52 protein-coding genes (1 of these 52 running past the window's edge) are annotated in these 56,282 nt (G+C 74.2%); 27 read left to right on the forward strand and 25 right to left on the reverse strand.

Annotated features, from left to right (window positions below; translation table 11 throughout):
- From ACZ5OX_RS36185 to ptsP, 3 genes are all read left to right on the forward strand, one after another.
- Positions 1-201, forward strand: a 201-nt coding sequence (locus ACZ5OX_RS36185; RefSeq protein WP_465636105.1) for a hypothetical protein, incomplete at its 5' end; no start/stop codon positions are given.
- A gap of 354 nt (positions 202-555) precedes the next feature.
- A complete protein-coding gene (locus ACZ5OX_RS36190; protein ID WP_392883871.1) occupies positions 556-1,005 on the forward strand; it encodes a PTS sugar transporter subunit IIA in 450 nt (149 codons plus the stop codon).
- 93 nt (positions 1,006-1,098) lie between these two features.
- Positions 1,099-2,769 (forward strand): phosphoenolpyruvate--protein phosphotransferase, encoded by a 1,671-nt coding sequence (gene ptsP / locus ACZ5OX_RS36195; RefSeq protein WP_465636107.1) that lies wholly within the window; start codon positions 1,099-1,101, stop codon positions 2,767-2,769.
- A gap of 72 nt (positions 2,770-2,841) precedes the next feature.
- Here ptsP and ACZ5OX_RS36200 read toward each other — a convergent pair whose 3' ends face one another.
- The 3 genes from ACZ5OX_RS36200 to ACZ5OX_RS36210 form a co-directional block, all read right to left on the reverse strand.
- A complete protein-coding gene (locus tag ACZ5OX_RS36200) occupies positions 2,842-4,860 on the reverse strand; it encodes an acetoacetate--CoA ligase (protein ID WP_465636109.1) in 2,019 nt (672 codons plus the stop codon).
- Between the two features lie 140 nt (positions 4,861-5,000).
- Positions 5,001-5,549, reverse strand: coding sequence for an NUDIX domain-containing protein (locus ACZ5OX_RS36205; RefSeq protein WP_449792053.1), 549 nt, complete (start codon positions 5,547-5,549; stop codon positions 5,001-5,003).
- A 50-nt stretch (positions 5,550-5,599) separates the two neighbouring features.
- Positions 5,600-6,496 carry an NUDIX hydrolase gene (locus ACZ5OX_RS36210; protein ID WP_465636209.1) on the reverse strand — a complete coding sequence of 299 codons (897 nt, stop codon included), beginning with the start codon at positions 6,494-6,496 and terminating at the stop codon, positions 5,600-5,602.
- A 189-nt stretch (positions 6,497-6,685) separates the two neighbouring features.
- Between ACZ5OX_RS36210 and mmuM the strand changes: the two genes are divergently transcribed.
- From mmuM to ACZ5OX_RS36235, 5 genes are all read left to right on the forward strand, one after another.
- Positions 6,686-7,630: a homocysteine S-methyltransferase gene (mmuM, locus tag ACZ5OX_RS36215; protein ID WP_465636111.1), complete on the forward strand. Its 945-nt coding sequence runs from the start codon at positions 6,686-6,688 to the stop codon at positions 7,628-7,630.
- 208 nt (positions 7,631-7,838) lie between these two features.
- Positions 7,839-8,603, forward strand: coding sequence for an IclR family transcriptional regulator (locus ACZ5OX_RS36220; protein WP_449792055.1), 765 nt, complete (start codon positions 7,839-7,841; stop codon positions 8,601-8,603).
- A 440-nt stretch (positions 8,604-9,043) separates the two neighbouring features.
- Entirely contained in the window at positions 9,044-9,763 is a 720-nt protein-coding gene (locus tag ACZ5OX_RS36225; RefSeq protein ID WP_465636113.1) for an MIP/aquaporin family protein, read from the forward strand.
- A 113-nt stretch (positions 9,764-9,876) separates the two neighbouring features.
- On the forward strand, positions 9,877-11,397 hold the full coding sequence (gene glpK, locus ACZ5OX_RS36230; protein ID WP_449792057.1) for a glycerol kinase GlpK: 1,521 nt from the start codon (positions 9,877-9,879) through the stop codon (positions 11,395-11,397).
- Between the two features lie 171 nt (positions 11,398-11,568).
- A complete protein-coding gene (locus ACZ5OX_RS36235; RefSeq protein ID WP_449792058.1) occupies positions 11,569-13,164 on the forward strand; it encodes a glycerol-3-phosphate dehydrogenase/oxidase in 1,596 nt (531 codons plus the stop codon).
- Between the two features lie 76 nt (positions 13,165-13,240).
- Here the strand turns inward: ACZ5OX_RS36235 and ACZ5OX_RS36240 are convergent, their stop codons facing one another.
- From ACZ5OX_RS36240 to ACZ5OX_RS36250, 3 genes are read right to left on the reverse strand one after another with little or no spacing between them, the layout of a single operon-like run.
- Positions 13,241-13,411 (reverse strand): hypothetical protein, encoded by a 171-nt coding sequence (locus tag ACZ5OX_RS36240; protein ID WP_465636115.1) that lies wholly within the window; start codon positions 13,409-13,411, stop codon positions 13,241-13,243.
- 46 nt (positions 13,412-13,457) lie between these two features.
- On the reverse strand, positions 13,458-14,846 hold the full coding sequence (locus ACZ5OX_RS36245) for a GntT/GntP/DsdX family permease (RefSeq protein ID WP_449792102.1): 1,389 nt from the start codon (positions 14,844-14,846) through the stop codon (positions 13,458-13,460).
- A 2-nt stretch (positions 14,847-14,848) separates the two neighbouring features.
- On the reverse strand, positions 14,849-15,403 hold the full coding sequence (locus ACZ5OX_RS36250; protein ID WP_465636117.1) for a gluconokinase: 555 nt from the start codon (positions 15,401-15,403) through the stop codon (positions 14,849-14,851).
- Positions 15,404-15,594: 191 nt separating this feature from the next.
- On the opposite strand from ACZ5OX_RS36250, the gene ACZ5OX_RS36255 reads away from it, so the two are divergent.
- Positions 15,595-16,290: a FadR/GntR family transcriptional regulator gene (locus ACZ5OX_RS36255; RefSeq protein WP_465636119.1), complete on the forward strand. Its 696-nt coding sequence runs from the start codon at positions 15,595-15,597 to the stop codon at positions 16,288-16,290.
- Positions 16,291-16,482: 192 nt separating this feature from the next.
- The gene (locus tag ACZ5OX_RS36260; RefSeq protein WP_465636120.1) at positions 16,483-16,992 is read left to right on the forward strand and encodes a hypothetical protein; all 510 of its coding nucleotides are present in this window, start codon (positions 16,483-16,485) and stop codon (positions 16,990-16,992) included.
- Between the two features lie 15 nt (positions 16,993-17,007).
- Here ACZ5OX_RS36260 and ACZ5OX_RS36265 read toward each other — a convergent pair whose 3' ends face one another.
- From ACZ5OX_RS36265 to ACZ5OX_RS36280, 4 genes are all read right to left on the reverse strand, one after another.
- Positions 17,008-17,775, reverse strand: coding sequence for a metallophosphoesterase (locus tag ACZ5OX_RS36265; RefSeq protein ID WP_465636121.1), 768 nt, complete (start codon positions 17,773-17,775; stop codon positions 17,008-17,010).
- 121 nt (positions 17,776-17,896) lie between these two features.
- Positions 17,897-22,459, reverse strand: coding sequence for a hypothetical protein (locus tag ACZ5OX_RS36270; RefSeq protein ID WP_465636123.1), 4,563 nt, complete (start codon positions 22,457-22,459; stop codon positions 17,897-17,899).
- Between the two features lie 117 nt (positions 22,460-22,576).
- On the reverse strand, positions 22,577-23,452 hold the full coding sequence (locus ACZ5OX_RS36275; RefSeq protein ID WP_402415911.1) for a hypothetical protein: 876 nt from the start codon (positions 23,450-23,452) through the stop codon (positions 22,577-22,579).
- 164 nt (positions 23,453-23,616) lie between these two features.
- The gene (locus tag ACZ5OX_RS36280; protein WP_449792103.1) at positions 23,617-25,149 is read right to left on the reverse strand and encodes a hypothetical protein; all 1,533 of its coding nucleotides are present in this window, start codon (positions 25,147-25,149) and stop codon (positions 23,617-23,619) included.
- 194 nt (positions 25,150-25,343) lie between these two features.
- On the opposite strand from ACZ5OX_RS36280, the gene ACZ5OX_RS36285 reads away from it, so the two are divergent.
- The 5 genes from ACZ5OX_RS36285 (at position 25,344) to ACZ5OX_RS36305 (ending at position 29,635) form a co-directional block, all read left to right on the forward strand.
- Positions 25,344-26,396, forward strand: coding sequence for an IPT/TIG domain-containing protein (locus tag ACZ5OX_RS36285; protein ID WP_465636125.1), 1,053 nt, complete (start codon positions 25,344-25,346; stop codon positions 26,394-26,396).
- A gap of 208 nt (positions 26,397-26,604) precedes the next feature.
- Positions 26,605-27,129: a hypothetical protein gene (locus ACZ5OX_RS36290; RefSeq protein ID WP_465636127.1), complete on the forward strand. Its 525-nt coding sequence runs from the start codon at positions 26,605-26,607 to the stop codon at positions 27,127-27,129.
- 174 nt (positions 27,130-27,303) lie between these two features.
- Positions 27,304-28,068: a LamB/YcsF family protein gene (locus ACZ5OX_RS36295; protein ID WP_392883963.1), complete on the forward strand. Its 765-nt coding sequence runs from the start codon at positions 27,304-27,306 to the stop codon at positions 28,066-28,068.
- The gene (gene pxpB, locus ACZ5OX_RS36300) at positions 28,065-28,691 is read left to right on the forward strand and encodes a 5-oxoprolinase subunit PxpB (protein WP_465636129.1); all 627 of its coding nucleotides are present in this window, start codon (positions 28,065-28,067) and stop codon (positions 28,689-28,691) included. The genes ACZ5OX_RS36295 and pxpB overlap by 4 nt, the downstream gene beginning before the upstream one ends.
- A gap of 68 nt (positions 28,692-28,759) precedes the next feature.
- Entirely contained in the window at positions 28,760-29,635 is an 876-nt protein-coding gene (locus tag ACZ5OX_RS36305) for a 5-oxoprolinase subunit C family protein (RefSeq protein WP_465636131.1), read from the forward strand.
- 46 nt (positions 29,636-29,681) lie between these two features.
- Here the strand turns inward: ACZ5OX_RS36305 and ACZ5OX_RS36310 are convergent, their stop codons facing one another.
- Both ACZ5OX_RS36310 and ACZ5OX_RS36315 read right to left on the reverse strand, forming a co-directional pair.
- Positions 29,682-30,605, reverse strand: coding sequence for an aminoglycoside phosphotransferase family protein (locus ACZ5OX_RS36310; protein ID WP_465636133.1), 924 nt, complete (start codon positions 30,603-30,605; stop codon positions 29,682-29,684).
- 100 nt (positions 30,606-30,705) lie between these two features.
- The gene (locus ACZ5OX_RS36315) at positions 30,706-31,476 is read right to left on the reverse strand and encodes an alpha/beta fold hydrolase (RefSeq protein ID WP_465636135.1); all 771 of its coding nucleotides are present in this window, start codon (positions 31,474-31,476) and stop codon (positions 30,706-30,708) included.
- Between the two features lie 155 nt (positions 31,477-31,631).
- On the opposite strand from ACZ5OX_RS36315, the gene ACZ5OX_RS36320 reads away from it, so the two are divergent.
- Positions 31,632-32,177 (forward strand): PadR family transcriptional regulator, encoded by a 546-nt coding sequence (locus ACZ5OX_RS36320; RefSeq protein ID WP_465636137.1) that lies wholly within the window; start codon positions 31,632-31,634, stop codon positions 32,175-32,177.
- A 176-nt stretch (positions 32,178-32,353) separates the two neighbouring features.
- Here ACZ5OX_RS36320 and ACZ5OX_RS36325 read toward each other — a convergent pair whose 3' ends face one another.
- A complete protein-coding gene (locus ACZ5OX_RS36325; protein WP_465636139.1) occupies positions 32,354-32,950 on the reverse strand; it encodes a DUF4396 domain-containing protein in 597 nt (198 codons plus the stop codon).
- Positions 32,951-33,097: 147 nt separating this feature from the next.
- Between ACZ5OX_RS36325 and ACZ5OX_RS36330 the strand changes: the two genes are divergently transcribed.
- Together ACZ5OX_RS36330 and ACZ5OX_RS36335 are read left to right on the forward strand one after the other, a co-directional pair.
- Entirely contained in the window at positions 33,098-33,793 is a 696-nt protein-coding gene (locus tag ACZ5OX_RS36330) for a class I SAM-dependent methyltransferase (protein WP_449792072.1), read from the forward strand.
- Between the two features lie 253 nt (positions 33,794-34,046).
- Positions 34,047-34,889, forward strand: coding sequence for an undecaprenyl-diphosphate phosphatase (locus tag ACZ5OX_RS36335; protein ID WP_465636212.1), 843 nt, complete (start codon positions 34,047-34,049; stop codon positions 34,887-34,889).
- 189 nt (positions 34,890-35,078) lie between these two features.
- On the opposite strand, the gene ACZ5OX_RS36340 is transcribed toward ACZ5OX_RS36335, so the two are convergent.
- The gene (locus ACZ5OX_RS36340; RefSeq protein ID WP_449809740.1) at positions 35,079-36,590 is read right to left on the reverse strand and encodes a HEAT repeat domain-containing protein; all 1,512 of its coding nucleotides are present in this window, start codon (positions 36,588-36,590) and stop codon (positions 35,079-35,081) included.
- A gap of 288 nt (positions 36,591-36,878) precedes the next feature.
- Between ACZ5OX_RS36340 and ACZ5OX_RS36345 the strand changes: the two genes are divergently transcribed.
- A complete protein-coding gene (locus tag ACZ5OX_RS36345; RefSeq protein WP_465636141.1) occupies positions 36,879-37,439 on the forward strand; it encodes a PAS domain-containing protein in 561 nt (186 codons plus the stop codon).
- Positions 37,440-37,544: 105 nt separating this feature from the next.
- Here the strand turns inward: ACZ5OX_RS36345 and ACZ5OX_RS36350 are convergent, their stop codons facing one another.
- Positions 37,545-39,026 carry a DNA-binding protein NsdB gene (locus ACZ5OX_RS36350; protein ID WP_465636143.1) on the reverse strand — a complete coding sequence of 494 codons (1,482 nt, stop codon included), beginning with the start codon at positions 39,024-39,026 and terminating at the stop codon, positions 37,545-37,547.
- A gap of 754 nt (positions 39,027-39,780) precedes the next feature.
- On the opposite strand from ACZ5OX_RS36350, the gene ACZ5OX_RS36355 reads away from it, so the two are divergent.
- Positions 39,781-40,788, forward strand: coding sequence for an aminoglycoside phosphotransferase family protein (locus ACZ5OX_RS36355; protein ID WP_392921060.1), 1,008 nt, complete (start codon positions 39,781-39,783; stop codon positions 40,786-40,788).
- Positions 40,789-40,826: 38 nt separating this feature from the next.
- Here the strand turns inward: ACZ5OX_RS36355 and ACZ5OX_RS36360 are convergent, their stop codons facing one another.
- The 4 genes from ACZ5OX_RS36360 to ACZ5OX_RS36375 form a co-directional block, all read right to left on the reverse strand.
- A complete protein-coding gene (locus tag ACZ5OX_RS36360) occupies positions 40,827-42,062 on the reverse strand; it encodes an acyl-CoA dehydrogenase family protein (RefSeq protein WP_465636145.1) in 1,236 nt (411 codons plus the stop codon).
- A 435-nt stretch (positions 42,063-42,497) separates the two neighbouring features.
- Positions 42,498-42,581 (reverse strand): putative leader peptide, encoded by an 84-nt coding sequence (locus ACZ5OX_RS36365; RefSeq protein WP_350526312.1) that lies wholly within the window; start codon positions 42,579-42,581, stop codon positions 42,498-42,500.
- Between the two features lie 100 nt (positions 42,582-42,681).
- Positions 42,682-43,176: a hypothetical protein gene (locus tag ACZ5OX_RS36370; protein ID WP_030058989.1), complete on the reverse strand. Its 495-nt coding sequence runs from the start codon at positions 43,174-43,176 to the stop codon at positions 42,682-42,684.
- 733 nt (positions 43,177-43,909) lie between these two features.
- A complete protein-coding gene (locus tag ACZ5OX_RS36375; RefSeq protein ID WP_449792105.1) occupies positions 43,910-44,137 on the reverse strand; it encodes a DUF397 domain-containing protein in 228 nt (75 codons plus the stop codon).
- Between the two features lie 404 nt (positions 44,138-44,541).
- Between ACZ5OX_RS36375 and ACZ5OX_RS36380 the strand changes: the two genes are divergently transcribed.
- On the forward strand, positions 44,542-45,081 hold the full coding sequence (locus ACZ5OX_RS36380; protein WP_465636147.1) for a PTS-dependent dihydroxyacetone kinase phosphotransferase subunit DhaM: 540 nt from the start codon (positions 44,542-44,544) through the stop codon (positions 45,079-45,081).
- Between the two features lie 73 nt (positions 45,082-45,154).
- On the opposite strand, the gene ACZ5OX_RS36385 is transcribed toward ACZ5OX_RS36380, so the two are convergent.
- From ACZ5OX_RS36385 to ACZ5OX_RS36395, 3 genes are all read right to left on the reverse strand, one after another.
- On the reverse strand, positions 45,155-45,643 hold the full coding sequence (locus tag ACZ5OX_RS36385) for an NUDIX hydrolase (RefSeq protein ID WP_465636149.1): 489 nt from the start codon (positions 45,641-45,643) through the stop codon (positions 45,155-45,157).
- A gap of 10 nt (positions 45,644-45,653) precedes the next feature.
- The gene (locus ACZ5OX_RS36390; protein ID WP_465636151.1) at positions 45,654-46,205 is read right to left on the reverse strand and encodes a sugar transferase; all 552 of its coding nucleotides are present in this window, start codon (positions 46,203-46,205) and stop codon (positions 45,654-45,656) included.
- 280 nt (positions 46,206-46,485) lie between these two features.
- A complete protein-coding gene (locus ACZ5OX_RS36395) occupies positions 46,486-46,758 on the reverse strand; it encodes a hypothetical protein (protein ID WP_465636153.1) in 273 nt (90 codons plus the stop codon).
- Between the two features lie 749 nt (positions 46,759-47,507).
- Here ACZ5OX_RS36395 and ACZ5OX_RS36400 point away from each other — a divergent pair.
- Entirely contained in the window at positions 47,508-48,323 is an 816-nt protein-coding gene (locus ACZ5OX_RS36400) for a polysaccharide deacetylase family protein (protein WP_465636154.1), read from the forward strand.
- Between the two features lie 211 nt (positions 48,324-48,534).
- Here ACZ5OX_RS36400 and ACZ5OX_RS36405 read toward each other — a convergent pair whose 3' ends face one another.
- Positions 48,535-49,305: a glutamate racemase gene (locus tag ACZ5OX_RS36405; RefSeq protein ID WP_465636156.1), complete on the reverse strand. Its 771-nt coding sequence runs from the start codon at positions 49,303-49,305 to the stop codon at positions 48,535-48,537.
- A 57-nt stretch (positions 49,306-49,362) separates the two neighbouring features.
- Here ACZ5OX_RS36405 and ACZ5OX_RS36410 point away from each other — a divergent pair, with 57 nt between their 5' ends.
- Positions 49,363-50,511 (forward strand): glycosyltransferase, encoded by a 1,149-nt coding sequence (locus tag ACZ5OX_RS36410; protein ID WP_465636158.1) that lies wholly within the window; start codon positions 49,363-49,365, stop codon positions 50,509-50,511.
- Positions 50,512-50,595: 84 nt separating this feature from the next.
- The gene (locus tag ACZ5OX_RS36415; protein WP_465636160.1) at positions 50,596-51,351 is read left to right on the forward strand and encodes an SAM-dependent methyltransferase; all 756 of its coding nucleotides are present in this window, start codon (positions 50,596-50,598) and stop codon (positions 51,349-51,351) included.
- Between the two features lie 83 nt (positions 51,352-51,434).
- On the opposite strand, the gene ACZ5OX_RS36420 is transcribed toward ACZ5OX_RS36415, so the two are convergent.
- Positions 51,435-52,112 (reverse strand): thiol:disulfide interchange protein DsbA/DsbL, encoded by a 678-nt coding sequence (locus tag ACZ5OX_RS36420; RefSeq protein WP_465636215.1) that lies wholly within the window; start codon positions 52,110-52,112, stop codon positions 51,435-51,437.
- A 141-nt stretch (positions 52,113-52,253) separates the two neighbouring features.
- Positions 52,254-53,555: a glycosyltransferase family 4 protein gene (locus ACZ5OX_RS36425; protein WP_465636162.1), complete on the reverse strand. Its 1,302-nt coding sequence runs from the start codon at positions 53,553-53,555 to the stop codon at positions 52,254-52,256.
- A gap of 446 nt (positions 53,556-54,001) precedes the next feature.
- Between ACZ5OX_RS36425 and mscL the strand changes: the two genes are divergently transcribed.
- The 3 genes from mscL to ACZ5OX_RS36440 form a co-directional block, all read left to right on the forward strand.
- Positions 54,002-54,448: a large conductance mechanosensitive channel protein MscL gene (gene mscL, locus ACZ5OX_RS36430; protein ID WP_465636164.1), complete on the forward strand. Its 447-nt coding sequence runs from the start codon at positions 54,002-54,004 to the stop codon at positions 54,446-54,448.
- A gap of 430 nt (positions 54,449-54,878) precedes the next feature.
- Positions 54,879-55,658, forward strand: a complete 780-nt coding sequence (locus ACZ5OX_RS36435; RefSeq protein ID WP_465636166.1) for a DUF6643 family protein — start codon at positions 54,879-54,881, stop codon at positions 55,656-55,658.
- A gap of 207 nt (positions 55,659-55,865) precedes the next feature.
- Positions 55,866-56,282, forward strand: the beginning of a protein-coding gene (locus tag ACZ5OX_RS36440) for an MOSC domain-containing protein (RefSeq protein WP_465636168.1). Its footprint extends 459 nt past the window's final position; the window shows 417 of its 876 coding nt (coding positions 1-417); the start codon lies at positions 55,866-55,868; its stop codon lies beyond the right edge, outside the window.

Here is a 56,282-nt window from a genome sequence, read left to right on the forward strand (position 1 = left end):
AAGGAATCTCCAACCCCGATCAAACGATCAAGGCCGGGGATGTCAACATATCTGGCGTTGACTTTTGGCACGCTGTTGAGTTCTCAAGGAACGGAGGCTTCCTTCGGACCGCCTTCCAGCGGGCCCTCCGGGCTTCGTTCTTTCGTGTTTCCAGCTTACCAGACGCTTTCCGCTCCATTTACCGGAGCTTTTGGCTTCTGAAATCTGGCGTTAACCGCGGAGTCGCGGCGACTCGACCAACCATAGCGGGTGGCCGACCGGAGCGCGAATCGGGGCGCGCCGGGAGTCCCCCGGACGGCGGCATGATTTGTTGCTCTCGCGAGCATATACAGCAATGGTCCCGATTCGCCAAGATGCCTGTAGAGTGCGGCACATCGGCCAAGAGGACTAGACCACTCGCGGGCCGGTGAGCCGCCGGCCGACTGGGCAGGCGCGGGCGGTTCTTCGCCCGGGAATGTCAGCAGATGTCCCTAGTTGACATCATTTAGGCTTCAGCTGATCGTCGTGCCGCTCCTCGCGGCCGCTCGCTGTACTGCGTACTTGGGAGGCACAACCATGACCACTGTGACGTCGCCGCTGACCGGCAAGATCGTGGGGCTCGCGGGCGTGCCCGACCCGGTGTTCTCGGGTGCGATGGTCGGCCCGGGCACCGCGATCGACCCGGTGCGTGAGCAGACCACGGCGCTCGCCCCGGTGGATGGTGTCGTCGTCTCCATGCACCCGCACGCGTTCGTCGTGGTGGACGCCGAGGGCCACGGTGTGCTGACCCACCTCGGGATCGACACCGTCCAGCTGAACGGCGAGGGCTTCGAGCTGCTCGTCGCCAAGGGCGACACGGTGACCCGCGGTCAGGCCGTCATCAAGTGGGACCCGGCCGCCGTCGAGGCCGCCGGCAAGTCGCCGATCTCGCCGATCGTGGCCCTGGAGGCCACCGCCGAGTCGCTCGGCGACCTGCGGGAGGACGGCGAGGCCAAGGCGGGCGACCAGCTGTTCAGCTGGAGCTGATCTCTTTCCGACACCCGCCCCGAGCGAGATGACGGGGCGGCCCCCACACAGCGGTTCCCGGCGGGGCCGCTCATCTCAGCGGAGACAGGTGACATGGAGAAGACGCTGCGCGGCGTGGGCGTGAGCCACGGGGTCGCGATCGGCCAGGTGCGGCACATGGGGACGGCGGTACTGGAGCCCCCGGCCACCCAGATCCCGACCGAGGACGCCCCGCGGGAGCAGGCCCGGGCCCAGGCCGCCGTCGAGGCGGTCGCCGCCGACCTCATCGCGCGCGGCAACCTCGCGGGGGGCGAGGCGCAGGCCGTACTGGAGGCCCAGGCGCTGATGGCGCAGGACCCTGAGCTGATGGCCGACGTGTCCCGCCGGATCGCCGTCGGCAGCAGTGCAGAGCGTGGCGTCTACGACGCGTTCGCGGCCTACCGGGCGCTGCTCGCCTCCGCCGGGGAGTACCTGGCCGGGCGGGTCGCCGACCTGGACGACGTGCGCAACCGGATCGTGGCCCGGCTGCTCGGTGTGCCGATGCCGGGTGTGCCGGACAGCGACGAGCCGTACGTGCTGTTCGCGCGGGACCTGGCGCCGGCCGACACCGCGCTGCTCGACCCGACGCTGGTGCTCGGCTTCGTGACCGAGGAGGGCGGGCCGACCAGCCACAGCGCCATCCTGGCCCGGGCGATGGGCGTGCCGGCCGTCGTGGCACTGCCGGGTGCGATCGAGGTCGCCGAGGGCACCGTCGTCGCGGTGGACGGCAGCTCCGGTGACGTGCTGGTGGAGCCGTCCCAGGAGAAGCAGGACGAGCTGCGGGCGGTCGCCGCCGAGCGCAAGGCCGCGCTGGCCTCCTCCTCCGGCCCGGGGCAGACCTCGGACGGTCACCGGGTGCCGCTGCTGGCGAACGTGGGCGGTCCGGCCGACGTGCCGGCCGCGCTGGAGAACGGCGCCGAGGGCGTCGGCCTGTTCCGCACCGAGTTCCTCTTCCTGGACGACTCGGCGAAGGCACCCAGCGCCGAGAAGCAGGTCGAGGCGTACCGCAAGGTGCTGGAGGCCTTCCCCGAGGGCCGGGTCGTGGTCCGGGTGCTGGACGCCGGCGCCGACAAGCCGCTGGACTTCCTGACCCCCGCCGACGAGCCGAACCCGGCGCTGGGCGTGCGCGGGCTGCGCACCCTGCTCGAACACCCCGACGTGCTGCGCACCCAGCTCGAGGCGCTGGCCAAGGCGGCCGAGGGGCTGCCGGTGCACCTTGAGGTGATGGCCCCGATGGTGGCCGACCGCAAGGACGCCAAGGACTTCGCGGCCGCGTGCCGGGAGGCCGGGCTGAACGCCAAGTTCGGTGCGATGGTGGAGATCCCGTCGGCCGCGCTGCGCGCCAGGGCGATCCTCCAGGAGGTCGAGTTCCTGTCGCTGGGGACCAACGACCTCGCCCAGTACACCTTCGCGGCCGACCGTCAGGTCGGTGCGCTGGCCCGGCTCCAGGACCCGTGGCAGCCGGCCCTGCTGGACCTGGTCGCCGCGGCGGCCGACGCGGCGCGGGTGAGCGGCAAGAGCTGCGGTGTCTGCGGCGAGGCGGCCTCCGACCCGCTGCTGGCCGTGGTGCTGACCGGTCTGGGCGTCACCAGCCTGTCGATGGGCGCGGCCTCGATCCCCTACGTGCGGACCACGCTCGCCAAGTACACGCTGGCGCAGTGCCGCCGGGCGGCCGAGGCGGCGCGGGCCGCGGACAGTGCCGAGGAGGCGCGGGCCGCGGCGCAGCAGGTGCTCTCCGGCGAGTGACGGCATAAGAGACGAGAAGGGGCGCTCCCACCATCGCGGTGGGGGCGCCCCTTTTCGTTCGCGCCGGGCCGGTCAGGCCTGGCGGTCGAGGCGGAGCTGCTCGAAGAAGCGCAGGTGCTCGAGGTGGTCGACGGAGCCGGGGTTGACGGCCTGCTCCAGCGGGGTGCCGGAGAGGATACGCTTGACCGGGACCTCGATCCGCTTGCCGGTGAGGGTGTGCGGGAGGCCGCGGACGGCGATGACCTCGTCGGGCACGTGGCGCGGGGAGAGCTCGGTGCGCAGCGAGGTGCGGATGCGCCCGATCACGTCGTCGCTCAGCTCGGCGCCGGGGGCGAGGACGACGAACAGCGGCATCCAGTAGCCGCCGTCGGGCTCCTCCAGGCCGATGACCAGGGACTCGGCGATCTCGGGGAGGCGCTCGACGACCTCGTAGATGTCCGAGGAGCCCATCCGGACGCCCTGGCGGTTGAGGGTGGAGTCGGAGCGGCCGTGGATGACGACGGTGCCGCGGGAGGTGACGGTGATCCAGTCGCCGTGGCGCCAGATGCCGGGGTAGGTGTCGAAGTAGCTGTCGTGGTAGCGGGTGCCCTCGGGGTCGTTCCAGAAGCCGGTGGGCATCGACGGGATGGGCTTGGTGACGACGAGTTCGCCGACGGCGTCGGTGTGGGGGTGGCCCTGGGCGTCCCAGGACTCGACGGCCGCGCCGAGGCAGGGGGCCTGGATCTCGCCGAGGTGCACGGGGAGGGTCGGGACGCCGCCGACGAAGCAGGAGCAGACGTCGGTGCCGCCGCTGACGGAGGCGAGCCAGACGTCCGGCTTGACCTCGTCGTAGATCCAGCGGAAGCCGTCGGGCGGGAGCGGGGAGCCGGTGGTGCCGATGCAGCGGACGGCGGAGAGGTCGAGGTCGCGGCCTGGGTGGAGTCCGGCCTTGCGGCTGGCGATCACGTAGGCGGCGGAGGTGCCGAGGACGGTGGCGCCGGTGCGGGCGGCGACCGACCAGAGGGCGCCGGTGTCGGGGTGCCCGGGGCTGCCGTCGTAGGTGACGATCGTGGACCCGACGAGGAGGCCGGCCAGCAGGAAGTTCCACATCATCCAGCCGGTGGAGGTGTACCAGAGGAAACGGTCCCGCGGGCCGAGGTCGAGGTGGAGGCCGGCCTGCTTGAGGTGTTCGAGCAGGATGCCGCCCTGGCTCTGGACGATGGCCTTGGGCAGGCCGGTGGTGCCGGAGGAGTAGAGCACCCAGAGCGGGTGGTCGAAGGGGACGGCCTCGAAGACCGGCTCCACGTCGTCGGCGACCAGGTCGTCCCAGTTCAGGGCGCCCTCGGGGGCGGGGGCACCGAGCAGCGGGACGTGGACGACGGTGTGCAGGCTGGGCAGTTCGCGGCGCAGCTCGGCGACGACCTCGGTGCGGTCGTGGTCCTTGCCGCCGTAGTGGTAGCCGTCGATGGCGAACAGGACGGCGGGCTCGATCTGCTGGAGGCGGTCGAGGACGCTGCGGGCGCCGAAGTCGGGGGCGCAGCTGGTCCAGACGGCGCCGACGGCCGCGGTGGCGAGGAGGGCGACGGCGGCCTGCGGGACGTTGGGCAGGTAGGCGCTGACCCGGTCGCCGGGGCCGATGCCGCGGGCGCGCAGGGCCGCGGCCAGCGAGCCGACCTGGCGGCGGAGTTCGGACCAGGTGAGGACGGCCGGCTGCTCGCTGGTCTCGTCGAGGTGGAGGATCGCGGGGTGGTCGGCGTTGGCGGGGTTCTCCGCTGCGCGCAGGGCGTGCTCGGCGTAGTTGAGGCGGGCGCCGGGGAACCAGCGGGCGCCGGGCATGGTGGCGTCGGCGAGGACGGCTTCGGGAGCCTGCCGGAAGCGGACGTCGAACCACTGGGTGATCGCGGTCCAGAACCGGTCGAGGTCCTCGGTGGACCAGGCGTGCAGGGCGGCGTAGCGCTCGGCGGCCTGCTGGTCGTCGGTGGCCGGGGCGAGGGGGGCGGCCGGGGCGCCGTGGTGTTCGGCGGCCCAGGCCTGGAAGGCCACCAGGGTGGTGTCGGCGGCGCGAGCGGGGGTGGGGCGCCAGAGCGGCTGGTCCTGCGGTGGGGTGCTCACGGTGGTGGTCTCCCGGCCGGTGGTGGGGACGGGAGGGCTCGTGGCAGACCCGTCCGCTTGGGCTGTCGGTGCAGACCATGCCACGTGATCGCCCGCCGCGCCAGGGTCGGCCGATGGGTGGACGGGAGGTCGGCGGGAGGTCAGCGCCGGGTGAACTCGCCACCGAACCAGCGGCGCAGGACGCCGTTGTGGAAGTCCCAGACGAGTGGGGTCTCGGCGGTGGCGAGCAGCCAGCCGTCGGTCTCGTCGGTGGGGCGCGAGGGCGGGAGGTCGGCGAGCGGTCGGGCCGGGAGCAGTCCGCAGAGCATCACGAAGCGGCCGTTGGGGTCGGAGGCGGTGTGGATCAGGGTGACCTCGGCCGCGTCGGCGGTGATGCCGGTCTCCTCGTGCAGTTCGCGGACGCAGGCCTGCTGCCAGCTCTCGCCGTAGTCCATGTAGCCGCCGGGGAAGGCGAGTTCGCCGTAGCCGGGCTCGATGGTGCGGCGGATGACGACCAGGGCGGGGTCGGCGTCGGGGCGGGTGACGGGGAGGACGGTGACCGCGACGGGCAGCGGGTTGCGGTAGCTGATCTCGGCGCAGCCGGGGCAGGTGCGTGGCCAGGCGAGGGTGCCGGGCGGGTAGGGCGTGCCGCAGAAGTGGCAGTGCGAGAACGGCCGGTGGGCGCTCTGGATCGCTTCGTCAGTCGTCATGGCCGGATGGTAGCCCGGCCGTCGGCGGTGGTGCCCCGGGCCGGGGAGGCTCAGGGCGCCCCGGTGTCCTCGGTGCTCTCCTCCCGGGCGGGGCGGAGCAGCGCGGGGTGCAGCAGCCGGGCGTCGCCGGCGTGGTAGGTGCGGGCGCGGGGGCCGCCGCGGGCGCCGCCGCGCTCGGTGGTGGTGCCGGTGCTCTCGACGAAGCCGGGCACCGACAGCACCTTGCGGTGGAAGTTGCCGGGGTGGAGCTTCTCGTCCCAGACCGCCTCGTAGACGGCGCGGAGGTCGGGGATGGTGAAGTCGTACGGCAGGAAGGCGGTGGCCAGCGGGCTGTACTCGAGTTTGGCGCGCACCCGGTCGAGGCCGTCGGCGAGGATGCGGGCGTGGTCGAAGGCCAGCGTGAGCGGGCCGGGGCCGGTGCGCCCGTCGACGCCACCCCCGTGGGTGTCGGCGGGCACACCGGCGGCTCGGGACCGGCCACGGGGCCGGAGGTCCAGGTCGGAGACGGGGTGCCAGGCGGCGGCCGCGGCGTCCGTCCCGGCCTGGGGGTCGGGCAGGTCGGGGGCGAAGGCGAGGTAGGCGACGGAGACGACGTGCATCCGAGGATCCCGCTCGGGGGCGCCGTAGCTGCCGAGCTGTTCGAGGTGGAGGCGGCAGAGCGTCTCGGTCCCGGAGGCGCCCCGCAGGCCCGTCTCCTCCGCGAGTTCGCGGGCCGCGGCCTCGTCCAGGCTCTCCTCGCCGGCCCGCAGGAAGCCGCCGGGCAGCGCCCAGCAGCCCTGGTGGGGCGGGGCGCCGCGCTCGACGAGCAGCACGTGCAGGCTGCCGTGGCGCAACGTCAGGGCGACCACGTCCACGGTGACGGCGATCGGGGCGTAGGCGCGCGGATCGTACGCGGCGAGCCACTCCTGTTCGGCTCGGGGCCCGGTGGAGGGCGGTTGGTCGTCCACTGCCACGCCGGGCTCCCTTCCGTGCGTTCCGGTGCCGCCGGCCTGGCCGCCGGTGCTGTTCTTCTCGGGCTGAGCACAACGTAACGAGCGCTTTCCCCCGAGGCAAACGGATTTCCTCCCCGGCCGGGGCACGCGGCCGGAGCGCCCCGTCCTAGGCTGTGACCAGGAACTCTGCCAGAGGAGACCGACATGCCCATTCTCCCCCCGCCCGACTTCGTCGCCGCGCTGGCCGCCGGTCCGCTGGTGCTCGACGGAGGGATGTCGAACCAGTTGGCGGCCGACGGGCACGACCTCTCGGACGAGCTGTGGTCGGCGCGGCTGCTGGCGGACGACCCGCAGGCGGTGCTGGCGGTGCACCGGGCGTACTTCGCGGCGGGCGCGGACGTCGCGATAACCGCGAGCTACCAGGCGAGTTTCGAGGGCTTCGCGCGCCGCGGGATCGGCCGGGCGCAGGCCGCGCGGCTGCTGGCGAGCAGTGTGGAGCTGGCCCGGGAGGCGGCGCGCCCGGAGCCGGGCGGGCGGCGGCGCTGGGTGGCGGCCTCGGTGGGCCCGTACGGGGCGGTGCTGGCGGACGGCTCGGAGTACCGGGGCCGGTACGGGCTGAGCGTCGCGGAGCTGGCGGACTTCCACCGGCCGCGGCTGGAGGTGCTGGCGGCGGCCCGGCCGGACGTGCTGGCGCTGGAGACGGTGCCGGACGTGGACGAGGCGCGGGCGCTGCTGGGGCTGGTGCGCGGGCTGGGGGTGCCGGCCTGGCTGTCGTACAGCATCGAGGGTGACCGGACCAGGGCCGGGCAGCCGCTGGCGGAGGCCTTCGCGGTGGCCGCCGGGGTGGACGAGGTGGTCGCGGTGGGCGTCAACTGCTGCACGCCGCGGGACGCGGACCGGGCGGTGGCGGTGGCCGCCGAGGTGACCGGGAAGCCGGTGGTGGTCTACCCGAACAGCGGGGAGCGCTGGGACGCCGCCCGCCGGGGCTGGCGCGGCGAGCCGACCTTCCGCTCGGCCCGGGTGGACGGCTGGCTCGCGGACGGCGCGCGGCTGGTGGGCGGCTGCTGCCGGGTCGGGACGGACGGGATCGCCGCGCTGGCGGCGGAGGTGACGGTGCAGCGGACGCAACGGGCGGGGGCGTCGGGCTGACGGCTCGGACGGGGTGCCGGCGCAGCGGGCGGGAGCACACGCGACGGCCCGGACCGCGGGTCGACGCAGCGGGTCGACGCAGCGGGTCGACAGCGGCCGGGGGCGGGTTACCCGGGGGGAAGGTGCACGGAACGGCGGCGGCCTGGCAGACTCGTCCCGTCACCACTGCGGTCGACAATGTCGACCGCCTGTCAGCGCGGAGGTTCCCATGCCCGGCCCGATCCAGTCGCTCTCCCGGGCCGCCGCGATCCTGCGGCTGCTGGCCGGCGGTGAGCGCCGCCTGGGCCTGTCCGAGGTCGCGACGGCGCTGGGCCTGGCCAAGGGGACGGCACACGGCATCCTGCGCACGATGCAGCAGGAGGGGTTCGTCGAGCAGGACCCGGAGAGCGGCAAGTACCAGCTGGGCGCCGAGCTGCTGCGACTGGGGCAGAGCTACCTGGACGTGCACGAGCTGCGGGCGCGGGCGCTGGTGTGGGCGGACGACCTGGCCCGGGCGGCCGGGGAGACGGTCTACCTGGGGGTGCTGCACCAGCAGGGCGTGCTGATCGTGCACCACGTGTTCCGGCCGGACGACACCCGGCAGGTGCTGGAGGTGGGCTCGATGCAGCCGCTGCACAGCACCGCGCTGGGCAAGGTGCTGGTGGCCTACGACCCGGTCGCGCGCGGGGAGTTGGGCGACGGACCGTACGAGTCGTACACCGTGCGGACACTGACCGAGGCGGCCGACGTGGACGCCGAGTGCGCGCTGATCCGGGAGCGCGGCTGGGCGGACTCGATCGAGGAGACCTGGGAGGGCGTGGCCTCGATCGGCGCGCTGATCCAGGACCGGCGGCGCAACCCGGTGGGCGCGGTGTGCATCAGCGGGGCGGTCGAGCGGGTCTGCGAGGACGGCTTCGTGAAGCCCTCGCTGGTGGCCTCGGTGCGCAGCGCGGCGCGGGCGATCTCCCGCGACCTGGGCGCCGGCAGGTTCTGAGCGCACCCCACGGACCCACCCCCACGGACCCACCCCTCACGGACCCCCTCCGAGCGCACCCCCTCCGAGCGCACCCCCGAGTACGTCTCGGAGCACACCTCGGAGTAGGTCTCCGAACACATCCACGGGCGGCTCGCCCAGAGCCGCCGATTCGTCACGCCAGAGGCGCGGACGGCCGGGAGGCCTGTCCGCGCCTCTGGCGTTTTGTCCGGTTTCGGGACACTCCCCTCGGTAGCCTCGACGGACCCGTCGAGGCGAGGGTCACAGCTGCGTAACCCCGCCTTGACGTGGGGGCGACCTGGGGAGGAAGCTTCCGCATGACGGTCGACATTGTCGAACGGTGGCCGGAGAGATCACTCCCACAGTGAGCTCACCCGCACAACGATCGACCGACCGCCTGCCCCCACCACCCTCCGGGCCATATGGACAAGGGAGTCTTTGTGTCCGCGTTCTCCAACGGCGACGTCTTCGTCGGCGAAACCCTCGGCACCGCCGCCCTGATACTTCTCGGCGGTGGCGTCTGCGCCGCCGTGACCCTCAAGAAGTCGAAGGCCGTCAACGCCGGTTGGCTGGCGATCACCTTCGGCTGGGGATTCGCGGTCCTCATCGCCGCCTACATGTCGGCTCCGAAGTCCGGTGCCCACCTCAACCCGGCCGTCACCATCGCCCTCGCGGTCAAGAGCGGCGAGTGGAGCCAGGTGCCGCTCTACCTCGGCTCCCAGCTGCTCGGCGCGATCATCGGCGCCGTGCTGGTCTGGGCCACGTACCTGGGCCAGTTCAACGCGAACGAGGAGCCCACCCTCGGCATCTTCTCGACCGGCCCCGAGATCCGGAACCCGATCCAGAACGTGATCACCGAGGTTATCGGCACCTTCGTGCTCTGCTTCGCGATCCTCACCATCGGCACCAACTCCGGGCTCTCCCAGTCCGGCACCGGCACCCTGATGGTCGCCTTCACCGTCGTCGGCATCGGCCTCTCGCTGGGCGGCCCGACCGGCTACGCGATCAACCCGGCCCGTGACCTCGGCCCGCGCATCGCCCACGCCCTGCTGCCGATCCCGAACAAGGGCGGCTCCGACTGGTCGTACGCCTGGATCCCGGTCGCCGGCCCGATCCTGGGCGGCCTGGCGGCCGGCGGCGTCTACAACGCCATCTTCTAGAGACCCCTCTCGAAATGAGCGGTGTCGACCCCGCCGCACACGGGGACTGACCGAGCACGCTCGTCAGGCCCACCCACCCCGTATCCCCCGAACCAGAGCCGAGGACCCTCCCCATGACCTCCACCGGTAACTACATCGCCGCGATCGACCAGGGCACCACCTCCAGCCGCTGCATCATCTTCGGCGCCGACGGCCGGATCGTCGCCGTCGACCAGCAGGAGCACCGGCAGATCTTCCCGCAGCCCGGCTACGTCGAGCACGACGCCGCCGAGATCTGGACCCGGGTGCAGTCGGTCGTCCGCGGCGCGCTGGAGAAGGCCGGCCTGACCAAGGACGACATCCGCGCGATCGGCATCACCAACCAGCGCGAGACCACCGTCCTGTGGGACAAGAACACCGGCGAGCCGGTGCACAACGCGCTGGTGTGGCAGGACACCCGCACCGAGGCGCTCTGCCGCGAGCTGGGCCGCAACGTCGGCCAGGACCGCTTCCGCCGCGAGACCGGCCTCCCCCTGGCCAGCTACTTCGCCGGCCCGAAGATCCGCTGGCTGCTGGACAACGTCGAGGGCCTGCGCGAGCGCGCCGAGGCCGGCGACATCCTCTTCGGCACCATGGACACCTGGGTGATCTGGAACCTCACCGGCGGTGTCAACGGCGGCAAGCACGTCACGGACGTCACCAACGCCAGCCGCACCATGCTGATGAACCTGCACACCCTGCAGTGGGACGACAAGATCGCCGAGTCGATGGACGTCCCGATGTCCGTCCTGCCGGAGATCCGCTCCTCCGCCGAGGTGTACGGCGAGGCCGTCGGCGACCTGGCCGGCGTCCCCGTCGCCTCCGCGCTCGGCGACCAGCAGGCCGCGCTGTTCGGCCAGACCTGCTTCGACGAGGGCGAGGCCAAGTCCACCTACGGCACCGGCACCTTCCTGCTGCTGAACACCGGCGAGAAGATCGTCAACTCGTACCACGGCCTGTTGACCACCGTCGGTTACCGGATCGGCGACCAGGCCCCGGTGTACGCCCTGGAAGGCTCGATCGCCGTCACCGGCTCGCTCGTCCAGTGGCTGCGCGACCAGCTCGGCATCATCTCCACCGCCGCCGAGATCGAGACCCTCGCCAACACCGTCGAGGACAACGGCGGCGCCTACTTCGTCCCGGCCTTCTCCGGCCTGTTCGCCCCGTACTGGCGCTCCGACGCCCGCGGTGTGATCGCCGGTCTGACCCGGTACGTCACCAAGGGCCACCTGGCCCGGGCCGTCCTGGAGGCCACCGCCTGGCAGACCCGCGAGGTCGTCGACGCCATGCAGAAGGACTCCGGGGTCGAGCTCACCGCCCTCAAGGTCGACGGCGGCATGACCAGCAACAACCTGCTCATGCAGAACATCGCCGACGTCCTGGACGCCCCGGTCGAGCGCCCGTACGTGGCCGAGACCACCGCCCTCGGCGCCGCCTATGCGGCCGGTCTCGCCGTCGGCTTCTGGAACGACCTCGACACCCTGCGGGCCAACTGGCACCGCGCCGCCGAGTGGACCCCGCGCATGGACGAGGCCACCCGGGAGCGCGAGTACAAGAAGTGGCTCAAGGCCGTGGAGCGCACCATGGGCTGGGTGGAGGAAGAAGAGAACAACTGACCGACGAGCCGGTCGGGGCCCGCGCCCCGGCCGGCCGCCCGCTGTTCCGACAACGGGCGTCACTGGTTTCACGGCCCGCCGCACCGGGCCGACCGGCCTCTCCCGCAGGGGCCGCACCGCACACGAGAGGAGTAACGGCGCCGCCCGACCCGCGCGCCGTACACAACCACCATGGCAACCATCCCGACCCTGGGCGCCGAGCGCACCGCCGGCCGCACCGCTTCCCGCGCCGAGACCCGCGAGCTGCTCGGCAAGGCCACCTACGACCTGCTGGTGATCGGGGGCGGCATCCTCGGCACGGCCGTCGCCTGGACCGCGTCCCAGGCCGGCCTGAAGGTCGCCATGGTCGACGCCGGCGACTTCGCCGGCGCCACCTCCAGCGCCTCCTCCAAGCTCGTCCACGGCGGCCTGCGCTACCTGCAGACCGGCGCGGTCAAGCTGGTCGCGGAGAACCACAAGGAGCGCCGCGCGCTCTCCACCGACGTGGCCCCGCACCTGGTCAACCCGCTGACCTTCTTCGTGCCGGTCTACAAGGGCGGCCCGCACGGCGCCGCCAAGCTCGGCGCCGGCGTCTTCCTCTACTCGGCGCTGTCCGCCTTCCGCGACGGCATGGGCCGGGTCTCCACCGCCGCGCACGCCGCCCAGCAGGTGCCCGCGCTGCGCACCGAGGGCTTGCGCTCGGTGGCCGTCTACGGCGACCACCAGATGAACGACTCGCGCGTCGCCGTGATGACCGTGCGCGCCGCGGTCGACGCCGGCGCCGTGGTGCTCAACCACGCCGAGGTCACCGGCCTGCGCTTCACCGGCGGCCGGGTCACCGGCGCCGAGCTGCGCGACCGCCTGGACGGCAGCGAGTTCGGCATCGACGCCCGCCTGGTGCTGAACGCCACCGGCCCGTGGGTCGACCACCTGCGCAAGATGGAGGACGCCGGCGCCGCGCCGTCGATCCGCCTCTCCAAGGGCGCCCACGTGGTCGTCAAGCGCCGCTCGCCCTGGCGCGCCGCGCTGACCATCCCGATCGACAAGTACCGCGTCTCCTTCGCCATCCCGTGGGAGGACCACGTCCTGCTCGGCACCACCGACGAGGAGTACACCGGCGACCCGAAGGACGTCCGGGCCACCGACGCGGACATCGACCAGATCATGGGCGAGGCCGCGCACGCCATCCGCGACGAGCACCTCGACCGCGACCTGATCACCTACTCCTTCGCCGGCCTGCGCGTGCTGCCGGGCGGCCCGGGCGACACCGCCGCCGCCAAGCGCGAGACGGTCGTCACCGAGGGCCGCGGCGGCATGCTGTCGGTCTCCGGCGGCAAGTGGACCACCTACCGGCACATCGGCCGCACGGTGCTGGAGAAGCTGGCCCACGTGCCCGGCACCAGCCTCGGCGAGGACATGTCCCCGATCGCCCCGACCGTCCCGCTGCCGGGCGTCGGCGCGCCGAACGCGGTGGCGCACCGCCTGCTGATCGACCGCGAGCCGGGCTCGCGGATGGAGCCGCTGGTGGCCAAGCACCTGGCCAGCCACTACGGCACCCTGTCCTTCGACATCGCCCGCATGATCGACGAGAACCCGGAGCTCGGCCGCCCGATCCACGAGGACGGCCCGGACGTCTGGGCGCAGGTCGCGTACGCGGCGGACAACGAGTGGGCGTACACCGCGGACGACGTGCTGCGCCGCCGCACCACGATGACGGTGCGCGGGCTGGACACGCCGGAGATCAAGGCCGAGGTCGAGGCCTTCCTCGCGAAGCGTGGGAACAAGTAGCCACATCGCTTTTGACGGGCGGGCGTTCGGGGTTTCCCCGGGCGCCCGCCCGTCGTTTCGCCGTACCCTCTGGCCGTCAGACCGGGACGCCGGCCTTGACCACCCGCTTCGGGTGCAGGTCGGGGCGGGTGAGCACGGTGAGGTCGGCGATCGGGTCGCCGTCGAGCCCGAGCAGGTCGGCGTGGGCGCCGGGGCGAGGGTGTCGATCTCCCCCGCCATGCCGAGCAGAAACGCCGAGGGGCGGCACCCGTACGTCACGGGTGCCGCCCCTCGGCGCGCTGCGGTCGAGGCCGCTAGATGATCAGGCTGAGCGGCATGATCAGGGCGATGGCGACCACCGAGATCACCGTCTCCATCATCGACCAGGACTTCAGCGTCTGCCCGACGCTCATCCCGAAGTACTCCTTCACCAGCCAGAAGCCGGCGTCGTTGACGTGCGAGAAGAACAGCGAGCCGGCACCGATCGCGAGCACCAGCAGGGCCGCGTGGGTCGAGGACATGTTCGCGGCGAGCGGGGAGACGATGCCGGCCGCGGTGATGGTGGCGACCGTCGCCGAGCCGGTGGCCAGGCGGATCAGCACGGCGATCAGCCAGCCCAGCAGCAGCGCCGAGATGTGCCACTTGCCGGACCACTCGCTCACCGCGTTGCCGACGCCGACGTCGATCAGGGTCTGCTTGAAGCCGCCGCCCGCGCCGACGATGAACACGATGCCGGCGATCGGGCCGAGCGACTTGCCGACGGTGTCGGAGATCCGGGCCTTGTCGAAGCCGGCCGCCTTGCCGAGGGTCACCATGCCGAGCAGGGTCGCGGCGAGCAGCGCGATCAGCGGGGAGCCTATGAAGTCGAACACCCGCTGGCCCAGCGCCTTCGGGTCGTCGATCACCACGTCGGCGAGCGCCTTGCCGAGCATCAGCACGACGGGCAGCAGGATGGTGGCCAGCACCGCGGCGAACGACGGGGTGCGGTCGCGCTTGGCCGTCTCCTCGGGGGCGGTGGCGGCCGGGAGCTCCAGCGGGCCGACCCAGCGCTCGGCCAGCCGTGCGAACAGCGGACCGGCGATGATCAGGGTCGGGACGGCGATCAGCAGGCCGAGCGCCAGGGTGATGCCGAGGTCGGCCTTCAGGGCGTCGACGGCGACCAGCGGGCCCGGGTGCGGGGGCACCAGGCCGTGCAGCACCGACAGGCCGGCCAGGGCGGGGATGCCGATCCGCATCAGCGGCACGTTGCCGCGGCGCGCGACCAGCAGCACGATCGGGATCAGCAGGACGACGCCGACCTCGAAGAACAGCGGCAGGCCGAGCACGGCCGCGATCAGCGCCATCGCCCAGGGCAGCGCCTTGTTGCCGGTGCGGGAGAGCACGGTGTCCGCGATGATGTTGGCGCCGCCGGAGTCGGCGAGCAGCTTTCCGAGCATCGCGCCGAGGCCGATCAGCAGGCCGACACTGGCGACGGTGGAGCCGAAGCCCGTCGAGAAGCTGCTGAGCAGCTTGTCGAAGGGGGCGCCCGCGACGGCGGCCAGCAGACCGGAGCCGAGCGTGAGGGCGAGGAACGGGTGCAGCTTCAGCTTGGTGATCAGTACGACGATCGCACCGATGCTGAGCAGCACCGCGATCAGCAGCTGGGAGTCGCTGCTGGTGTGCGGCAGGGCCGGTGGGGCGGCCGCCAGCAAGGTGGGGGCAATACTCACGCGAGGTCTCCATTGACGGGCCGCAGCAGTGCCACGGCCATCTCGACGAGTTCTTCGGGGGACGGGCCGACGTCCAGGACGCCGCCGCGCTCGTCCGCCGCCAGGGGTTCCAGGGCGGCGTACTGCGAGTCGAGCAGCGAGGACGGCATGAAGTGGCCGGCGCGGTGGCTGAGCCGGTCCTCGACCAGCTCGTGACCACCGCTGAGGTGCAGGAAGAAGGCGCCCGGGCAGGCCGTGCGCAGGGTGTCGCGATAGCGGTGCTTCAGCGCCGAGCAGGTCACCACGCCGCCGGTGCCGGCCTCGGTCCGCTCCTTGAGCCAGGCGCCGATGGCGCGCAGCCAGGGGGCGCGGTCCTGGTCGTCCAGCGGGGTGCCGGCCGACATCTTGGCGATGTTGGCCGCGGGGTGGAAGTCGTCCGCCTCGGCGAAGGGGAGGGCGAGGCGGTCCGCCAGCAGGCGGGCCAGGGTGGTCTTGCCGACGCCCGAGACGCCCATCACCACCACGGTGAGAGGGGTCTTCGGAAGGTCGTGGTTCTCGACGCTGAGACCCATGGGGTGGTGCTCCTTCGTTGCCTGGCCGCCACTATCGCCTCAAAGATATGACGTATTCAAGTGACAGAAACCAAATCGTCATACTTTTGCGGTGTGGTCTGGATCGCAGGGCGCCGTGGGCGCGCACAGGGCGAGGCGAGCGCGCGCAGGGCGGCGTGAAAGCGCCCGGGGCGGGCGTCTACGCTGGGCGGATGGAGATCCAGGGGCTGCCCGGGCGGCTGCTTGACGAGCTCGGGCCGGCGATCGCGTCGGGGGAGATCCCCGAGGGAGCGGTACTGCGCGGCGAGGAGCTGGAGGACCGGTTCGGGGTGTCCCGGACGGTGGTCCGCGAGGCCGTGCGGATCCTGGAGGGGATGCGGATGGTCGCCTCCCGGCGCCGGGTCGGGATCACCGTGCAGCCGAAGTCGCTCTGGGACGTCTTCGACCCGATGGTGATCCGCTGGCGCCTGGCCGGCTCCGACCGCTCCGCCCAGCTGCGCTCGCTCGGCTCGCTGCGGATGGCCGTCGAACCGGCCGCGGCCGCGCTCGCCGCCACCCACGCGAGCGACGACGACCGGCGCGAACTCAGTGCACTGGCCGTGGATCTGACGGTCACCGCACGGGCCGCCGACCTGACCGCCTTCCTCGGGCACGACATCGCCTTCCACTCCCTGGTGCTGCGCGCCTCCGGCAACGAGATGTTCGCCCACCTCGGGGACACCGTCGCGGCTGTGCTCACCGGCCGGACCGAGTACCATCTGATGCCCCATCAGCCGGAGCCGTACGCGATCCGGCTGCACCGCGAGGTCGCGGAGGCGATCTGCGCCCAGGACGCCGCCCACGCCGAGCGGGCGATGCGGACGATCGTCACCGGCGCGCTGGAGGAGCTCAACCTCCAGCTCGACTGAGCCGGGGCCGCCGGGCGGCGGGGCTGCCGGGATGACACGATTTGGCGGCAGTTCGGCGGTTTCGGACGCATAGTCCTGGTTCGGCGGGGCAGAGTGTGCCGAGGGGGCGCGTTTCGTGTGCGCCCGTTCCGCATCCGTATCCGTATCCGTCACCGAACACCGAACGCGCGCCACGCGCCTGGGGGTCGCTCGATGTCCGTGCCACGCCGCCGCCGTCGCCGTCGCCTGCCCGACGAGGTGCGCGCCGCCGCAGTCCGTGCGGTGCTCTGTCTCTCCTTCACCCTGGTGGGCGTCGTGGTGGCCACGCTGGCCTCGTACGCGGGCAGTTGGCTGCTGACGCCGGCGCTGCTGGCGATGGGGCTCGGCGTGTTCGGCACCATGTGGTGCCTGCTGGAGATCCTGATCTCCCGCCAGATCGCGGCCCAGCGGATGCGGGCACCGGGCTCCGCGTACCCGATGGCGGGCAGCCGGCCGCCGTCCGGACTGCCGGCCCCGCGGCCGGTCCCCCAGGGCGACTCCTCCTCGGTCTACCGGCAGCCGTACGAGTCGCCGCAGCCGTACGGGCCCGGGCAGCAGCGGCCGCAGCAGGCGCCGCACCAACAGCCGCACCAACAGCAGCCGTACCAACAGCCGTACCAACCGCCGCGCCAGTCACCGCAACAGCCGCCGCGCCAGGCCAGGGTACGGACCAACCACCCGTAGCGCCGGGCGAACCGGTCAGCGCCGGACCGGCAGCGCCCGGTAGTGGGTGGTGAGCCGGCGGTCCCCGTCCAGGAGGTGGAAGGCCAGCATCGGCGGGTGGTCGAAGGAAATGCCGCGACCGCCCTCGCAGGGCAGCGTGACGGTGGAGACCACGCCGGGCGCGATCAGCAGCGGCAGGCCGGCGAAGGTGGTCGCCGCGGGGGTGTGCGAGTGGCCGCAGAACAGGGCGGCCACCCGGGGGTGTCGGCGCAGCACCCGCGCCAGCCGCACCTCGCCGAACTGGCGGATCGGGTCGACGTTCGGCAGGTGCAGCTCCACCGGCGGGTGGTGGAAGGCCACCAGGGCGGGCAACTCACTGCGACCGGCACCGAGTTCGGCGTCCAGCCAGTCCAGTGTGTGCTCGTCCAGCAGGCCGTCGTCCCGACCGGGCACGGAGGAGTCGAGCATCAGCACGTCGGCGCCCGGCAGCCGGTGCAGCCGGTTGACCGGCTCCTCCCCCGGCGCCTCGCCCAGCAGCACCTCCCGGTACGGCGAGCGGCGGTCGTGGTTGCCGGGGCAGGTGAGCACCGGGTGCCGGGAGGCGAGCACCTCGACGGCCTCCCGGTACTCCTCCGGGAGGCCGTGGTCGGCGAGGTCGCCGGTGACCAGCACCGCGTCCAGCGGACCGGGCAGGGCGTCGAGGTACGCCATCACCTGCTCGGCCCGCCGCCTGGCGCGCTTGCCGCCGTCCCGGCCGTGGACCTGGCCGAGGTGGATGTCACTGAGGTGCGCGATCGTCAGCATGCCCGTCACGCTAGTCAGTTCACCGCCGTACGGGAACCGCTCGCCCCCGTCCGGGAACCGCTCGCCCCTACCCGGAAGCCTCCGGCCCCCGCACGGCGATCGCCCGCCCGTACGGGATCCGTCACGGCTGGGCGGGAACCTCCGCGGGGCGCTTGAACATCCGGGTGGCGGTGATCTCGCCGTGGATGGCCGGGCCGTCCGGGTCCGGTGCGGCCGGCAGGCCCGGGCGCAGGTGCTCCTCCACCGAGATGTACTTGAGGCCGGCGCGCAGGTCGGCGTCGTTGCGCAGGCGGATCACCAGCGGGAACTCGGCGAGCGCGGTGGTGTCGAACAGGCCGGTGGTGTAGATGAGCTGGACGCCGAGCGCGTCCGCCACGGCCCGCTGGAGCTCCAGCAGGTAGGTGGCGTTGGCGCGGCCGATCGGGTTGTCCAGGAACAGCGTGCCGGCGTGCCGCAGCTGGGACTGGCCGCGGTCGTTGGCGCGCAGCGCGGCCATGGTGCAGTAGAGCGCGATGGCCGCGGTGAGCAGCTGGCCGCCGGAGAAGACGTCGGACATCTGGCCGACGCCGACCCGCTCGGCGCGCAGCACCGCGTCGGGCTTGAGGATCTCGACGCTGACACCCTTGGGCCCGATCGCCGCGGCGACCCCGCGCAGCAGCAGGGACATGCCGTCGCGGCGCAGGTCGCTGTTCTTCTTGACGGCGGCCCGGGTGGCCTCGTCGATGACCTCGCCCAGGCGCTCGACCAGGGTGGCGTGGTCCGGGTCCTCGAAGCGGATCCGGAGGAACTCCTGGCCGGACCACTCCCCCAGGCCCTCGGGCAGCCGGGACAGGCGCTGGGCGGCGCGCAGGGTGGTGAGCGAGGACTCGACCAGGCCGCGCAGCCGGTCCACGATCGAGCCGCGGTTCTTCTCCAGCTGGGCGAGCTCGTCGGTGAGCACCCGCAGCCGGGGCGCGAAGGCGGCGGCCCAGGCGGCGGCGTGCTCGGGCAGCGCGGAGGCGGGCAGTTCGCGGATCTGCTGGCGGGCGGGGGTGCGGACGGCCTCGTAGCGGGCCGCGTTGGCGTGCCGGACCAGGGCGTCGGAGGCGTCACGGACGGCGAGTTCGGAGGAGGACAGCTCGCCGGCGGCGGTGCGCAGGGAGCGGCGGGCCTCGGTGGCACCGTTGCGGGCCTCGGCCAGCGAGCCCAGGTACGGCTCGACCGGGTCGTCCGGGTCCTCCTGGTGGTCGCGCAGGCCGTCGCGCAGCTGGCCGGCCAGCTCGTCGAAGTCGGCGGCGGCGGCCTGGGCGGTGTCGAAGGTGCGCTGGAGGTCGGCGTGGGCGGTGCGGGCGGCCTCCAGGGCCTCGCGGCGCTCGGCGAGGCGGCTGGTGGCGGTGCGCAGCAGGGCCTGGGCGTGCTCCGGGTCGGTGGGGACGAGGTCCTCGGGCAGCTCGGTGTGCGCCTCGCCGTCGGCGGGGGCGGAGCGCTCGGCCTCGCCGCGCAGGCGGCCGAGCTGCTCGCTGGCGGTGGCGGAGCGGGCCTCGATGGTGGCGACCAGTTCCTCGGCGCGGGCGGCGGCGGCCTGGCGGGCCGGGCCGTCGGCGCCGTCGGGGCTGCCGAGGAGTTCCTCGGCGCGGGTGCGCACCTTGTTGGTGAGGCGGTCGAGTTCGGCCGCGGCGGCGGCCTCGTCGCCCTCGGCGCGGGCCTGTTCGGCGCGCAGGTCGGCGCCGACGCCGACCTTCTCGTACAGCTGGGAGGCGGCGCGGTAGGCCTCGCGCAGGGCGGGAAGCGCGACGGGGGTGGTCTCGGCGGGCTCGTCGGCCTGCTCGGCGGCGGGGATCTCGGCGCGTTCGGCGCGCAGCGCGCGGGCCGTGCGGCGGGCGTCGTCGGCGGCGCGCTGGGCGGCGCGGCGGTCCTCGTCGCAGGTGCGGGCGCGTTCGGCGCACAGCGCCTGGCGGCGGTCGCACTCGGTGGCGTCCTCGGTGAGTTCGCGCTGGCGGCGGGCCCAGTTGCCGCGCTCGCGCAGCCGGAACGCGAGGCCGGAGAGGGCGTCGGCGCGGCGGCGGGCGCGCTGGGCGGCCTCGCGGTGCTCCTCGTGGGCGGAGGCGGCCGCGGCGTGGTCGGTCTCGGCCTCGTCGTGGTCGGCGCGCAGGGTGGCCAGGGCGGCGGCGGCCTGCTCGGCGTGCTCACGGGCGGCCTCGGCGGCGGCGGCGAGTTCGGCGAGGGTGCCGGGCGGGCAGCTGGCGTGCCAGGAGGCGAGGCGGGCGGCGAGGGCGCGGTCGGCGCCGAGGCGGCCGGCCAGTTCGCGGATGTGCTCCTCGCGGGCGCTCGCCCGGGCGCGCAGTTCGCGGCGCTCGCCGTCGGCGGCGGACTCGTCGTGCATGGCCGGGTTCGGCGGCACCAGGAAGAACGCGGGCTGGTCGGTGATCGGGGCGATCAGCGAGGCGGCGGCGCCGACGGCCACGGTGGAGCGCGGCAGCAGGGCGGCGGCCTGCAGGGCCTCGCGGGCGCGCTCCAGCGAGGACGGGTCGGTGACGACGACGCCGTCGACCAGTTCCGGGCGGGCGGCGAGGATCGCCTCGTGGTCGGCCGGGTCGACGGACTGGGCGAGGTAGCGCCAGCCGGGCAGGGCCGGGATGCCGTGCTCGGCGAGGTACTCGACGGTGGCGAGCACGTCCGGGCCGGGCGGCAGCAGGCCGCCGTCGCCGAGGGCGGCGAGGATGCGGGAGTCGTCGGCGGCGGCCGTACGGAGGTCGAACAGGGTGCGTTCGGCGGTGGCGATGGACTCGTCGAGCAGTTCGCGCAGGTACTCGGCGTTGCGGTCGAGCAGGGCGGGGGTGAGGAAGCCGGCGTCCTCCTCGGCGCCCTCCTGGTAGGGGGTGAGGGAGAGCAGGTCGGCGAGGCGCTGCTCGGTGGCGAGCAGGGCGGCGGTGCGCTGCTCGGCGGCGAGGGCGCGGGCGGCGTCCTTGCGGGCGTCGCCCGCCCGCTCGGCGGCGAGTTCGGCGCGCGAGGTGGCGGCCGCGGCCTCGCGCAGCCGGGCGGCGGCGGCCTCGGCGGCGGCGCGGGCCTGGGCGAGTCCGGCGGCGGCGGCCTTCTCGACGTCGGCGGCGTGCAGTGCGGCGCGGGCCGGGTCCACGTCGCCGTCGGCGTCGATGAAGCCGGCCGAGACGGCGGCCTCGGTCTCCTGCTCGACCTCGGCGAGGCGCTGGCGCAGGTGCTCGGCCTCGCTGCGGGCCTTCTGGGCCGCGGTGGCGGCCTCGGTGGCGTCGGACTGCGCCTTGCCGCCCTCCTCCTGGAGTTCGCCGGCGCGTTCCTCCTCGGTGTCGGCGCGGGACTCCGCGGCCGCGGCGGCGGCCTCCAGGGCGCGGGCCAGGGCGGTGGCGGCGCGGGCCCGGGCGGCGAGCGCGGGGGCGGCGTCCAGCTCGGCCTCGCGGATGGCGGCGGCGACCCGGGCGACCCGGTCGGCGGCGGCGCGCTGGCGCAGCACCGCCTCGGCCGCCTGCCAGGCGGAGTGCAGGGTGCGGGCGTCGATGAGTTCGCGGCGCAGCGCGGCGGCCTCGGCGGTGGCCGCGGTGAGGCTCAACGTGGCGTGCCGGTGGGTGAGTTCGTCGGTGATCAGGCTGTGCCGGGTGCGGTCGGCCTCGGCCGCGGTGACGGCGCTCGCGGCGGCGGCGACCTCGATGGCGAGGTCCTGGGCGCGGTCGCGTTCGGCGGTGGCGCGGGAGGCGAGGGCGTGGGCGAGGCGGCGGGTGCGGCGCTCGGCGGTGCGGTGGGCCTCGCGGACGGTCTCGCGGGCGGTGGTGGCCTCGGCGATGCGCTCCAGCAGGTCCAACGACCCTGCGGTGAAGTCGCGTTCGGCGGTGAGTTCGGCGCGGCGGCCGAGCTTGGCGGCGAAGCCGTGCACGAGGTCGGCGAGGCCGTCGGTGTCCCGGGTGTCGGTGACGGCGCGCAGCAGGAGGTCGGTGAAGTCGCTGTCGTGCTTGACCGCGAAGAGGCCGGCCGCCTCGCCCTCGTCGGCGTTCATCTCGCGCTGGTAGCGGAAGAGTTCGGGGTCGAGGCCGAGTTCGCCGAGGTGTTCGGTCCAGCGGTCGTGGCCGTCCTCGAAGACCAGGTCGAGGTGGGGGTGGGCCTTGCCGGCCTCGGTGAGGGCGTCGCGGAAGCCCTTCATGGTGCGGCGGCGGCCGCGGGCCTTCTGGTCGCCGGCCAGGCTGACCCGTTCGGCGACCGGCAGCGAGTCGAGGGTGAGGCCGGGGCCGGGGCGGAAGGAGTACCAGGTCTCGGCGAACTTGCGCGGGTCGGAGGAGACCTGGCGGCCGCGCCACTCGCTGACCTTGCCGACCACGATCAGCTCGCCGGTGACGGTGTGCTGCCACTCCAGGGCGACGTGGCCGCAGTCGTCGGCGAGCAGGAACTTGCGCAGCACGCCGGAGCTGGCGCCGCCGAGGGTGTTGCGGTGGCCGGGGAGCATGACCGAGAAGATCAGCTTGAGCAGGACGGACTTGCCGCCGCCGTTCTCCAGGAAGAGCACGCCGGCCGGGGCGGGGCGGCGGACCGGGCCGTCGGTGTCCTCGCCGAACAGGCCGATCTGCTGCGGGGCCGGGTCGGCGACCGGCTCGCCGACGCCGCGCAGGTCGAGCACCGTGTCGGCGTAGCGGGCGCCGGCCGGTCCGATCGAGTAGAGGCGGACCCGGTTGAGCTCGTACATGGGCGGCGGTTCTCCGTGGCTTGCGTGGCGTGAGGGATGGGCGGCGGGCCGGATCGGGGCGGGTGGGCCGCGGCCGGCGCGGTGGGCTCGGAGCGGGTGGACTCGGAGCGCCGGGGCTCAGAGCGAGTGGAACGGCAGCCCGGCGTCGGCGACCAGTTCGTCGCCGGTGTCCGGCGGCAGCAGGCTGGCGGTGCCGTCGGAGACCGGGACGATGCCGAGGTCGAGCAGTTCGGCCATGGCTGCGCTGCCCGCCAGGTCGCGCACCTGGAGCTGGTAGCGGGCGGTGGTGCGGTAGGTGCCGCCGGAGTCGTCGGACACCTTCTGGAGGAAGCCGGAGTCGACCAGGAACAGCACGGCCTTGGCGACGATCCCGATGGTGGAGCCGGAGAGCCGGCGGGCGTCCTTGGTGGCGCCGGTGGCGGTGCGCCGGGCCCACACCCGCCAGGCGGCCTCCAGGCCGGGGGCGTCGGAGGCCGGGTCGGTGTTGGCGCCCTCGGCGTCGGCCTGTTCCTCGAGGCGGCGGCAGGCCTGGCGGACGAAGGAGTCGACGCCGTTGACGGTGATCCGGCCGAGGTAGCCGTCGTCGGCGAGGTCCTCGGGGCGGGGGAAGGCCATCGCGGCGACGGCCAGGTGGGCGAGGCCGTGCAGGAAGCGGTCGGTGGACTCGGAGGCGGCGCGGCGCGAGTAGTCGCCCAGCCGGACGGCGAACAGCGAGTCCTCGGCGGCGGCCACGGCCATGCCGGCCCGCGGGGAGACCTCCAGGACGACCAGGCCCATGCCGGTGGCGATGGCGTCGGCGAGCCGGGCGAACGGCGGGTCCTCGCGGTGGCGGCGGACCAGTTCGGCGTACTCGGCGTCCCGGGCGGGCAGCAGCTTGGCCTGGAGGCCGAAGGAGACCAGCCGGGCGGCGTCCGCGACGTCGGCCGGGGTGATCGGCGCGGGGGCCGCGGGTTCGCTCTCGGCCGCCCAGGACGTGTCGTGGTGGGTCGTCACGGGCGGTGCTCCTCGGGGGTGGCGCGGTGGTTACGGTTCGTCAAGGTCGGTTCCGGCGAGGGTCGGTTGCGGCGAGGTCGTTGCGGCGGGGTCGTTGCCGCGGGGTCGTTGCGGCGGGGTCGGCTGCCGGCGGGGCCGGTGCCGGCGGGGTGCGGCCCGGCCGGTCAGCCGGCGTCCTTGCGGTCGGCGGCCATGCCGGCCGCGTCGAGCAGGGCGCTGCCGACGATCAGGTCGGCGCCGCCGAACTCCGGGTCGCGCAGCGGGGTGCCGTCGTCCACGGCGAACAGCAGCCGCTCCTCACCCTGGCGGTAGGCGGTGCCGACCGGCGGGCTGGCCGCGTGCACGGCGAGCAGGGCGACCAGGTAGGGCAGGTCCGGGTCCTGCTTGCGGGCGTCGGCGAGCAGGCCGGAGAGCCGGCGGGGGGCGTCCGGGGGCAGGTCGAGCAGGACCATCGCCGACTCCAGCTGGGCCTCGGAGAACCGGCTGTCGTCCGGGGTGGCGACCAGGTCGGGGTCGGGCAGCTCGGCGCCGAGGTGCTCGCGCTCGACCGGCGGGGTGAGCAGCAGGTCGACCAGGTCGGCGACCCGGACCGAGACCGGGGTGCGCAGGCCGGCGCCGCGGGCGAAGAAGGCGCCGGTGGGGCGGACCGCCTGCTCTATCGGCAGCCGCAGCACGGGGGCGAGCAGCTGCCCGTAGAGGTCGATGCCGCTGCGGGCGCCGGGGGTGGCGAAGGCCTGCCGGTCCTGCTCGGCGCGGAACAGCGGGCCGGCCTCCAGCAGGCGGGTCTGGAGCTGGGTGTGGCGGCGGATGCAGTCCTTGACGATGTCGACCAGTTCGGCGGCGCGGCGCTTGTGCTCCGGGTCCTCGGCCTCGTCGCGGGCCTTGCGGATGTTGGTGAGAATCGCGTTCTCGTGCCGGTAGCGGTCCGCGATGTGGTCCAGCGCCTCCTCGATGAGGTCGGGGATGGCGCGCATCCAGTCGACCGCGCGGACGTTGCGGCGGGTGGCGTCCAGGGCGCGGCGCAGCGTCTCGGCGTACTGGACGGTGCGGTAGCGGGCCTGCTCGGCGGCGAGCTGGGCGTCGGCCAGGCGGCCGCGGCGGATCAGCACCTCCAGCTTGACCTCGGCGGCGATCTGGGCCGAGGTGACGTCGGTGTCGAGCGCGCCGACCAGGACGTTGACCGCCTCGTCGGTGGTGCGCAGGTAGACGCCGCCGTCGGGGCCGGGGACCTCCTCGATCAGCTTGAAGTCGTAGTCGCGGCGGATGTACTCGCCATCCGCGCCGAAGGTGCCGTAGACGGCGCGGAAGCCGCGGTCCACGCTGCCGACGTTGATCATCGACTCCAGCACCCAGCGGGCGACCCGCTCGTGCTCGGTGGCGGGGCGGTCCACGGCCTGGGCGGCGACCCTGGGCAGCAGTCGGGCGAGCACTATCTCGCGGTCGGCCCCGGTGTCGAAGTCCATGTTCAGGGTGACCAGGTCGATCGCGGCGAGGCCGACCTCGGCCATCGCGTAGCCGCCGTACTCGCCGGCCAGGTTGACCTTGCGGTTGTCCAGGTCGTGCAGCGGGGCGGTGCAGGCCAGCGCCTTGAGCCGACGGGCCAGGCCCTCGTCGGCGGCGGGGCCCGGCGCGGGGCGCGCGGCGGCGGCCGGGCCAGCGGGCGGGCGGAGGCCGGGCTCGATGGGCGGGTCTGCGATGGCGGTCACGGGGGACAAGATTAGAGGTTCGCACCGACATCGACCGAAACGGACCTTGCGGGCGGGCAAAGCAGCAGGTGGGCGGCGGTGCGGGTGACCGATTCGGAACGTCGTTCCGACGGAATTCCGCCATTCCCGAACTCGTATTCGAGAAAACCGTGAGGGCGGCGCGTTGGTTCGGTGATGATCGACCTATGATCACCCGACTGGCCAAAGCGAGCCTCGCCGCCGCGCTGTCCGTGACCACCCTCGCCACCGGCGCCGTCCTCGCCACCGGTGCGACCGCAACCGCCGCCCCGGCCGACACCCCGCCGGCCTCCGCCCAGCACGTGACCGTGTCACAGGGCGGGAACTACCCCGGCGGCTTCTTCACCACCGGCAACATGTCGGTGAGCTGGACCACGTCCGGCACCGCGGACCTGACCGGGCCGACGCACATCACCCTCGACCTGCCGCCGGGTGTCACCACCGACGGCGCGATGTTCTTCCCCACGCCGCCGGACTACACCTTCACCACGGCCCTCTCCCCCGACCACCGCCACCTGGAGGCCGTGTTCACCGCCACCCGGGCGCCCGGGAGCTACAACTTCATGAAGCTCAACCTGGCCACCACGCCCGGCGTGCCGATCGCCGGCGCGATCACCGCGACGGTCGCCAACCCGAACGACACCGACCCGACCGGGCACATCTCCGGCTACGACCTCGTCAGCAAGAGCTACCTGCCGGCGACCGTCCAGGCCGCCCCGGCCGTCACCGGCCTCGACACCGCCACCGGCCCGGCCGCGGGCGGCACCGCGGTGACCGTCAGCGGCAGCAACCTGGCCAACGGCATGGTGCTGGTCGGCGGCCTCCCGGCGCCCGGCCGCTGCACCGACACCGCCTGCACGGTGACCACGCCCGCGGGCTCGGGCAGCGCCCCGGTCAGCGTGGTCACGCCCGGCGGCACGGCCGCGGCGCCCGCCACCTTCGACTACACCGGCACCCCGCCGACCCCGGCCGCGCCGGTGATCAGCAGCCTGTCCCCCGCCTCCGGCCCGGCCGCCGGGGGCACCCGGGTGGTCGTGTCCGGCAGCGACCTGACGTACGGGACGGTGGCCTTCGGCGGGGTTCCCGCCACCCACGTCTCCTGCGGCGCGTCCGCCTGCACGGCCACGGCTCCGGCGGGCGCCCAGCCCGGGCCGGTGGGCGTCACCGTCACCACGGCCGGCGGGACCAGCGCGCCGGCGACGTACACCTACACGGCGTAGCGGCCGTCCGCACGCCGCGTGCTGCGTGCCACCCCACCGGTGCCCGGGTTCCGCGGAACCCGGGCACCGGTGCGTTCCGGACCGCCGGCCGCCGCCCCCTTCAAAAGGCAAGTTGAACACGTTCAAAAGATGGGTCTAGAGTCGGTTCCGCGCAGGCGGCACAAGGCTCCGTCTGCACTTCGGCATGCTCGGCATGGAGGTGTGCGAGATGGACGACGACCCGGCGGTCATCCTTCGCAAGGTCCGGCGGTGGCTCTGGTTCTTCCTGGTCTGCCTGGTGCTCAGCGGTCTCACCGCGTTCCCACTGGAGACCGAGACCCGCTGGCTGGTCGACTTCGCCTCCGGCCCGGCCGCCCCGCTGGGCGACCGCCTCCCCGCCGCCACGGCCTGGCTGGAGCGGGTCCACACCGGCCTCGCCGAGACCAACGAGCGCTACCCCTTCCTCGCCTACGGCACCGACTGGCTGGCCTTCGCCCACCTGGTGATCGCCGCCGCCTTCTGGGGCCCGCTCAGGGACCCGGTCCGCAACATCTGGGTGATCCGCTGGGCCGTGCTCGCCTGCGGGGCCGTCATCCCGCTGGCGCTGGTCTGCGGTCCGCTGCGCGGGATTCCGGTTGTATGGCGATTCATCGACATGTCGTTCGGAGTCTTCGGCGTCATACCGCTGCTGATCGTGCTGCGGGCGCTGCGTCCGCTGGAGCGCGCGTCCCGGGAACCGGCGCCCGCGCGCTGACGCGCGCCGGGCCCCGGCCGCGCACCACCCCCCGCGGCGCCGCCCGGGGGCGTGCACTCCCGGGCACGCGCCGCAGCGCCCGCGGGGCTCCGGGTCACCGGCAACGGCCTTCATCCGCAGGCCCTACCATCTGGCTCAACAGCTGCTGGGAGGCGGACGGGCGTGGCCGATGCGGTGATCGATCTCAATGCGGACCTCGGCGAAGGGTTCGGACGCTGGACCCTGACCGACGACGAGGCCCTGCTGTCCGTGGTGACCAGCGCCAACGTCGCCTGCGGGTTCCACGCCGGGGACCCGTCGACGATGCGGCGGGTCTGCGCGCTCGCGGCCGAGCGCGGCGTCCGGATCGGCGCCCAGGTCTCGTACCGCGACCTGGCCGGCTTCGGCCGCCGCGCCATGGACGTGCCCCCGGAGGAGCTCGCCGACGAGATCGCGTACCAGATCGGCGCCCTCCAGGTGTTCGCCCGCGCGGCCGGCTCCAAGGTCTCCTACGTCAAGCCGCACGGCGCCCTCTACAACCGGGTGGTCGGCGACTCCGAGCAGGCCGAGGCCGTGGTGGCCGGCGTGCTGCGAGCGGGCGCGGTCTGCGACGGACCGCTGCCCGTACTGGGCCTGCCGGACTCGCTGCTGCTGGAGGTGGCCGAGGGCGTCGGCCTCCCGGTGGTCGCCGAGGCCTTCGCCGACCGCGCGTACACCCGCACCGGCGCCCTCGTACCGCGCCGTGAGCCGGACGCGGTGGTGCACGACCCCGAGTCGGTCATCACCCGCGCCGTCGGCATCGCCCGGGACGGCATGGTGGAGGCCTCCGGCGGCGAGCGGATCCCCGTCGAGGCCCGCTCGCTCTGCGTTCACGGCGACACCCCCGGGGCCGCCCAGCTCGCCTGGCGGATCCGCGGCGCCCTGGCCTCCGCCGGGGTCCGGGTGGAGGCCTTCACGTGACGGTCCGGGCGGTGCACCGGGTCGGCGAGCGGGCCCTGCTGGTCGAACTGCCAGGGACCGCCGAGGTGGCGGCGCTGTACGGCTGGCTGAGCGAGCGCCGGGAGGCGGGGGCGCTCGGCACGGTGGAGGAGCTGGTGCCAGCCGCGCGCACCCTGCTGCTGGACGGCGTCGCGGACGTCGAGGCGGTGGCGGCGCTGCTGCGCAGCGCCCGTCCGACGGCGGCCGGAGCGGTGCCCGGGCCGCTGGTGGAGGTCCCGACCGTGTACGACGGCGCCGACCTGGCCGAGGTCGCCGCGCTGTGGGGGGTGTCCGAGGAGGCCGCCGTCCGGATCCACACCGGACCCGAGTACGTCGTCGCGTTCTGCGGCTTCGCCCCGGGCTTCGGGTACCTCACCGGTCTCCCCGCGCGGTACGAGGTGCCGCGCCGGGCCACCCCGCGCAGCTCCGTCCCGGCCGGCTCCGTCGCCCTGGCCGGCCCGTACACCGGCGTCTACCCGCACCCCTCCCCCGGCGGCTGGCAGCTGATCGGCCGCACGGCGCTCACCCTCTGGGACGCCGACCGGGATCCGCCGGCCCCGCTGGCCCCGGGCACCAGGGTCCGCTTCACGGTGGAACGGGCGTAGGGCGTGTCCGACCGTTCCCGCCGGGCGTGCGACGCCACTGGTCGGAGAGGCCCTGAGGGGAGCCGGAGTTGAACGAGCTGGTGGTGGAACGGCCCGGGCCGCTGACCACGGTCCAGGACCTCGGGCGGCGCGGGGTCGCCCACCTCGGGGTGCCGAGGGCCGGGGCGCTGGACGAACCGGCGCTGCGGGCGGCCAACCGACTGGTGGGCAACGACGCCGGGGCGGCCGGGCTGGAGACCACGCTCGGCGGGGTCGCGCTGCGGGCCGTCGGGACGGTGCTGGTCGCCGTCACCGGCGCGCCCTCGCCCGTACGGGTGGACGGGCGGCCGGCCGCCTGGGGCGCGCCCGTCGTGGTGCCGGCCGGGTCCGTGCTGGAGGTGGGGGCGGCGACGGCCGGGGTGCGCGGCTACCTGGCGGTGGCGGGCGGGATCGCCGTGCCGCCGGTGCTCGGCAGCCGCTCGGCGGACCTGCTCTCCGGGCTCGGGCCGGCCCCGCTCGCCGCCGGGGACCGGCTGCCGGTCGGCACCCCGCCGCCGTACCGGGCCCGGCCCGAGCTGGTGCCGCTGCCCGCTCCCCCGGCCGAGCTGGTGCTGCGGCTGCGGCTCGGACCGCGCACGGACTGGTTCACCCCGGAGGCGGTGGCCCGCCTCGGCCGCGACCGGTACCTGGTCTCGCCGACCGGCAACCGGATCGGGCTGCGCACCGTGGGCCCGCCGGTCGCCCGCGCCCGGAACGGCGAACTGCCCAGCGAGGGCATGGTGTTGGGCGCGGTGCAGGTCCCGCCGGACGGGCAGCCGGTGGTGTTCCTGGCCGACCACCCGACCACCGGCGGCTACCCGGTGGTCGGCGTCGTGCCGACCGGCGACCTCGCGGCCGCCGCGCAGGCCCGGCCGGGGACGCCGGTGCGCTTCGTGCCCTGCGGGAGCGCTGAGCGGGAGCGCTGAGCGGGAACGCCGAACGGGAACGCCGAACGGCGCGAAGGCTCCGCGCTCAGCGCCCCGACAACACCTCGGCGACGACCCGTTGGCCCGGGTCCAGTCGCGCCGCGCCCTCCTCGACCGCCCAGACCGCGTTCTGCAGCACCCGGGCGAGCGTCCAGGCCGCCGCCACCCCGCGGTCCAGCTCCAGCACCTCCGTGAGCAGGTCGAAGCGCCGCCGCAGCGCCCGGGCCGGGTCCCCGGTGGCCACCAGGTCCGCCCAGCGGTTGCGCAGCGCCGGGAGCAGCTCGAAGCCCGGGTGGCCGGCCAGCGGCTTGGGGTCGATGGCCAGCCAGGGCGCCCGGCCGCTTCCCGGGAGCGGGGCCAGCACATTGCCGTAGTGCAGGTCCCAGTGCAGCAGCCGGTCGCCGGGGTCGGCGCGGACCTCGCACAGGGCGGCCGCGCAGTCGGCGAGCAGGCGCTGCTCCGCCGGGTCGGCGAGGGCGGCGACGGCCGCCGGGGCGCGGTCCAGCAGGTCGCTCGCCGTACCCGCCAAGGTCCGTAGCCCGGACGGAGCCTGATGATGCGTCAACCCCCTCAGCAGTTCGGCGATCACGGCCAGCGCCGCGAGGTCGTCGGGCAGGGCGAGCAGCGAGCGCGCCGGGTCCAGCCGCTCCAACAACAGGGAGCCGGTGGCCGGTTCGTGGTCGAGCAGCCGGACGGCGCCGCGGCCGTCCCAGGTCCGCAGCGCGAGCGGTTCGCCCACCGTCTCCTCGTCGACGGGCTGGAGCTTGAGCACGGCCGGCGACCCGTCGACGCGAAGGACCGGCAGCACCAGCCCGACCACGCCGTGCGCGACCGGCCCGTCCGGGCGCAGCTCCCAGCGGTCGAGCAACTCCTCGGCCAGGGCGGGCAGTCGGGCCACCCAGGCACGTCCCTCGGCGCCGAGGAACTCCTCCAGGGACGCGGCCAGCGCGGGCGGCACCTCGACGGGCATCGGGGCGGGCTCCTCTCGGGGGGTCCGTCCCAGCCTACGGCGGGCGGGCGGCGGGCCGCCCGCGGCGCTCACGTTCGGCCCTCCCGCGCCCGCCCCGCGCTCAGCCCCGCCCGAGCGCGGCGGCAGCGGCGGACGCGAAGCCGTCCGGGTTGTCGAGCATGATGTTGTGTCCGCAGTCCGACACCGCGACCACCCGTACGCCCGCCGCGCGCAGGGCGTCGGCACCCGCCGGCTCGCCGTCCGTCGCCGGGTGGAGGAAGGTGCGCGGGAGGTCGAGCCCGAGCAGCAGCTCGCGCATGGTCGGCACGGTCGCCCGCGCGAGGTAGCGGGCGCTGCGGTGGAGCGCCTCCGGCCCGGCCAGCCGCATGGTGGACCACCAGAACGGGCCGACCCGCTCGGCGACTTCGTCCCGACCTCCGGCCAGGAACTCCTCCTCGGCGTAGGCCGCGATGCCGCTGCTGCCGGGGTGGCTCCGGTCGGGTTCGATCCGGTCCAGGTTGGCGTCCACCAGCAGCAGCCGGTCGACCAGCCGCGGGTGCCGCTGGGCGAGGACGATCGCCACCGCCCCGCCCATGCTGTGACCGACCACCTCGACCCGGTCGGCCCCGGCGGCCGCCACCGCCGCCGCGACCGCGTCCGCGTGCTCCTCCAGCGTGTAGCCGAAGTCCGTCGGCCGGTCGCTGAGGCCGAAGCCGAGCAGGTCCAGCAGCAGGGAGCGCCGACCGGCGAGCAGCGGGTGGGTGGCCGCGGCCGCGAAGTAGGCCGGCGAGCTGGCGCCGAGCCCGTGCAGGTAGAGCCGGGCCGGCTCGGCACCGGGCAGCTCGACCCAGCGGATCCGGTCGCCGTTCGGGGTGACGGGGGTTTCGCGCATGCTCGCTCGCTCCTGTTCCAGACGGGTGCCGCCTGCTCCAGGCGGGTGCCGGTCCCTGCGGAGTCCGGCGGACGACCAGGACGATACATCGAAGTCGAGGTATCGCGATAGCGATATACCCATGCTCCGAGGGAGGGATCTGAGAGAGTGGCCCCATGCTGAAGCTCGCGATCCTCGGGTTCCTGTACGACCGCCCCCTGCACGGCTACGAGCTGCGCCGCCACCTCGCCGCGCTCACCGGCCACGTCCGCCCGATCAGCGACGGCACGCTCTACCCCGCGATCAAGCGCCTGGAGGCCGACGGCCTGCTGGTCCGCGAGACCGAGCCGGGCAGCGCCGCCGCGCCCCGGCACACCCTGCACCTCACCGAGGCCGGCCGCGCCGCACTGCTCGACCGGCTCCGCGAACCCGAGGCGCTCGACGTCAGCGACGAGAACCGCTGGTTCACCCTGCTCGCCTTCCTGCGGCACCTCGCCGACCCCGCCGCCCAGGCCGCCGTGCTCCGCCGCCGGCTGGCCTTCCTCGCCGAACCGGCCAGTTTCTTCTACGAGGGCGACCGCCCCGTCGGCGCCGAGGAGTTCACCGACCCGTTCCGGCGCGGGCTGCTGCTGGTCGCCCGCGCCACCACCGAGGCCGAACTCGCCTGGCTGCACACGACCCTGGCCGAGCTGGAGGGCGACGGGCGGCCGAGCGCACCGTAGACCGGGCCCCCGAACACACCGCAGCCCGAACGCACCGCGCCCCGAACGCACCGCGCCCCGAACGCGGCCGGCGCGCCGGCCGAACGGGCCGCGCCCACAACGCGCCGCGGCCCGCACCGACCGTCGAACGGTCGGCACGGGCCGCAGGCGAGAGTCTCCGGCACCCCGGAGCGGGATCAGTGCCCGTGGTAGGCGTGCACCACGGCGTGGCCGCGCCCCCGGCCGATCATCCACTTGTTGACCGGAACGGTCAGCACGAAGGCCAGGGCCAACGAGCCGGCCAGCGCCACCCAGAACAGCAGGTCACCGAGGCCGGCGTCCATCGCCCCCGGGACGGTGACCATCACGGTGTTGTCGATCAGCTCCATCACCAGGATCGACACAGTGTCGGCGGCCAGCGCGACCTTGACCGCGGCACCGACCTCGAGACCGGCCTTCAGCACGCCACGCATGGTCAGCGCGTAGCCGAAGACGAACGCCAGCAGGATCGAGAGCACCACGGTCGCCCCGTTGTGGAGGCCGAAGGCGGTGCCGAGCACCATGCCGAGGATCTCGCCGATGGCGCAGCCGGTGAGGCAGTGCAGGGTCGCCTGCGCGGCCGTCCGCCAGTCGGCTCCGCCACCGGCGTGGGCCTGGTGGTGGCCCGCGTGGCCGTGCCCGGCGTGCCCGTCGTGCTCGGGATGCCCGTGGCTTCCGTGGCTCCCGTGGTGCCCGTGAGCGGCCCGCCCCTGGTCGGCGTGCTCGTGGTGCCCGTGCTGCGCGGGGTGCGCCATGTCGTCCTCCACTTGCTCCGGCGCCCTGTCGGGCGCCCGCTTCTCTCGCTCCGTCGACGCCGAACATATACCCCCTCGGGGTATGCGGCAACCCCCTTACCGACGCCCCCTTCCCCCCGCACACCGGTCCGTGTTCCGATGAACGGCATGGCATCTGAGCGACGCGAGGGTTACGACGGAACGGGCGCGGGCCCGATCACCCCGGACGGCTGCGCCGTCGAGGTCTGGAGCCGCCTGCCCGTGGGCGACGCCCCGGACGTGATCGAGGCGGCCGTGCCGCCCGGCGCGCGCATCCTCGAACTCGGCTGCGGCGTCGGCCGGATGACGCACCCGCTGGTCGACCGCGGCTTCACCGTGACCGCCGTGGACGAGTCCGCCGACATGCTGGCCCGGGTCCGCTCCGACGTCCGCACGGTGCGCAGCCCGATCGAGGGGCTGGACCTCGGCGAGCACTTCGACGTCGTCATGCTCGCCTCCTTCCTGGTACACGCCGGTGACGTGACCGTCCGCCGGGGCCTGCTGGAGACCTGCCGCCGGCACGTCACCGAGGACGGCTGCGTGCTGGTGCAGCGCGAGGGCGAGGACTGGCACCTGAACGTGCCGCGGGAGAACTCGATCGGCCCGGACGCCCGGGCCCGGCTGGTCTCGGCCACGCCGGTCGGAGACGGCGTCAACTCGGTCCGCTTCGAGTACGAATTCCCGGACGGAACCTGGTCGCAGACCTTCCTGTCCCGCCCGCTCAGCACCGAGGCCTTCGAAGGGGCGCTCGCGGAGGCCGGTCTGGTGGTCGAGCGCTACCTGACCGCGGACCGCACCTGGGTCCGGGCGCGGCCGGTGCTCTAGCGACCGGCGTTCCGGCGACCGGCACCCCCCGGCGCCCCTCCGAGCCCGGCGGTGCACCTGTGCGCAAAGCCCGAACAAAGGGTGAACAAAGAACCGTTACCTTCACCCCGTACCATCAGCCGCGCGCCTGGCTCGCGCGCGGCCCGCGGGCCCGGCGGGTCATGGCGGTCCCGAACGCCCTTCCGACCCGCAAGGACCCGCCCATGCCGCCCCTGCCCCACGCCCGACCGATATCCCCGGCGGGTGCCCGGTGATCGACTGGTTCCACGGGGCCGTCCTCGGCCTGATCCAGGGGCTCACCGAGTTCCTGCCGATCTCCTCCAGCGCCCACCTGCGGGTCTTCTCCGCCCTGTTCGGCTGGGACGACCCGGGGGCGGCGTTCACGGCCGTCACCCAGCTCGGCACCGAGACGGCGGTGCTGATCTACTTCCGCAAGGACATCGCCTCGATCATCAGGACCTGGGTGCTGTCCCTGTTCCGCCCGGCCCTGCGCTCGGACCCGGACGCGCGGATGGGCTGGTTCGTGATCATCGGCACCCTGCCGATCGGCATCCTGGGCAAGCTGTTCCAGGACACCATCGAGACCCACCTGCGCGACCTGCGGATCATCGGCACCACACTGATCGTCTTCGGCCTGATCCTGGCCTTCGCCGACCGCACCCGGGCCGTCCGCCACGCCCGTCCGATCACCGACCTGACGCTGCCGCACGCGGGCATCTACGGCCTCGCCCAGGCGCTGGCGCTGATCCCGGGCGTGTCCCGCTCCGGCGGCACGATCAGCGCGGGCCTGCTGCTCGGCTACAGCCGGGAGGCCGCGGCCCGCTACTCGTTCCTGCTCGCCATCCCGGCGGTGCTCGCCTCGGGCGCGCTGGAGCTGTTCAAGATCGGCGAGGGCCAGGCCCCGGCCTGGGGACCGACCATCCTGGCCACCCTGATCGCCTTCGTGGTCGGCTACGCGGCGATCGCCTGGTTCCTGAAGTACATCTCGAACAACAGCTTCATGCCGTTCGTGGTCTACCGGGTGCTGCTCGGCATTCTGATCATCGGGCTGGTCTTCGGCGGCGTCCTGGCTCCGGACGCGGGCGCGGTGAAGTAGCGCGGGCGCGGTGAAGTAGGACGAAGCAGAAACCGGGTCGAATCGGAATCCGCTCGGTCCGGGATCGGGCCGAACGAGAACCCGGTTCCAGAAACACGGACCCGCGGAAAGCGAGTGGGCCGGGACACCGACGCGGTGTCCCGGCCCACCGAACGTTGAGGCCCCGGCCTGTCGACGCGACGACAGGCCCTAACGCCCGAACTCCCGGGCGGCGGTCAGTCGGCCGCGTACGGCGGCGTGGACCTCGGCCTCCTCGGCCGGGTCGGCGGCGAGCCTGCGCAACCGCTCCAGCACACGCGCGTCGCCCGTGGTGGCGACATGGCGCGCGGCGAGCTCACGCGTGGACTCCTCGCAGTCCCAGAGGCACTCGACGGCGGGCCCCTCGGGAAAGTGCACGTCAGTCGCGGCCAGCGCCTGGGCGGCGCGTCGGCGCAGTTCGGAGGAGGCGGCCTCCCCGTAGATGTGGCGCAGGACCGGTACGGCGTCGGCGGCGGCCAGCCGCCCCGCGCCGTCCACCAGCGACCCGAGCCCGGTGCCGCTGACCCCGCGCACGGAGATCCAGCGGCGCAGCCCGGCCACCACCAGCGGCGCGTCGGCCGGTTCGCCGACGTCGGCGAGCAGCTGGACGGCGGCCTCACCGAGCGCGCTGTCGGCGCCGCCGCCGGCCGGGTCGGCCCAGCGGCGGGCGTGTGCCAGCACCTCCGGGCCACGCATGCGGCCGAGCAGTTCCAGGGCGGCCCGGACGATCCGGTCGTCCACGTCCGCGGCGGCGGCCTCGATCAGCTCGACGGCGGCCGGGTCGCGTTGGTCGACCAGGTAGCGCAGGGCGGCCCGGCGGGCGCCCGGCAGACCGTCGCGGGCCGCTTCCAGCAGCAGCGGGCGGTCCTCCGGCCGGACCACGGCGGTCAGGCAGCGGGCGGCCGCGGCGGCGCGGCGGTCCACCGCGTCGGGGCCGGACTGCGCGTCGGTGCCGCGGGCGGGCTCCGGGCGGGCGTCAGGCCGGCCCAGGAAGGCGCCCACGCCGAGGCCGCCCAGTTCGCCCTGGTCGGCCCAGGCCAGCACGTCGGCGGTGGACCACCCGGGGGTGACGCCACTGCGGTTGACCTGGCGCTGCCACAGGTCGAAGGGTGACTGTTCGCTGGCCGCCGCCACTCTGGGGTGGTAGGCCGCCCACAGCCGCCAGGGCCGGGGCTCGTACGCGTTGCGGATGAACTCGCGCAGCTCGGCGTCGCCCTCGGGGCCCGGCGCGAAGCGGTCGAGCACGGCGGTGCCGAGCAGCAGCAGGCCACGGTCGTCGTCGCGCAGGGCGAGTTCGTCGAGGGCCCAGGACCAGTTGGCGCCGGTGGCGGCGTACTCGCGCAGCATCAGCAGCGCGTCGCGCCGGCCGTACGCGGCGAGGTGGCCCAGGACGGAAAGGGCAAGGCCGGTGCGGCTCTCGTCGTCGGTGATCAGGTCCTCGGCGGAGTGGAGGTGGTCCTCGATGCCTTCGAGGGGGGCTTCCAGCTCCATGTAGAGGCGCGCGTAGTAGAGGGACCGGCTCTCGACCTGCCAGTCGGCTCGCGGGTCCCTGGTGACGCACTCCTCCAGCGCGGCGATGGCCTCGGCACGATCGGCGGCCAGCGCGTGGAGCTGCCCGTCTCCGCGACCTCTCTGAAGGAGGCCTAGGAGGCTGGCACTGGGTGCTATCACTGGCTCGAACATGAGGTCAGCATCCGTTGCGGCGGTCGTAGTGGCAACGGGATTTCCGTCGCCGGGGTCTCTGGTCGGTACTGCGGTGGGCGCCCGGGCGCCGGAATCACCGAAGGTTACCGCCTCGGGACCCCTTCCGCACACAGGGCGACGGAGGCTCCGGCCACAGTGGCATATGCCAGAGGAACTTTGCCTGCGTTCTGTCCAAATCGCCCACGCGGGTGACGACGCTGTGCGACAGTTTCCTCACTGTCCGAACGACCCGCCCGCCGCGGGCCGCACCCGAGCGATGGGCCCGCCATGACCATGCCCCCCTTAGGCGCCACCCGCCCGCCGGGAGCCGCCACGGTGGACGGCGCCCCGACGGGCGGGAGCGGCGCACCGGGCGTCGGCCACGGCACCGCGGCCGACACGGGCGGCGGCGACGGCACGGGTGACACCGACAGCGGAACGGACGGCAGAGTGGACGGCACGGCACAGGAGCCGTCCGGCCCGTACCTCGGCGACGGCGGCGACCACCACGGGATCGACGACGGCCTACTCGGCTCCGCCGAATGGGACCTGCTGACCGACGGGGTCCGCTGGAGCCAGGAGACGTACCTCCTCCTCGGCTGCGATCCGGCCCGCGGCCCGCTCAGCCTCGACCGGCTGCCCGACCGCCTCCCCGAGGCGGACCGGCCGCTGCTGCGGCGGATGATGACCGACGCCCTGGTGCACGGCCGCCACGCCGCCGGCACCCTGCGGGTCCGCCGCCCCGACGGGCGGCACGACGGCGTCGAGTGCGCGGGCGAGCCCGTCCTCGGCACGGACGGCACCGTCGTCGCGCTGCACATGCTGCTCCGCCCGGCCCCGCCGGCCTGAGCCGACGCCCCGTCCCGGGAGCACCCCGGGCACGCACCCCCAGGCAGGCGCCCCCGGAGCCACTCGCTCCCGGGCCCGCACGCCCGGGGCTTCCCCCGCGGCCCGTCAGGTCAACCGCGGCCGGTTCTTGGCGTCCGCCGTCCGCAGCGCCCGGCCCAGCTCCTCCCGCAGCTCGTCCACCACCGGCAGCCCCCGGTACTGCGCGGTCAGCCGGTACATCTCGCGCAGCCGGTCCCAGGTCCGGTGCGAGGAGTTCTGGCCGATCAGGTTCATCACCTTCTTGGCCTGGAACTGCGCCGCGTCCGGCTCGCCGGTGATCAGATGCACCGAGGCCAGGGTGATCCGGTCGAACAGCGCCGACCGCAACTGCCCGGTGCCCTCCCGCAGGGTGATCACCCGCTCCGCGTGCCGGCGGGCCTCGGGAGCCGCCCCCGGGTCGTGCTCGGAGAGCGTGCGCAGCACCAGGGCCTGCATGCCGCGCAGTTCCGCCTCGTCGAACACCTGCATCCACGAGGGCGGTGGCTCCGGCGCCTCCTCGCCGAACAGCTCCTCGGCCTCCCCGAGCAGCCGGTAGGTGTCCTGGGAGTGCCCGATCGAGGCGTGCGCCCACGCCTCGACGGTGTTGAGCATGGCGCGCGTTCTGGGCGCCGGCCGCCCACCGGTCGCCTTGGCCGCCGCCATCAGCTCGAGCGCGTCGTCGGCCCGGCCCAGGTGCACCATCTGCCGTGCGGCCCGGGAGATCGCCTCGCCGGCCCTCGGCCGGTCGCCGGCTTCCTTGGCCGCGTCGGCCGCGATCATGAAGTACTTCTGGGCGGTGGGCTCCAGGCCCACGTCGTGCGACATCCAGCCCGCCAGCACCGCCAGGTTGGCCGCGACCAGCCACAACCGCTGCTCCACCGCAGGCTCGTGCCGGTGCGTCAACAGGCCTCCGACCTCGTTCAGTTGACCGACCACCGCCTTGCGCTGCAAGCCGCCGCCGCGGGCCGCGTCCCAGGCCCGGAACACCTGTACCGAGTGCTCCAGCGACTCCACCTCGTCGAGCCCGACCGGGCCCGCGTCGTACACGTCCACCGCCGGGTGCGCTCCGCTCCCGGTGACCACCTGTCGTGGCCCGGGGACGGAGGCCGCGTACGCGACCGCGTCCCCGGACAACCAGCCCTTCAGCGAGTCGGCGATGACCGCCCCGGCCGTGAGCGCCGCTCCGGCACCCACCAATCCACGTCGGTTCAGCATGAGGTCCATTCCCGTGAACTCGGTGAGGACCGCGGCTGTTCGATCCGGCGACCATGGCACTGCTGCGGACGCGTCCGCCCCGGACCTGGTGGGCCGGTGTCGTTCCAGACCGAGGTCCTCAGTGGTGACGACACGGCCGAGCCGCTCCGTGAACACGGCCGCCAGCACCCTCGGCACCGGATCGCGCGGGATCTCCCCCTGCTCGATCCAACGCCGTACCCTCGACGTGTCGGTGGACAGCTGCAGCTGCCCCATCGCGGCACCCCGACGGTTGACCAGCCGCGCCAGCTCGCCCTTCGACCATCCGGTCAGGACGAACAGATCGGCCAGTCGGGTGTTGGGTTCCCTACTCAACGAAGCCCCCAGGTTCCTCGGCTGATCCGAGGCTAGAGGCTCCGGCGAGCACCGGGCGAGCATTCGCCACCGTTCGCCAGGGCCCGCCAGACTACAAAGCCAGTGCCCGACGGGTGTGTTGTAGGGGTGCGCCACCTCGCCCCCCGGGTCGGGCGGCGTCCCACCAGCGTCGGGACTGTCCCCCGACGGTGGTACGGGACGCTCCCGGTCCTCACCCGAGGGGGTGGCGCGGCCGGGTGGCGCGGGAGCGCCGGGCACGGCCACGGCAGTCCGGCCGACCGCATTCCCCAGGGTGCGGACGGCCGGAACAACACCGCCGAACAGGGGTTCCCACCCCGCGTCCGTGCCCGGCGCCCGCGCACCACCCACCCCACCGCAGAACGTACGCGTGAAGCACCGCACCCCACGACGTACCGCACCACCCGCAGGGCCGCCGTCACGCCAGGAAGCACACGGCACCGGCCCTCCCCCGCCCCCGCGGGGCAGCACCCGCCGACGGACCGGAAGGGACCACCCTCACCCCATGTACTCCTCAGCGACGACCCCCACGCCCACCGCGGCCCGCCCCGCGCTGCGCCCCCCCGCCGCAGCCGTCGGCCGCACCGGCCCCAGGGCGGTGCCCCCGGCGAGCCGGCCCTCGGCTCCGCGCGGCACCGAGGGCCGGGCCACGGACACCCGGGTCGTCCCGACCGGCCGTACGGCGCTGGGCCCCGCCGGCCGCACCGCGCTGGGCCTGCGCGGCCCCGACACGGGCATGCCGGCCGGTGGCCGGATGCCGCTGGCCCGGCAGGCCGACGGCCAGGTGCTGCGGGCCCGGCGGCCCGTCCAGCCCGGCGGCCCGGAGCGGATCGACCCCTCGGCGCTCCAGACCCCGGCGGTCCGGGCGGCGCTCGCCAGTGTCGCGCGGATATGTCCCGCGTTCACCCCGCGCCAGGTCCTGCGCGAGGGCAGCCGCCACATCCTGGTGGCGGGCACCATCGGGCGGGCCCCGGTGGTCGCCAAGTGCCTGGCGCCGCAGGCGGTGCGGAGTGAGTACTTCGAGCAGCTGGTGGCCGACTTCCACCACGAGGTGGCGGTCTACCGGGCGTTCGTCCGGCACCGCCCGCCGGTGCGGCTGCCCCGGCTGGTGGCGGCCGACCACGACCGGTGCGTGCTGGTCATGGAGCGCGTCCCGGGGCGCCCGGCGGCCCGCGAGCGCCACCCGGTCAACGCGCCCACCCCGGGCGAGGTGCGGGCACTGCTCACCGCGGTCCGCACGCTCAACCTGTGGCGGCCGCCGACCGACGTCTTCCAGCCGCGCCTGGACTACCAGTTGGAGATCGCCCGCTACCACTCGGTGGGCCAGCTCACCGACCGGGACGCCGGCGACCTGCGCGGCCTGCTGCACGGCCTCGGCAACACCCCGCTCCAGCTCTGCCACGGCGACGCCCTGCTCAGCAACATGCTGCTGGCGCCGTCAGGACCGGTGCTGGTCGACTGGGAGCAGGCCGGCTGGTACCTGCCCGGCTACGACCTGGCGGTGCTCTGGAGCGTCCTGTCCGGGGACACCGCGGCGCGCCGCCAGATCAGCCAACTCGCCCAGAGCGGCGGCACGATGGCCCGGGACGCCTTCCTGGTGAACCTGGTGCTGGTGCTGATGCGGGAGATCCGGCTGTACGACGTGCCGGGCGCCGGCGAGGAGCAGCGGATCATGATCCGCCGGCTCTACGACGACGCGGCGCTCGCCCGCCGCGCCGTCCGCGCCGCGGTCGGGACCCGCTGAGCCGCGGGGGTCCGACGACGGTCCCGCGGCTCAGGGCCTCACGGCCGGGCGCCCCGTTCCAGGGCGGCCCGGCCGGCGGCCTCCAGCACGGTCTCGTCCGGTGCCAGGTGCACCCGGCTGCTGAGCACGTCCCGCAGGTAGCGCTCCAGCGGGTGGCGCCGGCTCAGGCCGGGGCTGCCGGTGAGGGCGACGGCCTGCTGGACCACCGCCGTCGCGGCCCGGGTGGCCAGCAGCTGGGCCGGTCCGGTGCGGGCGACGGCTTCCGGCTCACCCCGGTCCACCCGGGGGGCCAGGCCCTCGACCAGTTCCTCGGCACCGATCAGCTGGGCCTCGATCTCGCCGAGGGCGGCCCGGTAGCGGGGCAGGGTGCCGAGCGGCTCGGTCAGGTTGGCCGGGGTGCGCTGGTTGAGGAAGCGGATCAGCCAGGCCTCGGCGGCCCGGGCGACGCCGATCGCCACCGCGGAGAGGGCCAGGTCGTGCCAGGCGCGGGAGAGTTCGGCCTCGGAGGGCTCGGAGGGATCGGACGCTTCGGAGGCCCGGGACGAAGAGGCCCGGGACGATTCGGCCCCGGAGTCGGCTCCCTGACGGCCCGTCCGGCGACCGGCCGTCAGGCCGAGCGCGAGGTCGCCCGGCACCCGGACCTCGTCCAGCACGACGTCGTGACTGGCACTGGCCCGCAGGCCGAGCTGGTCCCAGGTCGGGTCGATCTCCAGGCCCTCGCTCTCGCCGCGGACCAGGAAGGTGCCGATCCTCGGCTCCTCCTCGTCGGTCCGTGCGGTGACCGCCATCCAGGCGAGCGCCTCGGCGCCGGCGCAGTACGTCTTACGGCCCGTCAGCAACCAGTCGTCACCGTCCCGGCGGGCGACCGTCGCGGGCAGTTCGCCCACCCCGGTGCCGGGCTCGGCCCGCAGCGTGTTGACCAGGACCGGGCCGCGCCGGGACTCGGCGAGCAGCCGCCGGTAGCCGGCCGTCGGCCAGTCGGCGCGGCGGGCCTGCTCGGCGTGCCGGAGCAGGGTGAAGGCGGTGACCACGGCCACCGAGGCGTCGCCGCAGCCGAGTTGGGAGAGCACCCGGACGGTGTCGGCGAGCGTTCCGCCCGGACCGCCGTACCGCGTGGAGACGGTGAGGGTGAGCAGTCCGGCCTCGTGGACCGCCTCGATCCCCTGGTACGGGAAGGTCGCGTCGCGGTCGTGCTCCTCGGCGCGGGCCGCCAGCAGGTCGACCACCCGGGGCAGCCCGGCGAGGGCGGCCCGGATCGCGGTGCGGTCGGGCACGCGGTCGGCCGTGCCGGCGGACGCGGAACCGCCGGATGCGGAACGGGTGGGCGTGGAACCGGTGGATTCGAGATGGCCGGATTCGGACCGGTCGGAATCCGCCGACGGAGCGGCGGTCCGGGAGCGGCGCCCGGCGGAGGCCGTCGTGGCCGGAGCGCTCCCGGGCGAACGATCGGCGGCGGAGCGGTCGTCGGCGGAGCGCTCCGCGGACACGCGGTCCTCGGACGAACGATCGGCGGTCGAACGGTTGGCGGCGCGGGTCGTCATGGTGCTGTGCCTCCGGGCGGGCAGCGTGGGCTCGGCGAATGCGGGCGGCACGCCGTACGGGCGCGCGGTACCGGTGGGCGGCCCCGGAGGCCGACTCACGGCCGCCCCTGGTTTCGGCGCCGACCGGACAACCCGGCCGACCGCCCGCCGCCGGGGAAGGAATCCCCCTCAGCGGCCCGGACACGCCGCGCTGGCGGTCCGCCGCAGGTCCAGATGCCTGCGACGGGTCAGCAGCGGAAGACGGCACGGCATGTTCGCGACTGTACGAACCGTTGATCGATACCGTCAAGCGGCGCCCGCCCCCCGGACGGAGCCGGTCGGAGTCGGCTGGAGCCGGGCGGCTCCGCCGGGATCAGCCCTGCTGGAACATGTCCGCCGGGAGCGGCTTCAGCAGCTGGTACAGGTCGTCCGAAATCGGTCGGTCCCAGGAGGCGATGGTGACCAGGACGCCGTCGCTGCGGCCGAACTGGGCGCAGAACACGCGTTCCTCGCTGACCTTGACCTTCTTCACGATCAGCAGGTCGTCCCCGAGCATGACCGGGAAGTCCTCGGCCGAGACGAACTCGACCGGCTCGTCGTTCTCCAGCGCCGCGAGCAGCTGACGCACCTCGAACGGCACGTCGTCGCCGGTCTCCCGGGCGGGCGAACCCTCGGGGAGGTTGCCGATGAACATCGCCGGGCCTCTGCCGCCGAACAGGTCGTAGCGCAGGAAAATCCCCTGGCAGGAGCCGTCCGGGCCGGTCATCATGGCCGCACCGAAGTCACCGGGCCAGTCGCCCGGGTCCATCGCGAGCACGTCGAAGTCCGGGCCGGCGGGCTGTCCGGAGCGACGGCGGAGAAAAGACATGGGAACATCGTACGTGCCCGGCACACCACGCTCGCGAGGTGGGTGGGGCACCGCCGAGGGGCGGCCGGGAGATCGACGCTCAGAGACCAATGTTGACTCTGAGCAACCGTCCGGGCTACGTTCGGTTCAGCACGACAGCCGTTCTGGGTTTCACCCTCCGGGGGGACGGCATGTCGCAACGCGGCCCTACACGCGTTTCCCTCACCGTGCACTTGTCGTGCCGAACTGCCGAGCACCCAGCTTCGTCGTCGCACACAGCACAAACACAAGCCAACAGTTCCATGCACCACAAGCCAGATCTGCGGGGCCCCGGCCCGTCGCTCCCGTGGATCTGCTCGGGACGCCGCCGCGTGGGGGCGTGCGGGTCCCGAGCACCGGTGCCGTCATCCGAGTCGCTCTCGGGTTCGGCGCCAAACCTCCCGGCGACTGCCGGCCCCATCGTGGGGCCGGGACCGGCCGACGCACCCCCGGTGCGCAGGGGATGACTGGGAGGATGGCCTGGCAACTGCCGGGCCGCACAGCAGGCGCCGTGTCTGGCCGCGTGGGGGCGGTGGGCACGGCGTCTGCCCGTGCTCTTACTCTGAGCTGCGTTTGTCTAACAGTCAACAGAAATTCTGACGTGGCACGCTCAATGGATCATCACTTGTGATGTTCGGACCCGAAAGATCGCCTGCGGAGCGGACCCTCGTCGGTCGGGGGTCCGCTCCCGCCGTGAACGGCCCGGCGCGCCGCCTCAGGTGAGGTCGAACTCGCCGTCCCGGGCGCCGAGCACGAAGGCCCGCCACTCGCCCGGCGTGAAGACCAGGACCGGCCCGTCCTCCTGGCGGCCGTCCCGCATCCCGATGTACCCGTCCACGAAGGCGATCTGCACATCCCCGACGCCCTGACTGCTGCACAGCCACTCCGCGCCGGTGAAGTCCACCTTGGGCTTCCCGTTCCGCGCCAGCTCCGGCTGCGCCACGCCGGCCTCCGTGTCCGTCCCGCTGTTGGATCCCACTTGACCGATCTCCTCCCGACGGCATTCCGGGGCCAGCCTAGCCACACCGCCCGGCCCCGGTCAGCGGGTTGACGAGGACTCCCACGAGCGGGGACGAGCACGGCCGGAGGAGGGGTCGAGGCGTGTCCCGACCGGCGGGGGCGGCGGGCAGCTGCCAGAGTGCTGCCAGGGCGCCGCCCGACGACCTTCCCGACCCGGGGCCTCGGGGAACCCGGAGGCCGTCGGCGGTTCCACGGAGGCCTGGCCGCCGCCGTGCGGCCCCACCGAGCCGTCGGGCCCGAATACTGGATTCGAACGCTTTGTCTGATGGTCCGAGCTGTCTGACGGTCCGAACTTTCCACCCACCGATCCGCTCAAGGGAGCAGCCGATGAGCCGCCGGGACGGCACCCGCGCCGACGTCATCCCCATCTCCGACGCCCCCTCGGCCCATCCCCCGGCACCCCGCACGCCCCACTCGCGCACCCCGCTGCCCCGGCCGACCCCCGCCCGGCCCGCCGCGCACGGGCGGGTCGGGATCGTCCTGGTCTCACACAGCCAGGAACTGGCCACCGCCGTACGTTCCCTCGCGCTGGTGTTGACCGGATCCGACTCCCCTGCGCCGATCGCGGCGACCGGCGGCGACCCGTCGGACGGGCCGGGCATCAGCGCGGTCCTGGTCGCCGCCGCGACCCGCCGGGTGGACCAGGGCCACGGCGTGGTGGTGCTCGCGGACCTGGGTCGGGCGGTCACCACCGTCCGCGCGCTGCTGTCCGAGGCGGACGAGCACGGGCTTCCGTTCCCGGTCCGGTTCGCCAACGCGCCGTTCGTCGAGGGCGCGGTGGCCGCCGCCGCGACCGCCACCGCGGGCGGGGACCTGGCCGCGGTGCTGGACGCAGCGGAGGAGGCCTACCGGCAGTACAAGAGCTGAACGGCGTGGGCGGGCTCGGGGCCGTGGGCGGGCTCGGGGCCGTGGGCGGGCAGGTGTGGCGCGGGGCGCGGGCTCAGGGGCGCTCCTTGCCCTCCCAGATGAAGACCACCGGGCCCTCGCACTCCAGCGCGTGGCGCAGCCGCTCGTGCTCGCTCTCGATCATCGGCGGCAGCTCGTCCAGCCCGAACCAGCCGACCTCCAGCGACTCGTCGTCGTTCACCCGCGCCTCGCCGCCGACCGCGCGGCAGCGGAAGGTCAGCACCAGGTACTGCGTCACATCGCCGTTCGGGTACGTGACCTGCGGCGAGACCGTGACGGAGGCGAGCAGCTCGGGCACGACCACCACCCCGGTCTCCTCCTCGCACTCGCGCACCACGCCGTCGGCGGGCTGCTCGCCGGGGTCGAGGATGCCGCCGACCGGAGCCCATCGGCCGTCGTCGGCTCGGCGGGCGAGCAGCACCCGGTCACGGTCGTCCAACACGACGGCGACGACGGCGCTCAGCCAGAGCGGACGGGTGCCGACGACGGCGCGGAGTTCGGCGAGGAAGGGGGGAATGGCCATGGGGCGCAGCCTAGCGGGGCGGCTCAGGGCCGACCCGGAGCGCCCGGCCGCCGTCGGGCCGCAGCAGGGCGAGCACGGTGAGCCCGAGGATGCGCAGGTCGAGCCCGAGCGAGCGGTGCTCCACGTACCAGAGGTCGAGCTCGGCCCACTCGGGGCGACTGAGCGGGCGGGGTGTCCGGCTGCGACTCAGCGCGTGCAGCTGGGCCCAGCCGGTGAGGCCGGGCCGGACCGCGAGTCGGCCGCGCTCGCGGCGGGAGTAGCGCACCACCTGCTCGGGGCCGGCCGGCCGCGGCCCGATGACCCCCATCTCGCCGCGCGCCACGTTCCACAGCCGCGGCAGCTCGTCCAGGCCCGTACGGCGCAGCAGGACGGCGAGCCGGTCGTCCCCGTCGGTCCGGAAGCGCAGGATCTGGAACTCGCGGCCGTGCCGGCCGGTCCTGGTCTGGCGCTGGAGGACCGGGCCGCCGGTGGTGCGGCGGAGCAGGACGGCGATCAGCAGGGCCAGTGGCAGCGCGACGATCGCGGCCAGGGCGATGACGGCGAGGTCGCCGACGCGTCTCATGAGGTGGCCACGGCACGGTCCGGTCTACCGCCCATCGCTCCCCCTCCGCGGCGCCTCGAGCCGGAAGAACGCATTCACAGTAGAGGCGGGACGTGGCCGCCGTTCCGGGAACGGGGAAAGAAGCGGGGCCATGATTGTCCGACTGGACGATATTCAGTCGGTCTGACCAATTTCGCTCGATTCGCCGTTTCGGAATGCCGAGGGCGATCGACGCTACGAGGTGGGGGCGACGGCCGGGGGAACCCACCCACCGAACGGCCGGTACCCGGCCGAGGTGTTCTCAGAGCGCGGCGCGGCGCCGGTCACGCAACACGCCGAAGGCGATCCGGCCGAGCAGCAGGACTCCGGCGGCCAGGCAGCCGGCCACCGCCATCGCCCAGGCCGGCCCGTCACTGTCCGGCACGAACACGGCCACGACGATACCGAGCGCCAGGCAGGCCAGGCCCACCAGGGTCAACGGGAGCTGGTAGGTGACCAGGGCTCCGCCACTGCACGCGCGAGCCATCCGGGAGGCCCCGTGAAGGTGGAAGGGGTCACGGTCCGCATCTGCCATGAGCCCAAGGTACCCCGGGGCGGCGCGGGCGGCAGCCCGCAGGGAGTGGTCATTCGAACGCGCTGTGCGACCGGATGATCCGGGCAGGTCAGGGGCTCGCCGGGGCCCCCGCGAAGTGTGTCCGAGACGTCTGCACGGGCATTCCGGCTCCACAATCAGTCCACGAAAAATCCTCGTCCCCCCGGCACAACCATCCGTCCGGCGCAGCGGTCTCAATGGCATTGAGTGATCCAGGAGCCGTTCGAGGGACGGGTGTGAACCCCCCACCGAGAACAGGAAAGTCCAGGAGCGGAGCCGCCGCCCCTGGAGTCGGAGGCCGGGCTCCGTCCTCCGGCGGTACCGCCACGCCGCTCGGCGAACGAGGGGGAACCGTGCCGCAGTCCCAGTCCACTACATCGATCTCCATGGCCCGCGCCCGGCCGGCACCCGGCGTGCGCGCGCTGCCTCCACCCGTCGCCTGCACGGCGGACCGCCCGCACGGCGGGCGTCCGCGCGGAGGGCATCCACAGAGCGAGCTTCTTCACGGCGAGCATCGCCACGGCGCGCACCGGGACGGCGCGCACGGGGATGGAGCGCACGGGGATGGAGCGCATCGGGACAGCGCACGCCGGGACGGCGGGGGCCGCCACCGGACGGCCGTCGACACGGAACAGCAGGACGCTCGGGGCGAATGGCTGCGGTTCGCCCCCGTCCAGCCGCTGTTCCGGGCCCGGGCCGCCCAACGGCTGGCCGTACTCGCCTACCACGGGGTGACCGACCACCGCTCCTTCGGCGCCCAGCTCGACCGCCTCCAGCGGCTCGCCACACCCGTCTCGCTCGGCGCGGTCCTCCAGGCCGTGACCGAGCGGCGGCCCCTGCCGCCCCGGAGCGTCCTGGTCACCTTCGACGACGCCGACCGGAGCGTGCTCACCCACGCCCTGCCGGCCCTCGACGCCCGGGGGATTCCGGCCACCGCGTTCGTCATCTCGGAGCTCATCGGCACCGAACGGCCGTTCTGGTGGCACGAGGCCGACTTCCTCGCCCGGCACGGGGGCCGGGCCCGCTCACTCGACTGCGGACACCCCTCCCAGCTGCTCCCGCGACTCAAGGCCATGCCGGACCCGGACCGCCGGCGCAGCCTGCACGAGCTACGGGTCAGCGCCGACCGCCGGCCACCCCGACAGGAACAGCTGACCCCGGCCGACCTGCTCGCCCTGCGGGACGGGGGCGTCGCGATCGGCAACCACACCCAGGGGCACCCCTGCCTCGGGCGCTGCGACGACGACACCGTGCGCAGCGAGATCACCGGCGCCCACGAGGCCCTCACCCGCTGGCTGGGCGAACCGCCGATCGCCTTCGCCTACCCGGACGGCGGCCACGACGTCCGCGCTGAAACCGTCCTGCAGGAACTCGGCTACCGCCTCGGATTCCTCTCCGACCACCGCCTGGGCCCCCGCCTCCCCTCACACCCTCTCCAGATCAGCCGCCTCCAGGTCGACTCCACCACCAGCACGCGCCGCTTCGACACGATCCTCTCCGGCCTGGAACCCGCCTACCGCCGCTGGCGCCGCCAAGCCGTCGCCTGACGTACCCCACCGCGCCGCACAGGAAGTCGACCCGTTCGACTTCCTGTGCGCCGTGGCGCCGCCGACCCACATGCGGGCAGATCTACGCGCATAGAGTCGTTTGTCACGGCTACCCCAGCCGGAGAGGCCGGATCGCCGAGTGCGCAGGAAGTCGGCCAAGTCGACTTCCCCCGCAACACCCGGGCCCGTAGTGGTCGGCCTCTGCGGCGGGTCAGCCGATGAGGGTGGCGAGGGTGCTGCCCTGGGGGTAGAGGGCGGCGGCCGGGGGGAGGGTGGCGGGGACGCCGGCGTGAAGGACGGTGAGGGTGCCGGTGCCGGTGCGGGTGGGGTCGGCGACGCGGCGGAGGGCCTGGGCGGCGACGGCGTCGGCGGACCCGTACAGGGTGAGCGCCGGGGAGGCGGTCGGGGCCACGGCGGCGCGGATGCGGTCGTCGACGAGCTCGTAGTGGGTGCAGCCGAGCACGATCACGTCGGTACCGGCCGGCGTGCGGGAGGCGGCATCGGCGATGGCGGCCGTGACGGCCTCGTCGTCGCCGTGCTCGACAGCGTCAGCGAGGCCCGGGCAGGCGACCTCGGTGATGTCCGCCGAACCGCCGAAGTCACGGATCAGCCCGCGCTGGTAGGCGCTTCCGGTGGTGGCCGGGGTGGCCCAGATCGCGACCCGACCACCCCGCACTGCGGCGGGCTTGATCGCCGGAACGGTGCCGATGACCGGCAGCCCGGGCTCCAGTTCGTCCCGCAGGGTGGCGAGCGCGTGGACGGACGCGGTGTTGCAGGCGATCACCAGCGCGTCGGGCTCGAGGGCGGCGGCGGCCCGGCAGCAGCCGAGGGCCAGCTCGGTGACCTCTTCCGGTGTACGAGGCCCCCACGGCATCGAGGCCGGATTGGAAGAGAGCACCAGATCCACGTCCGGGCGCAGCTTCCGAAGGGCGGCGGCGGCGGCCAGCAGGCCGATTCCGGAGTCCATCAGTGCGATCTTCACGGGTCAAGACTTTAGTCGATCCGCCCGCCGGGCCCCGTTCTGCGGCAGACTGCCGGGGTGACCGTCCTGCTGTGGATCGCCGCGTTCTCCCTGCTGGTCTGGCTCTGGCTGGCGTGCTGCCACGGCTCGTTCTGGCGCACGGACGTTCGGCTGCCGCCGCGCCGCCCGCCGGTCCGCTGGCCGCAGGCGGCGATCGTGGTGCCGGCCCGGGACGAGGCGTCGGTGCTCCCGGTGAGCCTGCCGACGCTGCTCGCGCAGAAGTACCCGGGGCGGGCCCGGGTGATCCTGGTCGACGACCACAGTTCGGACGGCACCGGCGCACTCGCGGCGGAGCTGCGGACGATCGACGGCCTGGAGCTGACCGTCACCTCCCCTCCCCCGCTGCCGCCGGGCTGGACCGGCAAGCTGTGGGCGCTGCGGCACGGTGTGGCCCTGGCCGGTCCGGACGTCGAGTACCTGCTGCTGACGGACGCCGACATCGCGCACGGCCCGGATTCGCTGGCCGAGCTGGTGGCCGCCGCCGAGAGCAACGGGCTGGACCTGGTGTCCCAGATGGCCCGGCTGCGGGTGGAGACCGGCTGGGAGCGGCTGATCGTGCCGGCCTTCGTGTACTTCTTCGCCCAGCTGTACCCGTTCCGCCGGAGCAACCGTCCGGGCGCCCGGACGGCGGCCGCGGCCGGTGGCTGCTCGCTTGTGCGGCGCGGGGCGCTGGAGCGGGCGGGCGGGGTGGCGGCGATCCGCGGTGCGGTGATCGACGACGTGTCGCTGGCCCGGGCGGTGAAGTCCACCGGCGGTCGGACCTGGCTCGGCCTGGCCGACGAGGTGGACAGCGTGCGCCCGTACCCGCGGCTGGAGCAGCTGTGGCGGATGGTGTCGCGCAGCGCGTACGCCCAGCTCAGGCACTCGCCGCTGCTGCTGCTCGGGACGGTGTCGGGGCTGGCCCTGGTGTACCTGGTGCCGCCGGTGGCGACGGTGGCCGGGCTGGTGGCGGGAGCACCCGCGGTGGCCGCGGCGGGCGGGGCGGCGTGGGCGCTGATGGCGGGCACGTACCTGCCGATGGTCCGGTACTACGGGCAGCCGGCCGCGGCCGTGCTGCTGCTGCCGTTCACCGCGGCGCTGTACCTGCTGATGACGGTGGACTCGGCGGTGCAGCACTGGCGCGGTCGCGGCGCGGCGTGGAAGGGCCGGACCTACTCCCGGGCCTGAGGAACCCCCGGGGATCCTCCCGAGAACCCCCACCCCCCTACGGAACCCGCTGCGGGGCGGGCCGCCCCGATCCATACTGCTCGAATGGACCGTCAGCAGATCTCCCGCCTCGCCCACGCCCGTCACCCGATCGCGGCTCCGCTGGCGGACGAGTCGGTGGCCCGGCTGCTGGACCGCGCCATGGCCGGGACGGAGCAGGGCCTGGCGCTGGACCTGGGCTGCGGCGAGGGTGCCTGGCTGATCCGGGCGCTGGCCGCCGGACCGGGCTGGCGGGCGGTGGGCGTGGACCTGGACGCGGCGGCGCTGACCCGGGCCCGGGAGGTCGCCACCGCGCTCGGCGTGGTCCGCCGGATCGGCCTGCACCACCTGGACGCCCGGGAGTTCTCCTCGAAGGAGCGCTTCGACCTGGTGCTGTGCGTCGGCGCCACCCACGCGTTCGACGGTCTGCCGGCGACGCTCGCCGCGGCCCGCGAACTCCTCTCCCCGGGCGGGAGGTTGCTGGTCGGCGAGGGGTTCTGGCAGCGCGAACCGTCGCGGGCGGCGCTGGACGGGCTGGGCGCGGAACGGGAGGACTTCGCGGATCTGGCGACGACCACCGACCGGGTGCTGGCCGACGGCTGGACGCCGCTGTTCGGGCATGTCAGCACCGAACAGGAGTGGGACGACTACGAGTTCTCCTGGACGGGCTCGCTGGCCGAGTGGGCCCTGGACCACCCGGACCACCCCGGTGCGGCGGCCGCCCGCGAGGCCGCGGACCGGCACCGCACCGGATGGCTCCACGGCTACCGGGGAACGCTCGGCTTCGTCACCTACCTGCTGCGCCGCGACCGAGGCGAGTGAACGCCCTGCGGTGACCGGCCACTTCCCGTTCGGCGTGAGGAAGCGGAGCGAGGAAGTCGACGCGAAGGAGTCGACGCGAGAGCTCAGTGGTGGTTCTTCGCTTGCTCCTTCTGCACCAGCTGGTCGAGCACCTCGGGCATCGCCGCGACGCCGCCGGCCTGGGTCGGCGAGGTGCGGTACTCGCCCTGGATGACGACCGTCGGCAACTCGGCGACGCCGTAACGGGTGAAGGCGGCGGCGGCCTCGTCGACCGACCCCGTCACCTCGGCGGAGCGGTACGCCCGGCCGAACGCCTCGGCGTCGACGCCCTGGGTCACGGCCCAGTCGGTGGCGGTGGCCTCGCTGGTGACGTCGCGCCCCTCGTTGTGCACGGCACGGAAGGCTCCGACCTGCAGGCGGTCGACCAGGCCGAGGCGCTCCAGCGTGAAGTACAGCCGGGCGTGGCCGCGTTGCACGGCCTCCTCCCGACTGCCGGGCCAGATGGCCGGGATGCGGCGCAGCACGACATCGGCGTGGTGCTTCTCCGCCCAGGTCTGCAAGGGCTGTTCGAGCGCCTGGGAGTGGCCGCAGTCGTACCAGAAGAACTCGGCCGCCTCGATCCGGGTGCTGTCGCGGACCGGTTGCGGGTGGTCGAGCCTGACGAACTTGGCACCCTGGTGGGGGAATTGGTGGGTCATCGCGCCGGCCTGGACGGGGGACGCGGCGATCCCCACGGCGACGGCGAGCAGGACGGTGGACCGCAGCAGCGACTTCGAGTTCATCACACCGGGCAGTGTGCTGGCGGCGGTCCGTTACCGGCCGGTTCCCGCGGTACGGGCCGCGCCGGATTCGCCCGAACGGCGCACCCCCGCCGAGCCTGTTGACGGGGCGGACCACCTGCCGGGGCAAGGTGGCGACACTGGTCAGCGGGTGCCTTCCGGTCCCGCCGTCCACACCTCGGCGACCAGTTGCTGCCAGGCGTCCACGACGGCGCCCAGCTCGAAGTGTTCCAGCGCGTGCGCCCGGGCCGCCGCGCCGAGGCCCGCCCGGTTGACCGCCAGCACCTTGCCCAGTGCCTCGGCGAGGGCGAGCGGGTCCCCGGGGGCGACCAGCGCGCCGGTCGCCCCGTCCCGGACCACCTCGCGCACCCAGCCGACGTCGGTGGCCACGGCGGGTACCCCGGCCAGCGCCGCCTCGATCAGGGCACCGGGTACGCCCTCGCTGTCGCTGGTCAGCAGCAGCGCGTCGGCGGCCCGGTAGAGCGGGGCCGGGTCGGGAAGCGGGCCGAGGAAGTGGGCGCGCGCGGCGGCCGGGTGCCGGGCCAGCGTCTCGCGCAGCGGTCCGTCCCCGGCGACGGCCAGGCGGACGTCGGGCAGCCGGTCGAGCACGTCGAGGGCGAGGTCGAGTCGCTTCTCCGGAGCTATCGCCCCGATCCAGGCGACCAGCAGCACGTCGGCCGGCAGGCCCAGCGCGTGCCGCGCGGCGCGCCGGTCGTCCCGGCCGTCGGCGGGCGGATAGCTCTCCGCGGCACGGGAGTTGGGGATCACGTGCACTTTGCCCTCGGGCAGCCGGAACTGCTCCTCCAGGACGACGCGCGCCTCGTCGGTCAGGGTGGTGACGGCGGCCGCGCGGTGCATCAGCGCGCCGCCACGCACCCGGCGCAGCCGGTTGGCGGTCCAGTAGCGCGGGTGGCCGACCGAAACGTAGACGAAGGGCGTACGGGTTCCGGCCAGCGCGAGGGCGCAGGCGGCCAGGGTGTCCGAGCCGTGGGCGAGCACCACGTCGGCGGCGCGCGCGGCGGCGCGCAGCGCCCGCAGGGTGCTCGGGTGCAGCCGGCCGGGGCCCAGTACGGCGGCGGAGCGCAGCGCGGCGGCGGCGGAGCAGTCGGCGGGGGTCAAGTCCGCGGCCCCAGGGGCCGGATCGGCGGACTCCGCGCCCTGGTCTGCGAAGTCCTGGCCCCCGGAGCCCCGGCCCGCGTGATCCCGGCGCCCGAAGTCCCGACCTCCGGAATCCCGACCTCCGGAATCCCGGGCCGCCCCGGCGGGGCAGACGTGGTTGGCCGGGTGCGGGGCGAGGGCGCACAGTTCGGAGGACTGCCCCCGACGACTCAGTTCCCGGTGGAGGTCACGGGCGAAGTTCTGTGCGCCGCCACGGCGTGAGTCGCTGATCAGATGCAGGACACGCGGACGGTTTCCGGCCGGATCGGCCGACGAGTGGTCGGGCATGGACCGACCTTGGCACAGTGCCCCGCCCGGTACATCCCCTTCGCGCAACCTGATGGTGGCCCATCCGCCCGCGCTTGTACACCCGATGTGCGCCACAGGGCCGCCGTCGTGCGCCGGATGCGACCGCCGCGCGCCCCGTCTCACCCCCTGCCGCGCTCCGTTTCACCCCGTCGCGCCGGGTCGGCGCCGTCCGGGATCGTCGCGTGCCGGTGTCAAATGCCGCGTCGCTCCATGGACTTGGGTCGGCTGTTCGACGGGCGAAAGGCCGGTACGCGGAGCGCCCCAGCCCCGCCCGGCCCGTGACGGCGGGGCCCGGCGGCCGTTACCCGGTTCGGGTGAACGCGGTTGGACCTCGGCCCGGACCGGTCGGCAGGATGTCCGGCCGGGGCGGCACCCGCCGTGCCGCCCCATCTCCCCCTGCCCCGTACTGATTTGGAGTCGCCCCGGTGTTCAAGGGATTCCGTAGCTTCCTGCTGCGCGGAAACGTGGTGGACCTCGCGGTCGGCATCGTGATCGGCGCGGCCTTCACCGCCGTCGTCACCGGGTTCGTCAGCGCCTTCCTCACCCCGCTGGTCGGCGTCGCGTCCGGTGCCGTCGGCGACTTCACCCAGAAGACCTTCGACGTGGCCGGCACCCGGTTCCCGTACGGCCTCTTCGTCAACGCGGTCATCGGCTTCGTCCTGACCGCCGCCGTCATCTACTTCGCCGTGGTGCTGCCGGTCGGCAAGCTCCAGGCCCGCTTCGAATCGGCCAAGCCCGCCCCGGCCGTGAAGGTGGACTGCCCGGAGTGCCTGAGCTCCATCCCGGCCGCCGCTACCCGGTGCTCCTTCTGCACCTCCGAGGTCGCCAAGCCGGGTCTGCCCGCACAGGCCCAGGCGCTGCAGTCGCACTGACCACGGGAACCGGGCGGACGCCGGGCCGTCGCCCGGTCGGCACCGGACCCGCACCGGGCCGACTGCGCAGGTCGCGGGCCCTGGTCGAACCTCCCGGGGAAACTGACGGGGACTTTATTCCCGAAACATTCACGAGCCCCCGTCGCCCCCACGGCGGGGGCTCGAACGCGCCCGCGCACGCCTGTCCGGAAAGAGTTTCTCCGCAGGGCCCCCGACCGTCCACCGGCCGGTCACCACAAGGCCTTCCGCAGCCTCCTTCCGGCCACTGTTCGATCACTGACGGGGCGCCAAGGTTGTCCGGAACCGGACGCCGGAATGTCCGGCTTTCCTACTTTCGAGACCTTTGTGCGAGCGAAGACTGTGTAAACACTCGAACTGCTCCCCCTCCCGCTCTCCTCAGCAGGCGCGTTGTGGGCTTACCGTATGCCCCATGACCTCGCCCCGCTCCTACGACGGAGTCGGCTACCCCTCTCCGTCCTTCTCCTCCGGAACGCCGATCTACGACAGCCTCGTGGCTGAGCGCGGCGTCCCCCAGATCGCGCCCATCAACGTGCCGGCCGCCCTCCCGCCGGCACTGTCCTCCGGTTACGGATCCGGCCTCGGCCAGTCCCACGAGAACCGGTACGGCAACGGGTACGAAAGTGCCGGCAGCAACCTCCCCGCGCTGCCGCCCGCCCGCCTCGCCCTGGGCCCCGGCCCGAGCAGCGGTCCCTCCGCCGGCCCCGCCACGGCGTACATCCCCGCGCAGCCCGCGCCGGCGTACGCCGCCCCGCAGCCGCCGGTCCCCGGCTACGGCTCCCCCCAGCCGTACCAGCGACCGCAGACCGGCACCCCGGCCTTCACCCAGTCCACCGGCAGCGGCTACCAGCCGACCGGCGGCCAGAGCTTCGGCGGCCAGAACACCTTCATCGGCGCCCAGGGCGGCCAGCAGTCCTTCGGCGCGCAGCCGGCCGGCGGTCCGGGCGGTTTCGGCCAGGGCCAGCCCGCCGCTCCGCAGGGCTTCGGCGGCCACCAGTCCTTCGGCGGCCCGACCGCCGGCGGCCCCGGCTTCCAGGGCCAGGGCGGCGAGCAGTCCTTCGGCGGCGCCCAGCTGCGCCCGGCCATGGCGCCGGTCGCGCCGGTCCGCCCGATGCAGCCGCAGCGCCCGGGCGGGTACAACGAGCCCGGCCAGTTCCAGGGTGGCTACCAGCCGCAGGGCCAGGGCTACTGAACCGCGGCTGACGCCCCGAGGCCGTCCCCCACGCGGCCCGCACCCGCACCACCTGAGCAGCACCCGGCGCCCCCGTACGCCGGGCGAACGGAGAAACGGGTCATCCACGGACCGCCCGGCACGCCCCCCACGGCGTCCCGGGCGGTCCGTGCGCATACGGGGCCCCTGACCTGCGGGCCCGGGCCGGCCGGCTGGCAGGATGGAGGAATGCACCTCACCGGACTCCACGTCCATCCCGTCAAGTCGATGTACCGCCTGAGCCCGGAAAGCGCCGTGGTCCACCCCTGGGGTCTGGCCGGAGACCGCCGCTGGATGCTCGCCGACGCGACCGGACGGTTCGTCAGCCAGCGCGAGAACCCGGCCCTCGGACAGATCCGGGCCGCACTGCTGTCCGGCGGCGTCCTCGCCCTGACCGCCCCCGACGGCTCCCGGATCGAGGTCCCCGCCCCCGCCGTCGCGTCCGGCGACGCGCTCGCCGACGTCGAGGTCTGGGGCACCCGCTTCCACGCCGCGCAGGCCGCCGAGGAAGCACACCGGTGGATCGCCGAGCACCTCGGCGACTACCGCCTGGTGTACCTGGACGACCCGCGCGCCCGGCCGGTCGACCCCGAGTACGGCGCGGCC

This window comes from Kitasatospora sp. NPDC032121 (genome assembly GCF_055580145.1).

Excerpts from the sequence above, each read along its gene's own strand:
- ACZ5OX_RS36190 (WP_392883871.1), top strand. The coding sequence starts at position 556 with ATGACCACTGTGACGTCGCCGCTGACCGGCAAGATCGTGGGGCTCGCG.
- ptsP (WP_465636107.1), top strand. The coding sequence starts at position 1,099 with ATGGAGAAGACGCTGCGCGGCGTGGGCGTGAGCCACGGGGTCGCGATC.
- ACZ5OX_RS36205 (WP_449792053.1), bottom strand. The coding sequence starts at position 5,549 with ATGACGACTGACGAAGCGATCCAGAGCGCCCACCGGCCGTTCTCGCAC.
- mmuM (WP_465636111.1), top strand. The coding sequence starts at position 6,686 with ATGCCCATTCTCCCCCCGCCCGACTTCGTCGCCGCGCTGGCCGCCGGT.
- ACZ5OX_RS36220 (WP_449792055.1), top strand. The coding sequence starts at position 7,839 with ATGCCCGGCCCGATCCAGTCGCTCTCCCGGGCCGCCGCGATCCTGCGG.
- glpK (WP_449792057.1), top strand. The coding sequence starts at position 9,877 with ATGACCTCCACCGGTAACTACATCGCCGCGATCGACCAGGGCACCACC.
- ACZ5OX_RS36235 (WP_449792058.1), top strand. The coding sequence starts at position 11,569 with ATGGCAACCATCCCGACCCTGGGCGCCGAGCGCACCGCCGGCCGCACC.
- ACZ5OX_RS36250 (WP_465636117.1), bottom strand. The coding sequence starts at position 15,403 with ATGGGTCTCAGCGTCGAGAACCACGACCTTCCGAAGACCCCTCTCACC.
- ACZ5OX_RS36255 (WP_465636119.1), top strand. The coding sequence starts at position 15,595 with ATGGAGATCCAGGGGCTGCCCGGGCGGCTGCTTGACGAGCTCGGGCCG.
- ACZ5OX_RS36260 (WP_465636120.1), top strand. The coding sequence starts at position 16,483 with ATGTCCGTGCCACGCCGCCGCCGTCGCCGTCGCCTGCCCGACGAGGTG.
- ACZ5OX_RS36265 (WP_465636121.1), bottom strand. The coding sequence starts at position 17,775 with ATGCTGACGATCGCGCACCTCAGTGACATCCACCTCGGCCAGGTCCAC.
- ACZ5OX_RS36270 (WP_465636123.1), bottom strand. The coding sequence starts at position 22,459 with ATGTACGAGCTCAACCGGGTCCGCCTCTACTCGATCGGACCGGCCGGC.
- ACZ5OX_RS36285 (WP_465636125.1), top strand. The coding sequence starts at position 25,344 with ATGATCACCCGACTGGCCAAAGCGAGCCTCGCCGCCGCGCTGTCCGTG.
- ACZ5OX_RS36290 (WP_465636127.1), top strand. The coding sequence starts at position 26,605 with ATGGACGACGACCCGGCGGTCATCCTTCGCAAGGTCCGGCGGTGGCTC.
- ACZ5OX_RS36310 (WP_465636133.1), bottom strand. The coding sequence starts at position 30,605 with ATGCCCGTCGAGGTGCCGCCCGCGCTGGCCGCGTCCCTGGAGGAGTTC.
- ACZ5OX_RS36315 (WP_465636135.1), bottom strand. The coding sequence starts at position 31,476 with ATGCGCGAAACCCCCGTCACCCCGAACGGCGACCGGATCCGCTGGGTC.
- ACZ5OX_RS36320 (WP_465636137.1), top strand. The coding sequence starts at position 31,632 with ATGCTGAAGCTCGCGATCCTCGGGTTCCTGTACGACCGCCCCCTGCAC.
- ACZ5OX_RS36325 (WP_465636139.1), bottom strand. The coding sequence starts at position 32,950 with ATGGCGCACCCCGCGCAGCACGGGCACCACGAGCACGCCGACCAGGGG.
- ACZ5OX_RS36330 (WP_449792072.1), top strand. The coding sequence starts at position 33,098 with ATGGCATCTGAGCGACGCGAGGGTTACGACGGAACGGGCGCGGGCCCG.
- ACZ5OX_RS36340 (WP_449809740.1), bottom strand. The coding sequence starts at position 36,590 with ATGTTCGAGCCAGTGATAGCACCCAGTGCCAGCCTCCTAGGCCTCCTT.
- ACZ5OX_RS36345 (WP_465636141.1), top strand. The coding sequence starts at position 36,879 with ATGACCATGCCCCCCTTAGGCGCCACCCGCCCGCCGGGAGCCGCCACG.
- ACZ5OX_RS36355 (WP_392921060.1), top strand. The coding sequence starts at position 39,781 with ATGCCGGCCGGTGGCCGGATGCCGCTGGCCCGGCAGGCCGACGGCCAG.
- ACZ5OX_RS36365 (WP_350526312.1), bottom strand. The coding sequence starts at position 42,581 with ATGCCGTGCCGTCTTCCGCTGCTGACCCGTCGCAGGCATCTGGACCTG.
- ACZ5OX_RS36370 (WP_030058989.1), bottom strand. The coding sequence starts at position 43,176 with ATGTCTTTTCTCCGCCGTCGCTCCGGACAGCCCGCCGGCCCGGACTTC.
- ACZ5OX_RS36380 (WP_465636147.1), top strand. The coding sequence starts at position 44,542 with ATGAGCCGCCGGGACGGCACCCGCGCCGACGTCATCCCCATCTCCGAC.
- ACZ5OX_RS36385 (WP_465636149.1), bottom strand. The coding sequence starts at position 45,643 with ATGGCCATTCCCCCCTTCCTCGCCGAACTCCGCGCCGTCGTCGGCACC.
- ACZ5OX_RS36390 (WP_465636151.1), bottom strand. The coding sequence starts at position 46,205 with ATGAGACGCGTCGGCGACCTCGCCGTCATCGCCCTGGCCGCGATCGTC.
- ACZ5OX_RS36395 (WP_465636153.1), bottom strand. The coding sequence starts at position 46,758 with ATGGCAGATGCGGACCGTGACCCCTTCCACCTTCACGGGGCCTCCCGG.
- ACZ5OX_RS36415 (WP_465636160.1), top strand. The coding sequence starts at position 50,596 with ATGGACCGTCAGCAGATCTCCCGCCTCGCCCACGCCCGTCACCCGATC.
- ACZ5OX_RS36420 (WP_465636215.1), bottom strand. The coding sequence starts at position 52,112 with ATGAACTCGAAGTCGCTGCTGCGGTCCACCGTCCTGCTCGCCGTCGCC.
- ACZ5OX_RS36425 (WP_465636162.1), bottom strand. The coding sequence starts at position 53,555 with ATGCCCGACCACTCGTCGGCCGATCCGGCCGGAAACCGTCCGCGTGTC.
- ACZ5OX_RS36435 (WP_465636166.1), top strand. The coding sequence starts at position 54,879 with ATGACCTCGCCCCGCTCCTACGACGGAGTCGGCTACCCCTCTCCGTCC.